Consider the following 56,843-nt stretch of genomic DNA (forward strand, 5'->3'; position numbering starts at 1 on the left):
CGGCTCCACCGGCGACGTCATCACCGACGGCACCGACAGCCTGCTCGGCGGCAACCAGGCGATCATCCCGATCGAGGCACCCCTCACCATCGGCGGAAACGCCGTCTCCGTGATCGGCGACAGCCACAGCGAGAACGCCACCACCACCGGCGGCACCACCGGCAACGGCTCCACCGGCGACGTCATCACCGACGGCACCGACAGCCTGCTCGGCGGCAACCAGGCGATCATCCCGATCGAGGCACCCCTCACCATCGGCGGCAACGCCGTCTCCGTGATCGGCGACAGCCACACCGAAGACGCCACCACCACCGGCGGCACCACCGGCGGCTCGGTCGGCGACGTCGAAACCGACGGCACCGACAGCGTCCTCGGCGGCAATCAGGCGATCATCCCGATCGCCCTGCCCGTCACGATCGGCGGAAACGCCGTCTCGGTCATCGGTGACAGCACCTCGACGGGTGCGACGACCACCGGCGGTGCGAACGGTGGGGGTGTCGTTGGGGGCATCATCACCGACGGCACCGACAGCCTCGGCGGTGGTAACCAGCTGATCATCCCGATCCAGCTGCCCGTCACGATCGGCGGAAACGCCGTCTCGGTCATCGGTGACAGCACCACCGAGGGCTCGCACACCGGTGGCACCCCCGGAAACCCGGGGACCCCTGGTACTCCGGGCACCCCCGGAACCCCCGGAACGCCCGGCACCCCCGGAACCCCCGGCACCCCGGGAACGCCGGGAACGCCCGGCACCCCCGGAACGCCCGGTACCCCCGGCGGTCACGCGAGCACCGGCGGAACCCCCGTCGTCGGCTCGGCCGCCTCGGCGAGCGCGGTGACGCCGCTGTCGACGAGCGCCGCGAAGACGCTCGCCATCACCGGAACCGATGGCCCCGCGGCCCTCGGCCTCGGCCTCGCCGGTCTGCTCGCGCTGCTGATGGGAGGGGTGCTGCTGCGCCGCCGCTCCCGCGCATGACCCGCGGAGGGCTCTGACCCTCGGCGGAACGACACCGGATGCCGACGTGCTGTCGTGGCATCCGGTGTCGTCGCGCGCTCGGAACGGGGCTCGACCGGGCCCGGACCCTGAGACAGCCTGAGGGCCCTCCGCCGCAGCGACGCCACGCTAGCGGGTCCGGACCCTTCGACATGCTCAGGGACCTCCACCGCAGGGTGCCGCGCTACAGGGCGCCGCCGCGGCGCTCGCGCTCGAGGAACGCGATCGTCTCGGGGCGCTGCGGGGCGTCGAAGATCTGCGCGGGCGTGCCCTGCTCGACGATGCGGCCGCCCTTCATGAACACGATGCGGTCGGCCACCTCGCGCGCGAACGACATCTCGTGCGTCGCCATGAGCATCGTCGAGCCGCGGTCGCGCAGCACACGCACGAGGTCGAGCACCTCGCCGACGAGCTGCGGGTCGAGCGCGGAGGTGATCTCATCCAGCAGCAGCAGCTCGGGGTTCGTCATGACGGCGCGCACGATCGCGACGCGCTGCTGCTGACCGCCCGAGAGGCGGTCGGGGAACTCCCGCGCCTTCGCCCCGAGCCCCAGCTGCTCCAGCAGCTCGGTGCCGCGGGCGTAGGCCTCGGCCTTCGGCATCCCGTGCACTTTGCGCGCGGCGAGCGTGACGTTGTCGATCACGCGGAGGTGAGGGAAGAGGTTGAAGTGCTGGAAGACGACGCCGATACGGGCGCGCGCGGCGTCGGGGTCGATCGTCGGATCGGTGAGGTCGTCGCCGTTGAGCAGGATCTGCCCGTCGTCGACGCGCTCGATCAGGTTGATCGTGCGCAGCAGCGTCGACTTGCCCGACCCGGAGGCGCCGATGAGCACGACCACCTCGTGCTGGTCGATCGAGAGGTCGATGCCGTCGAGCACCACGTGGTCGCCGAAGGCCTTGCGGACGCTGCGGACGTCGAGCACGGTCATACGGTCCCGCCCATCTGCTCGCGCTTCGCCAACCGCGCCGAGACGTAATCGGTGAGGCGGATCATCGGCAGCGCCATCGCCACGAAGAGCAGCGCCGCCACGATGTACGGCGTGAAGTTGTAGGCCTGAGCCGAGGCGATCTGGGCCGCACGGACGGCATCCACCGCTCCGAGGACGGAGATGAGCCCGACGTCCTTCTGGAGCGACACGAAGTCGTTCATGAGCGCCGGCACGACCTTGCGCACACCCTGGGGGATCACGACGATCCGCAGCGTCTGCGCGTGGCTGAGGCCCAGCGAGCGGGCGGCGACGCGCTGAGAGGGGTGCACGGCCTCCATCCCCGCGCGCAGCACCTCGGCGATGTAGGCCGAGTAGGTCAGCACGATCGCGATCGTGCCCCACAGCACCACGGGCACGCGGCCGAAGACGCCGAGCGCGGGAAGGCCGAAGCCCACCAGGTACAGCACGATCAGCAGCGGGACGCCGCGGAACAGGTCGGTGTAGATCGTCGCGAGGGCGCGCAGGGGGAAGAACACCGGCCCGCGCAGCGAGCGCAGCACGGCGAGCGTCGTGCCGAGGATCGCGACGGCGATCGCCGCGACGAACAGCACCTGGATGTTGACCCACAGCCCCGCGAGGATCGACGGGAAGCTCGCCAGCGCGATCTCGGGGTCGAAGAACGCGCGCCGCACGTCTTCCCACCCGGGGCTCGACAGGATCGCCCAGCCGACCACGACGACGAACACGACCGAGCTGACAAGCGCGATCAGCACCGACTTCGTCGATTGCCGACGCCGTGTGGCGCGCCGACCGAGCTCGAGCTCGCTCGGCCGCCACGCGGCGTCGGACGGGGTGGATGCCACGGGGTGTTACTTCAGGACGGGAGCGGCGTCGGTGCCCCCGAGCCAGGTCTGCTGCAACTCGTCGAGCGTGCCGTCGGCGCGCAGGGCGTCGACCGCGTCGGTGACGGGCGCCGTCAGAGGCGAGCCCTTGGGCAGCACGAACGCGAGCTCGTCGCCACCGGCCGAGGAGTCGGGCAGCTGACCGACGACCTTGCCGTCGTCGAGCACGGCCCCGGCGAGGTAGAACGCGGTGGGCAGGTCGACCACGATCGCATCGACCTGGCCGGACTGCAGGGCGGCGACGGCGTCGTCGTTGGAGTTGTAGACGCTGAGGTTGGCGGTGCCGAGCTGGTCGGCGGCGACCTGGTAGCTCGTGGTCGCACTCATGACGCCCACGGGCAGGTTCTTCAGCTCGGCCACGGTGGTGGCGGACGCGGCGGGCGAGGTGCCGGTCGTGACGACGGCCTGGGTGGTCGTGTAGTACGGCGACGAGAAGTCGACGGCCTGCTTGCGCTCTTCGGTGATCGAGAACTGCTGCAGGTTGAGGTCCCAGTCCTTGGCGCCGGGGGCGATCGCGCTGTCGAAGGTGCTGCGCACCCACACGACGTCGTCCTTCGAGAAGCCGAGCTGCGTCGCGACGGCGTCGGCGACCGCGGCCTCGAAGCCCTCGCCCGAGGCGGGGTCGTCGTTCTCGACCCACGGCGAGAACGCGGGCTCGCCCGTGGCGATCGTGAGCTTGCCGGCCGTGACGGTCTGCAGCGCTCCCTCGGTGGCGGGTGCGGCGCCGGCGTCGGAGCCGGTGGGGGCGAAGGCGCAGGCGGTCAGCGACACGACGGTGGCCGCGGCCACGGCGGTCAGGGCGGCGGCGCGGCGCAGGCGTGCGAGAGCGGTCACGATGTCTCCTCGTGGACGTATCGGGGTCATCCCCGGAGTGCTGTGATGGTCACAGCGTATCCGGGGCATGTTTCGGGGACGGTCACCCGTGAAATCTGGCGACACGGGGCGTCGCGGGGCCGGCAGGGCTGTTGCGGGTCGAGTGCGGGCTGCCGTGCAGGGCGACGGGGGTGCGGCGGGTCCGGACCCGGCCCCGGGTCACGGCATCCTGCCGACGCGCCCCTTACTCCGCCAGACGCCAATCCTCGAAGCTGAACCCCGGCGACACGAGGCAGCTCACGACGACCTCGGCGTCGCCGGCGGGCCGGGCCGCCTGCCACACGCCCGCGGGCACGGTGTGCTGCAGCACGTGTCCCGCAGCGAGGTCGGGGCCGAGGGTGACCGTCTCCGCCGCGCCCGGCTCGACCCCCGCTCCACCCAGCGAGAGCTCGAGCGCCCCGGGACCGTGCCACAGCCAGACCTCGTCGCTCGTTACGACGTGCCAGGCGCTGCGCTCGTCGGGCCGGAGCAGGTAGTGGATGCAGGTCGCCGCGGGCCGCGGGCCCGCGGGCGTGTCGACGGCGTACGACCCCGTCCACATGCGGCGGAACCACCCGCCCTCGGGGTGCGGCTCGAGGTCGAGCAGCCGGGCGGTCTGCGGACGGTCGTCCTCAGCCCGAGTGGTGTCGGCTCCATCGGTCATGCGCGCACTCCTGTCTCGCGGGTGAAGGTGTCGGTGACGAAGCGCGCCTCGCCGTCGATGAACGTCGCCGCCGCCGTTCCCGCCCCGGCCACCGCGAGGTGTTCGATCGTTGCATCCACCTCCGACACCGGGACGTCGAAGAACGCCAGATCCGCCACGGCGCCGACCGCGAGGTACCCCGTGCGGGCGGGGCCGGTGTCGAGGCCCATCGCGTGCGCGCCGCCGAGGGTCGCCGCGCGCAGCAGCAGCTCGGGCAGGTCGCGGTTGACGTACCCCTGCGTTCGCGCGAGCCGGTGCAGTTCGGCGACGTCGGCGAGCAGATCGAGCGAGGGACTGGATGCCAGCGAGTCGGTGCCCACGGCCAGCGCGTTGCCCTCGGTGAGGTAGGCCGCGACCGGCGGCTCGTCGAGGCCGATGACCGCGTTCGAGCGCGGACACAGGGCGACGGTCGTCCCCCGGGCGCGCAGGATTGCCCGGTCGCGCGCCGTCATGTACACCCCGTGCGCGATGTGGCAGTCGGGTCCCAAGACGCCGAGCTCGTCGACGAACTCCGTCGCCCCGGTGCCGAACCCCTCGTCGCGCAGGGCACGGAAGCTCGCGGGACGCTGCTTCTGCCACGGCACCGCCTCGCCGTGCTCGCGCTCGAACGCGGCCTCGCCCAGGTGCAGGTGCAGGCGGCTGCCCCGCTCGCGCACGATGTCGGGGATCTCGAGCAGCGGCTCGACGTCGAGCGAGTACGGCGCGTGCGGAGACAGTCCGGTGCCGGGCGGGGAGGGCAGCGCGTCGAGCCGGGCCTCCACCTCGGCGCGGCCGCGCTCGGCCCAGGCGGCGTTGGTCCAGCTCATCACCTCCCAGTACGTGATGCCGTGCAGCCGCGCGTCGTGCAGCGCCGAGGCGGCCTCGACGTCGGTGACGATGTCGGCGACGGCGGTCGTGCCGGCGGCGATCATCTGGAGCGCGCCGGACGCGGCATCCCGAGCCCAGTCGTGACCCGCGCGATACACCGGCGTGAACGCGTCGTCCCAGTCGTCGAAGCCCGCGTACGACCCCCGGCCCACCGCGGCCATGCCGGTGTACTGCAGGTGGGAGTGGGCGTTGACCAGGCCAGGGGTGAGGACCCCCGGCCAGTGCACCTCGTCGAACGAGACGCCGCGCATGCGCAGTTCGTGGACCACCCACTCGCGGTCGCCCACGTGCCGGATGCGCCCACCCGCCACCGCGATAGCCCCGCCCGGGATCGGCGGTGCGGTGATCGGCAGGACGAGGGATGCCGAATACACCCTCATCGCCCACCCCCGGCGTAGCGCGGCGACCGCCACTCGTCGAGGCCCTCGGGGTCGAGGGGCCGTGGCACGTCGATCTGCGCGCCGCGCACGCGGAGCGCCTCGCGCGCGACGAGGTCGTCGACGTCGGGCCCGAGGGCGTGCACCCCCGACGACGGACGGCGCCGCAGCAGCTCGCCGAGGGCCGCGAGCTGCACGGCGAACGAGAGGTCCATGATCTCGATGGGGTTGCCCTCGGCGGCGGTGATGTTGACGGCTCCTCCCCCGCCGAGCACGAGCGCATCGTTCTCGGCCCCCGGCGCGATCTCGCCCGGCACTCCCCCGGCCACGGCCATCACCCGCGCTTTCGCGGCGAGGTCCGCGGTCACCGTGCCGGGCACCCCGGTCGCCGAGACGACCAGTGCGCCGGCCGCCGATTCGCGCGCCGGGCCGATGGAGAACCCATCGTGCCGCGCCTCGAGCGCCCTCACCGGGTCGGTCTCGGCCACGCGCACCTCGGCGCCCAACGCGCGCAGGTGCGCGGCGACGCCCCGGCCGACGGGGCCGTACCCCAGCACGAGCGCCGATTGGTCGGCGAGGCCGATCCCGCGCTCCTCGAGCAGATCGGCGATGGCGAACACGCACGACTGCCCGGTGCCGTAGCGGTTGTCGAACATCGTCTTCGTGCGGGCGTCGTTCACCGCCATGACCGCGGTGCGCAGGATTCCGGCATCCTGCATCCGCCGCAGGGGTGTGAGCCCGCTCGTCGTCTCTTCGCACGCGCCGATCCACCCCGCGACGAGCGCGGGATCATCCTCGTGAGCGAGGCGGATGAGGTGCGCGCCGTCGTCGAGCAGCACGTCGAGTCCCGCGCGGAGGAAGGTGCGGGCGGCGGCCAGCTCGGCGGGTCCGCTCAGCGTCGGGTCGGCCGTGACCGCGAGCCCCTCGGTGCGCAGCGCGTCGGCGACCGCGGGGTCGGTCTCGTCGGGATGCGCGTACACCGACACCTCGGCTCCGCGCTCGCGGAGCAGCAGCGACAGCACGGCGGTCTTCGGCTCGAGCACCATCGCCACCCCCACGCGCAGGCCGGTCAGGTCGAGGCGCTCCGCCATCGCGGCCGACACCGGCATGTGCGCCCGCGCGAAAGAGATCCGGCCGGCGGCATCTCCCCGCTCGGGCAGCGGCGCCCCGTCGAGGCTCACCGTGTCGGCATCCAGGTCGAACTCGACCCGCCCGGGGGCGGGATGCAGACTCGGGATGCCACCGAGCCGCACGAGCAGATCGTGCAGGTCCGCGGAACCGGCGCCCTGCACCACGAACGGGCGCCCTGCGAGCATGAGGTTGGACGCACGCGCGAAGCGCCGGACGATGCGCTCGGGTGCGCGAGGGTCGGTCACGGGGTTCAGCCTAGGGTCACGGGTGCAGGCGTCCGCGCGACGGGGAAGCGACCTCAGCTGCTCGGATAACACCCGGCGCTTCATCACCCGCCGCCGCGAGCGCTGCCTGGAGCGGTTCGGGGCGCATTCTTGCGGTTGGGGCGTGAAATTTCGCGCCCCAACCGGAAGATCGTGCCCCAAAACCCCGTCCCCCACAGCCCCACACCCCGCCCCCGGACAACGCGGAACGGCCCCGCCCTGCCGAAGCAGGAGCGGGGCCGTTCTCGAGAGTGCAGCGAATTACTTCGCGGCGACCACCTGGAGGGTGATCACGGCGGTGACGTCGTCACGCAGGCGAACGGTCGCCTCGTGCTCGCCGACCGACTTGATCGAGGAGGTGATCTGGATCTTGCGCTTGTCGAGCTCACCGAGACCGGCAGCCTTGACGGCGTCGGCGACGTCGGCGGGCTTGACCGAACCGAACAGGCGTCCCTCGTTGCCGGCCTTGACCGACAGCTTGACGGTGTTCGACTCGAGCGAGTTCTTCAGGGCCACGGCGTCTTCGTGCGCGTGGATCGCGCGGGACTCGCGAGCGGCGCGGATCGACGCGACCTGCTTCTCGCCACCGCGGCTCCAGGCCACGGCGAAGCCCTGCGGGATGAGGTAGTTGCGGGCGTACCCGTTCTTGACCTCGACAACATCACCGGCGCTACCGAGCCCGGTGACCTCATTCGTGAGAATCAGCTTTGCCATCGGGTGCTCCTTAGCGGCCGGCGCCGGCGTAGGGCAGGAGAGCCATCTCGCGCGCGTTCTTGATGGCGCGGGCGATCAGGCGCTGCTCCTGCACGGAGACACCGGTGATACGACGGGCGCGGATCTTGCCGCGCTCCGAGATGAACTTGCGGAGGGTTGCGACGTCCTTGTAATCGATGACGCCGACGCGGATCGCCTTCGCGGGGGCTGCGTTCTTCGCACCCTTCCGCGGCTTGCGGCGGTCGCCAGTGGCCTTGCCAGCCATGCTTCCTTCTTTCGTGTGGTTCGGATGCCGAGGCGGTCACGCGGACCGGGATGCGGCATCCGGAATTTCAGGGGGTCGTCGTGCTCGAGAGAGCGCGGCGAAGATCAGAACGGGGTGTCGTCGCCGTAGGAACCGGGAGTGCTCCACGCGTCAGCGCCGCTGTTGCCGCCGCCGTTGTTCGAACCGGGGGTCGACCACGGCTCGTCGTTCGACTGCTGCACCTGCGCGCGCTGGCCGCCTCCGCCACCCCCGCCGCCACCGGCGGCACGGGTGACCTGGGCGGTCGCGTAGCGGAGCGAGGGGCCGATCTCATCGACTTCGAGTTCGATGGAGGTGCGGTTGTTGCCCTCGCGGTCCTGGTAGGAACGCTGCTTCAGACGACCGGTCGCGATGACACGGCTGCCCTTCGTCAGCGACCCGGCGACGTGCTCGGCGAATTCGCGCCACACCGAGGCGCGCAGGAAGAGCGCCTCGCCGTCCTTCCACTCGTTCGCCTGACGGTCGAACGTGCGGGGGGTCGACGCGATGGTGAAGTTCGCGACCGGGAGCCCGTTCTGCGTGTAGCGCAGCTCGGGGTCGGCCGTGAGGTTACCCACGACGGTGATGACGGTTTCGCCGGCCATCGTCGTTACTTCGCAGCCTTCTCGGCGGACTCGACCTTGCGGGGAGCGGCGGCCTTGCGGGCGGCCTTCTCCTCGGAGCGCTTGGCCTCGGCGGCGACCTGGGCGATCGCTTCTTCGGCGCGCAGGACCTTGGTGCGCATGATCTGCTCGTTCAGCTTCAGCTGACGGTCGAGCTCGTTCGTGGCCTCGCTGGTCGCGACGAAGTTGACGACGGCGTAGATGCCCTCGTTCTTCTTGCGGATCTCGTAGGCGAGACGACGGCGGCCCCAGATGTCGATCTTGTCGATGGTTCCCCCATCGGCCGTGATGACCTTGAGGAATCCGTCGAGCTTCGGAGCGACCTGGCGCTCGTCGACCTCGGGATCGAAGATGACCATGAGTTCGTACTGGTGCGTCACTAACCCACCTCCTTCGGACTAGAACGGCTGACGGGCATTTCCCGGCAGCAGGAGGGTGTGTTGCACGTCACCGCGGGCTCACACGCGCATGGGCGTCGCCGGGCAACCTTCGTAGTCTAACGGATGCCGACTCACCCGGGGAATCGGAGACGGATAGCCTGGACCATCCGACGAGGGCAGGGGGCCGCATGACCGGAATCCGACCGTTCGACGCCCGCGCGCTGACGATGCCGGGCGACACGGCTGCGGCACGCGCCTTCACGGCCCGGCTGCGCGCGGAAGGGCGTCTGCCCGCGGCCAACACCGCCGTGGCGATCGTCGCGTACGTGTTCGCGTTCGCCCTCGTCGGTGGCGCCGGCCTCTTCCTCGTCGTCCTGCTGGCGATCTTCCGCGCCGCGATCGGCGACGGTGTCGTCGTCCTCGGCCTGGTCTTCGCCATCCCCCTCCTCCTCGGCCTGGGGGCGCTCGTGGCCGCACTGTTCGCCGTCCGCCATGGTCGACGCGCGCAAGAAGATCGACGGTGGCGCATCGCCGGCTTCGCACGCGACGTCGGTATGGAGTACGTGGCGGCGCTCCCCGAGCCCGCCCTCCCGGGCGCGATCTTCCAGATCGGCGGCGACCGCACCGCGTCCGACCTGGTCCGTTCGTCTCACCCGCGCTTCGTCGAGGTGGGCAATCACTCGTACACCGTGAGCAACGGCAAGAACACCACGACCTCGCGGTGGGGATACATCGCGATCCGTCTCGACGTCCCCCTGCCGCACATCGTCCTCGACGCGATGGGCAACGGCGTCCGGCTCGGGCTGTGGGAGCGCGGCCAGCACCTCAGCCTCGAGGGAGATTTCGACCGGTACTTCCGCTTGTACTGCCCGACCGGCTACGAGCGCGACGCGCTCTATCTCTTCACTCCCGACGTCATGGCGCGCTTCATCGACAACGCCGCCGTGCTCGAGGTCGAGATCGTGGACGACTGGCTGTTCCTGTACTCCCCCACCGAGCTCTCCACGCTCGATCCGGCGCGATGGGCGTGGGTGTTCTCGGTGGTGGCGGCCCTGCTCGACAAGTTGGAGCAGTGGGGCCGGTGGCGCGACGACCGCATGGCGGCCGGGGCCGCGGGCCCACCGCTCACCGCGCGGACGCCTCCCGCATCCACGGTGTGGGGTGCTCCCGACCCCGCCCCCGCGCCACCGGCCCTCCCCGCCCCGCCCGTCGGGGTCGCACCCGTGGGCCGCCGGCTACGGCGACGCAGCCCCTGGGTCATCGTGCTGTCGATCGTCGGCGGAACCTTCGCGCTGGGACTGCTCCTCCTGCTCATCCCGTTGGTGTTCTTCCTCGCTCGCTGACCGTGCGGCCGACCACCGCCTCAGATGAGACGGCGATGAGAAAAACGCAAACCCCTTCCTTCCGCCCGACGGCGCTGGGTAGCGTCGGCGGAATGAGTCCACGAATGTCGTTCGATCCGGCGCTCATCTCCGAGACCGCCTCGAACCTCCGCTCCGCCGCGGATGGCATCCAGGCCCACCTCGCGCAGCTCGAGAGTGAGGCGTCACGTCTGCAGTCCGCGTGGAGCGGTGAGGCCATGGAGGCCTACCGCACGGCGCAGCAGAAGTGGACGGCAGGCTTGCGAGCCCTGAACGGGATCGTCGCCGACGCCTCCCGCGCGGGTCAGGCGTCGTCCGACCGGTACGCCGCTGCGCAGTCGACGGTCGAAGGGATCTGGTCGTGAGCACCGACGCCGCGGCATCCCCGGACGCCCTCTCGCTCTTCCGGGCCCAGCAGGAGCGCATCGCGGAGCTGACGCCGAAGTTCGAAGCCGCCGAAGAACGCGTGCGCGAGCTTCTCAGCCCTCTCGCCCCGCCCGCAGACGCACACGCGACGATCCGGATCGATGAGCGTGGTCTCGTCACGGCCGTCACCCTCGAGCGCGCCGAGGGGGCCACACCCGAGTCCGTGACGGCGGCCTTCTCCGATGCCGCCGTCGCTGCTCGACTGAGCGGCCCCCCTCTCCCCCTCGAGGCCGCCGACGCTCTGCTCACCCTGGCCGCCCGCGGCGAGACCGGACCGGTCGTCACGGTCGCCGACGACCTGCACCAGTTCCGCGTCATGGCCCAGTACGGCGCGATCCTCGGCGTCGACGGAACGCCGGCCTGGCTCACGCAGACCCCTGTCGATGTGATCGCCGACGAGGTCCTGCGGATCGGCCGTAAGGCCGCTCTCGCCTCGGACTCGTTCGACCGCTTCTCGGAAAGCGAAGGAGAATCCCGTGGTTGATGTCGATCCCGATGCCCTGCAGTCCGACGCCAATGACCACTGGCAGAAGTGGAGCCTCGAGCTGGCCGCGTGGCGGACCGACCTCGACGGTATGACGTACTCCCCCAGCGACTTCTCGCTGGCCCCGGGCTCGACCGAAGTGCTGTCGAAGTTCCGCACCTCGGTGCAGCTGCTCTCGGACTATCTGCACACCGGGGAGGAGATCTTCGAGGGCTTCGCCCGCGCGCTGCTCACCACCTCGATCGAGTACATGAAGGCCGAGGGCGACGCGCAGTCGGAGATCGACGCCGTCCAGAAGGAATTGGAGGGGCTGTGAGCTACGTCGACCTCACCCGTCAGGTCATCGCCGGACAACTCGACGATGCCGAGGCGAAAGTCCGCGGCGCCATCAGCTCCGCCCCGGCGAGCATCCGTCGTGCGGTGCAGAAATGGGTGGACGAGCAGGCGCACGGCCTCGGCGTCCTCGTTCCCGACGGCCTCGTCGACCAGGTCGCGGACATCATCATCTCCGTCGCCCTCGACGCCCTCGAGCAGTGCCTCGACACGATCGCCGTGCTCCGCGTGTGCAACGCGTACCTCGGCAGCCCCGACCGGCTGCGCAATATGGCGTCGACGATCGGCGACATCTCGGGCTCCGCCGAGAACCTGCAGATCAAGAAGGACCAGCTCGACGGCCTCATGAGCTGGGACGACGGCAAGGCCAGCAAGGTCTACGAGTACGGCATCGACGACCAGGTACGGGCGCTGGGGGTGCTCCCGGGCAAGCTCGGCGGTGTCGCCGGCGTGCTGCGCACCCAGGCCGACGACATCGAGAGCTTCTACCTCAACCTCGCCGGGCTCGTCGGGGGCACCGTCCTGGCCATCGGCGGTGTGGTCACCGCGATCCTGTCGCTGATCGGCGGGGCGCTCTCCTCCCCCACCGGAGTCGGCGCCGTCGTCGGGCTCATCGGCGCCGCGCTGTCCGCGGTCCTGGCGCTGGCCGGTGTCGGCATGGCCGGCATCTCGGCTCTTCAGCTCTTCCTGTCGGCGATGCAGGGGACGTCGAACAAGCTCGACGACCTCCTCTCGTCGATGCCCGCGTGGGACCCGCCCCGCTTCGCCATCGTCCAGTAGCCGCCCCGAGCCCGCGCGGGGGTCGGATGCCGCCCGTTAGGGTCTGACACGGGGGTGCGACATGACAGACGCCACGACGTTCGATCCGACGCCGCTGACCGCGCCGGTCGATCGCAAGGCAGCGCAGGCCTTCACGGCGCAGCTGCGTCGCGAGGGCCGGCTGAGTGGCACCGTGGTGCCGATCATCGTGTTCGCGATCGTCGGTGCGGCATTCCTCTTCATCGCCATCCCGGTCTTCGCCGCCGTCGCATCATCCCTCTTCGACCGGGGCAGCTCCGGGCCGCTGCCGCTGCTGGTCGTCGTCTTCATCCTCATCGCTGCCTCGTTCATCGTCGGCGCGATCGTGCGCGGTTTCGGGGGTGCTGCCGAACGGCGCTACCGACTCGATCGCTTCGCCCGCGCGAACGGGATGACGTGGCATCCGGGATTCGACGATCCCGAGCTGCCGGGCATGATCTTCGCCCTCGGTCACGACCGCGAATCCCGGGATCTGCTCCGATCCGGCGACCCTCGGTTCGTCGAGGTGGGCAACTACCGGTACGAGACGGGGTCGGGCAAGAGCAGGCAGACGCACCGGTGGGGTTACGTCGCGATACGCCTCGACACCCCGCTTCCCCACATCGTCCTGGATGCCGTGGGCAACAACGGGCTGTTCGGCGCGTCGAACCTGCCAGTCACCTTCGGCCGCGGCCAGAGGTTGAGCCTCGAGGGCGACTTCGACCGGCATTTCGCCCTCTACTGCCCCGAGGGGTACGAGCGCGACGCCCTGTATCTGTTCACGCCCGACGTCATGGCGCGGTTCATCGACAGCGCTGCCGCCCTCGACGTCGAGATCGTCGACGACTGGCTGTTCCTCTACTCCCGCCGCGACCTGTCGACCCTCGACCCCGCGACCTGGCGATGGCTGCTGACCACGGTCGCGGCGATAGACGAGAAGTTCGCGCAGTGGGCGCGCTGGCGCGACGAACGCCTGGTCGCCGAAAAGCCGTCCACGTCGCACGCGGTCGGCGCCGCGGCATCCGGGGCCCCGGCGCAGGCGCTGCCCCTTCTCACGCCGCCCCCCACCGGGGTCGCGCGGCAGGGCCGACGCCTGCGCCGCGGGTTCTCGTGGATCACCGGGGTGTTCGTCGTGATCGGCGTCGGCTGGTGGTTGCTGACGGTGTTCGCCGACGTGTTCATCCGGTGAGACGGGCGGCTGCGCGCCCCATCAGGCGCCGGTGAGGCTCGCTTCGTCGCGCCTCCGCACGGGTGTTCGGCGCCGGTGAGGCCCGCTTCGTCGCGCCTTCGCACGGGTGTACGGCGCCGCTGAGGCGCGCGGCGGAGCTCCCGGTCCCGCCGGAGCCCGCGCCCGACGCGCGGACGCGGAAGGACGCGCCTCAGGCCCCCCGCGTGGTGCGCCAGAGCTCGCGGCGCGCCTCCTGCTCGACCGGGTCGGGCACGGGCAGCGACGCCAACAGCCGCTTCGTGTAGTCGTCGCGCGGCCGGGTGAGCACCTGCACCGTCGTGCCCTGCTCGCGGATGACGCCCTGGCGCAGCACGATCACGCGATCGGCCACCTCGTCGACGACGGCGAGGTCGTGACTGATGAACAGGCACGCGAAGCCGAACTCGGCCTGCAGCTGCGCGAACAGCTCCAGCACGCGCGCCTGCACCGACACGTCGAGCGCGGAGGTCGGCTCGTCGGCGATGAGCAGCTTCGGATCCAGCGCGAGGGCGCGAGCCAGCGACGCGCGCTGACGCTGACCGCCCGACAGCTCGTGCGGGTAGCGGTCGCCGAACGCCCGTGGCAGCTGCACCGCGTCGAGCAACTCGTCCACGCGCTGTCGCGCGGCCCGGGCGCCGCCGGCGCGCTTGTGCACGACGAGCGGTTCGGCGATGCACTCCGCGATCGTGAGCAGCGGGTTGAAGCTCGTCGCCGGGTCCTGGAAGACGAACCCGATGTCGGGGCGCGTCTTGGCCAGGTGCCGGGGTTTGGCCCCTCGCATCTCGGTGCCGAGCACCTTGAGCGACCCGCCGACCACCGACGTCAGCCCCACCATCGCGCGACCGATCGTGGTCTTGCCCGAACCGGACTCCCCCACGAGGCCCAGCACTTCGCCGGGGCCGATCCAGAAGTCCACGCCCTTCACGGCGACCACACCGGCGGAACCGAAGCGTCCGGGGTAACCGATCTCGACCTTCTCGGCCACGACGAGGCTGCCCTCCGGCGGCGCGGTGGGGGCGGGCGTCTCCAGCGACTGCCGGGAGCTCTTCCCCCGGCCCACGTGCGGCACCGCGGCGAGCAGATCGCGGGTGTATTCCTGCTGCGGGGCGGCGAACAGGTCGCGGACCGGAGCCTGCTCGACGATGTCGCCGCGGTACATCACGATCACGCGGTCCGCGAGGTCGGCGACCACGCCCATGTTGTGCGTGATGAGCACGATCGTCGCCCCGAACTCGTCGCGGCACGTGCGCAGCAGGTCGAGGATCTCGGCCTGAACGGTGACGTCGAGTGCGGTGGTGGGCTCGTCGGCGATGATCAGCCCGGCATCCAGGACCAGGGCCATCGCGATCACGACGCGCTGCTTCTGGCCGCCCGAGAACTGGTGCGGATAGTCGTCGACGCGCTTCTCGGGATCGGGGATGCCGACACGGCGGAGGATGTCGACCGCCTTGGCCTTCGCCTCGGCGTTCGACAGCTTCTCGTGCGCCCGCAGTCCCTCGGCGATCTGCCATCCGACGGTGTACACCGGGTTCAACGCGGTGGAGGGCTCCTGGAACACCATCGCCGCGTCGCGTCCGCGCATCTCGCGCAGCTGCGCCCCGGTGGCGTGGACGATGTCGGTCTCTCCGCCGTCGCGACCGCGCACGATCACGGCGCCCGACAGCGTCGCGGTCTCGGGAAGCAGACCGAGCAGCGTGTTCGCAGTCACGGTCTTGCCTGAGCCCGATTCGCCGACGATCGCGAGCACCTCGCCGGCGCGCGCCTCGAGCGAGATGCCGTTGATGGCGGCGACGGGGGCGCCGTCGGTGGCGAAGGTGACGCGCAGGTCGTCGATGCGGGCGATGGATGCCGCGGTGCCGGTCATGAGGGGCTCCCGTCGGTGGTCGAGGCCGGGGTTCCGGCGGGGGCGGTGGTCGACGCGTCGGCCGGAGCCGCGGACGGGTCGAGGGCCGTGACCGGTGCGGGTGCCCGCCCCGCGCGGCGACGCGTACGCAGGCGCGGGTCGCTGAGGTCGTTCAGGCTCTCGCCGACGAGGGTGATGCCGAGCACGGCGAGCACGATCGCGATGCCCGGCGGAATGGCCGTCCACCAGATGCCGCTCGTGACGTCGCTGACCGAGCGGTTGAGGTCGTAGCCCCACTCGGCGGCGGCGGTGGCCTCGATGCCGAAGCCGAGGAAGCCCAGTCCCGCGAGCGTCAGCAGGGCCTCCGAGGCGTTGAGTGTGACGACGACCGGCAGCGAGCGCGTCGAGTTGCGGAGCACGTGGCGCAGGAGGATGCGCGCGGTCGGCACCCCGATGACGCGGGCCGACTCGACGAACGGCTCCGCCTTGACCCGCACCACCTCGGCACGGATGACGCGGAAGTACTGCGGCACGAACACCACGGTGATCGAGATGGCGGTGGCGAGGATGCCACCCCACAGCGTCGACTGGCCCTTCGTGATCGCGATCGACATCACGATGGCGAGCAGCAGCGACGGGAAGGCGTAGATCGCGTCGCACAGCACCACGAGGATGCGGTCGAGCCAGCCACCGAAGTAGCCGCCGACCAGGCCGAGGAAGATGCCGAGGAAGATCGAGAACGCGATCGCGCACACGATCACCAGCAGCGCCGTCTGCGCGCCCCAGATCACGCGCGAGAGCACGTCGTAGCCGCCGACGGTCGTGCCGAGGAGGTTCATGGCATCCGGCGCCTGCTGCGTGCCGAACTTGACCCCGTCCGCCTCCTGCTGCGCGAAACCGTAGGGGGCGAGGAGGGGGGCGAGGACCGCGATGATCACGAACACCGTCGTGATGACCAAGCCCAGCACGAGCATCGTGCGCTGGAGCCCGACGCTGCGACGCAGATGCGAGATGACGGGCAGGCGGTCGCGCAGCGGGACCTTCCGCTCCGACAGGGCCGTGGAGGTCGTGGCATCCGTCATGTCAGTACCTCACTCGCGGGTCGATGATCGCCGCGATGACGTCGACGAGGAAGTTCGTGAAGGCCACCAGCACGGCGATCATGACGACGATGCCCTGCGCGGCCACGAAGTCGCGGGCCTTCAGGTACTCGCTCAGCATGAAGCCCAGGCCCTTCCACTCGAAGGTCGTCTCGGTCAGCACGGCGCCCGAGAGCAGCAGGGCGATCTGCAGACCGATGACCGTGATGATCGGGATGAGCGCCGGACGGTACGCGTGCTTGGTGACGAGGCGGTACTCCCCCACGCCGCGGGAACGCGCCGACGTGACGTACTGCGATCCCAACGTGCCGATCACGTTGGTGCGCACCAGCCGCAGGAAGATGCCCGCGGTCAGGATGCCGAGGGCCACACCGGGAAGGATCGCGTGGGTCAGGACGTCGCCCACCGCCGCACCGTCGCCGAGACGGATCGCGTCCAGCAGATAGATGCCGCTCGGGGCATCCAGAGTCGACAGCTTCAATTCGGTGCGGGTGCTGGCACGGCCGGCGACCGGCAGCACGCTCAGCCACACCGCGAAGACGAGCTTGAGCAGAAGACCGACGAAGAAGATGGGGGTCGCGTAGCCGAGGATCGCGCCGATGCGCAGCGTGGCATCCTGCCAGCGGTCGCGGCGGTACGCGGCGATGAGCCCGAACGGGATGCCGATCAGCAGCGCCACGACGAGCGCGTAGATGGCCAGCTCGAGGGTGGCCGAGCCGTACTGCAGCAGGATGCCGATGGCCGGACGGTTGTCGGTGATCGTGGTGCCGAAATCGCCCCGCAGCACGCCCCAGATGTACTCGAAGTACTGCTGGTAGAGGGGGCGGTCGTAGCCGGCGGCGGCAATGCGTTCCGCGAGCTGCTCGGGAGGGAGGCGCCCGCCGAGAGCGGCCGTGATCGGGTCGCCGGTGACCCGCATGAGCAGGAACACGACGGTCACGAGGATGAAGACCGTGGGGATGATCAGGACGAGTCGGACGAGGATGTAGCGCCAGAGTCCGCCGCCTTTGGGGGCGGCGGGCGCGGCGATGACGGGGGCGTCGACGGCGGTGGCCATGAGGACCTAACTGGGGGACGGAAAGCGGCGGGCACCCGGTCCGCCGAGGGACCGGGCACCCGCCGATCGATTACTTGTGCAGCGGGGCGTAGCGGAACTTGAAGGAACCGTCGAGGACGGCGCCCTCCACGCTGGAGCCCACGACCGCGACCTGCTTGCCCTGGAGCAGCGGCAGCGTCGAGAGGTCGGCGGCCACCTTGTCCTGGATCTCGCCGAGCTGCTGCTCGCGCGTGGTCTTGTCGGTCTGCGTCGCCTCCTCGACGAGGAGCTTCTGGACCTCGGCGTTGTCGTAGTGGTTGCCGAGGAAGTTGTCCGCCGAGAAGAACGGGGTCAGGTAGTTGTCGGCATCCGAGTAGTCCGGGAACCAGCCGAGCTGGTACGCGGGGTACACGTCGGCCGTGCGGTCCTTGGAGTACTGCACCCACTCGGTCTGCGCGAGGTTGACGGTGAACAGACCGTCCTCCTCGAGCTGCGCCTTCACCGCGGCGTACTCGTCGCCCGACGAGGGGCCGTAGTGGTCGCCGTTGTACTGCAGGTTCAGCGTGACGGGCGTCGAGACCCCGGCGGCCTCGAGCGTGGCCTTCGCCTTCGCCGCGTCGGGCATGCCGCTGCCGTCGCCGTACAGACCCTTCAGGGCCTCGTTGGCGCCCGCGACACCCTGCGGCACGTACGAGTACAGCGGCGAGTAGGTGTCCTTGTAGACGTCGGTCGCGATGGCCTGACGGTCGATGAGGTCGGCCGCCGCCTGACGCACGGCGAGGGACTTGGCCGCATCGGCCTCGGGCGTGGTGGCACCGAAGGGCATCGTGTCGAAGTTGAAGACGATGTAGCGGATCTCTCCACCGGGGCCGTCGACGATCTTGACCGCGTCGTTCGACGACAGGTCGGCGATGTCCGTCGCGCTCAGGCTGCGGAACGCGACGTCGATCGCTCCGGACTGCACGTCGAGCTTGAGGTTGGAGGCGTCGGCGTAGTACTTCGCCGAGATGCCGCCGTTCTCGGGCTTCGGCAGCGAGCCCTGGTAGTCGGCGTACGGCGCGTACGAGATGAGCTCGTTCTGCTTGTACGACTCGATCGTGTACTGCCCCGCGAAGGGCTTGGCCTCGACGATGGTGTCGTCGGGGGTGACCGCATCGGCCGAGAAGACCTCTTCGTCGACGATGGGCGCTGCCGGGCTCGACAGGATCTGCGGCCAGATCTGGTCGTTGCCGTTCTTCAGGGTGAAGACGACGGTGGTGTCGTCGGGCGTCTCGACGCTGTCGAGGTTGCCGAGCAACGAGGACGGGCCGTTGGGGTCGGCGATCGTCACCTGACGGTCGAACGAGAACTTCACGTCCGACGAGGTGAGGTCGTGGCCGTTCGCGAACTTCAGGCCCGACTTCAGCTTCACGGTGTACTCGGTCGGCGAGGTGAACTCCGCCGACTCGGCGATGTCGGGCGTGACGTCCGAGGTGCCGTACTGGCTGTTGAGCAGGAAGGGGTAGACCTGGTTCATCACGGCGAACGAGCCGTTGTCGTACGAGCCGGCCGGGTCGATCGAGCTGATCTTGTCGGTCGTGCCGACCACGAGCGGGTCGCCCGAGCCGCTGTCGGAGCCGTTGTCTCCCCCGCCGGCGGAGCAGCCGGCCAGGACGATTGCCGAGGCGCCGAGAGCGCCGAGGGCGAGACCGAGACGGCCTCGACCGCTGGTGTGCAGTGTCATTGCGTTACCTCTGCTGTGAAGTGTCGATCGCGACAAATGCCGCCATCCTTCGGACATCTTTGTCCTCGGCGGGCTGGTCACCAATTGCTCCGAGGTTTTTTTACATTACCGAAACCCACGGAAGAATTCGGATTTCTTCTTGCGCGATCTCCCGGACCCCCGAATATCTCCGCGCGGGAGCGCTCCCGACACGGCCGCCGCCGCTCAGTGCGCCGACCAGCCCCCATCCATCACGTAACTCGTTCCGGTGACCATCGCGGCGTCCGGTCCCGCGAGCCAGAGGGCGAGGGAGGCGACCTCGGCCGGCTCGACGAGCCGTTTGACCGCGGCGTCCTTCAGCAGCACCGTCTCGAGCACCTCGGACTCCGGGATGCCGTGCGACCGGGCCTGGTCTGCCAACTGCTTCTCTACGAGCGGCGAACGCACGTATCCGGGGTCGATGCACACGCTCGTCACGCCGTGGGCACCGCCCTCCAGTGCGGTCGTCTTGGACAGCCCCTCGAGGCCGTGCTTGGCGGCCACGTACGCCGACTTATATGCCGAAGCGCGTATACCGTGGACGCTCGATACGTTGAGCACTCGTCCGTGTCCGCGCTCGTACATGGCGGGGAGCGCCGCGCGGATGAGAAGGAACGGCGCCTCCAGCATCAGTCGCAGCATGAAGGAGAACTTCTCCGGAGCGAAGTCCTGGATGGGACTGACGTGCTGGATGCCGGCATTGTTCACGAGGATGTCGACGTCGAGCTTCAGATCGGCCAACGCCGCGGTGTCCGACAGGTCGACCCCCCAGGCACGGCCGCCGATCTCGTCAGCGAGGGCCTTCGCCCCCTCGACGTGGAGATCGGCGACCATCACCTCGGCGCCTGCTCCGGCGAACGCCCGCGCGATCGCCGCCCCGATGCCGCCGGCACCACCGGTGACGAGGGCGCGACGTCCGCTGAGGTCGATGGTCATGGTGCTCACTTCCCCCGCGCGGCGTCGGCGGCGTCGATGTCGCGCAGCGAGATGCCGCGCGTCTCCTTCAGCGACAGTACGGCGATCGAGGTCAGCACGCAGGCCGCGACGATGTACAGCGCGATGGGCAGCCACGAACCGAAGTCGCGCAGCCACTGCGTCGCGAGGATCGGCGCGAGCGAACCGGCCAGGATGGCCGTCACCTGGGCCCCGAGCGAGACACCCGAGTAGCGCATGCGCGTCGGGAACAGCTCGGCCATGACCGCCGGCTGCGGCGCGTACATGCCGGCGTGGAAGACCAGGCCCAGCGCCACCGCGGCGACGATGACGACGGGGTTCAGCGTGTCGAACATCGGGAAGGCGAAGAACGCCCAGGTCGCGCTGAGGATCGCGCCGGTGAGGTACACGGGCTTGCGCCCGATGCGGTCGGCGAGACGTCCGATCGGGGGGATCACGGCGAAATGGATGACGTGCGCGATCAGGAGCGCGAGCAACAGCTGGCTCGTGTCGTAGGAGTGCACGACCTTCAGATACACGATCGAGAAGCTGACGACGATGTAGTAGACGATGTTTTCCGCGAAACGCACGCCCATGGCCTGGACGACGCCTTTCGGGTAGCGGCGCAGCACCTCGACGACGCCGAACGAGGCGGCCTTCTCCTGCTGCACCTGCTTCTTGGCCTCGAGGAAGATCGGGGCCTCCTCGACGTGGGTGCGGATGTAGAAGCCGACCAGCACGATCACCGCCGACAGCCAGAACGCGACGCGCCAGCCCCAGTCGAGGAACGCGGCGGGGGAGAGGATGAACGACATCACCAGCAGCACGGTGGTCGCGAGGAGGTTTCCGACCGGGACGGCCGCCTGCGGCCAGCTCGCCCAGAACGCACGGGAGCGGTTCGGGCTCTGCTCCGCGACCAGCAGGACGGCACCGCCCCACTCGCCGCCGACCGCGAAGCCCTGGATGAACCGCAGGGCCACGAGCATGGCGGGCGCCCAGTAGCCCACTGAGGCGAAGCCGGGCAGGCAGCCCATCAGGAAGGTCGCCGCGCCGACGATGATGATCGTCGCCTGAAGGGTGGGCTTGCGTCCGAAGCGGTCACCGATCTGTCCGAAGACGATGCCCCCCAAGGGGCGGGCGACGAACCCGACGGCGTAGGTGACGAAGGCGGCGATGATCCCGTCGAGCGGGGAGCCCGACGACGGGAAAAAGAACGTGCCGAACACCAGGCTCGCAGCCGTGGCGTAGAGGAAGAACTCGTACCACTCGACGACCGTGCCGGCCATCGACGCGGCGACGACCCTCTTGATCTTTCCGGTGGAGGTTTCGGAGGAGGCGCTGCGCTGCGCCGTGGCGGGGGGTTCCATGCTGGCTCCTTCGGTGTCGACGGTGACATCCGTCGCCGAGTCTGCGGCGACCCGTGCGTTGCGGCAATGCCCAGTCCTGCGGAGTGTGTGTGCACAATTGCACACATGGATGCCACGACCGTCCGCGCCGACGACCTCCTTACGCTCCTCGCGGTCGCGCGAACCGGGCGCTACACGGCCGCGGCACAGCTTCGCGGCGTCGACCACACGACCGTCGCGCGGCGGATCTCGGCGCTCGAAGACGCCCTCGGCGGCCGGGTCGTCTCGGCATCCGGCCGCGGGTGGGCGCTGACGCCCCTCGGTCATCACGCGGTCGAGACGGCGGGCCGCATCGAGGCGGCGATGTCGCACCTCGCCGGCGGGGGAGTCGAACCCGACGCCGTGTCCGGCGTCGTGAGGATGTCGGCCACCGACGGCTTCAGCGCCTACATCGCGGCTCCCGCGGTCGCGGCTCTGCGGGAACGGCATCCCGAGCTCTCGGTCGAGATCGTCACGGCGCAGCGGCGGGCAGCCCTGCACCCCGGGCTCGACGTCGAAGTGGTGGTGGGGGAGCCGCAGTCGTCGCGGGGGCACGCCGTCGAGCTCGGGCGCTACACGCTCGGTCTGTACGCGTCCTCTGCTTACCTCGCCCGGGCCGGTCGACCCGCGCGCATGGAAGACCTCGAGCAGCATCGGCTCGTGTACTTCGTCGACGCGATGCTGCAGGTCGAAGCCCTCGATCTGCCGCGCCGCGTCGTGCCGCACATGCGCGACGGCCTGAGCTCGACCAACGTGCTCGTGCAGGTCGAGGCGACGCGCGCGGGCGCCGGGATCGGGCTGCTGCCGTGCTTCACGGCCGACCGGCACGACGATCTCGAGCGGTTGCTCCCCGAGGAGGTGAGCGAGAGCCTGCCGTACTGGATGATCGTGCGCGCCGACTCCCTGCGGATCCCCGCCGTCGTGGCCCTGGCCGACGCGCTGCGCGAGCAGACGGCGCGGGCGGCGGCGATGCTCGCCGGCCGAGGGTGACGCCCGGTCAGGACGAGATGGACGGCGTTCCCACCTCGCGGAGCTCCGCAGCGGCCTCCGCTCCCGTCCGCAGTCCCAGCCGCGGCGCGACCTCCGTCGCGAGCAACTCGATCGAGCGGAGGGTGATCGCGGGCGCCGGGTCGACGGAGTGCACTTGGAACGCCACATCGGTCGCGAACGCGAGGGTCCGGTCCGCGGAGAGAGAGGTCACGACCTGATCGACCGTCCCCAGGTGCGTATCGGTCAGGCGTGCGAGGTCACGGAGGTCTCCCTTCGCATTCCTCTTGAGGAATGTACGCGTCAAGCGCCGAACACCGTGCTCGGCCGCGCTCCACGCCTCATCGAGGTGGTCCGCATCCACCACCACCGCTGTTCGCGAGGCGAGGATGCGCGGCGGCACACCGCCGGGCAGAGCGGCGAGATACGCCTCGACGATCGGGACCTGCACCTCGTGGAGCGTCTGCCGGTCGTCACGCGGTTGCGTGCGGGACAGCAGCAGACCGTCGCCCGCGAGTCCCGCACGGCGGCCTCCCTCGACGGAGAACGTCGCCTGCCAGAGCCGCGCGCCGAGATGCGGTGCGGCGGGGTTCAGGAGCAGCTCCGTCCCGCGGATGCCGCGCCCGGCGAACGCATCCCGCAGCACCGCCACGTGAGCGGCCTGGATTTCGCGTCGGTCGTCGGAGGAACGCTCGAACGCGGCGAATGATGACGGGGTTCCGCCCGTACCGATGCCGAGCTGGACGCGACCCCCGCTCAGGGCATCGACGACGGCGGCGTCCTCCGCCACCCGCACCGGATCGTCGAGGGGCAGGGTGACGATACCGGTGCCGAGGGCGATGCGCTCGGTCTGCACCGCAGCCGCCGCGAGGAAGGGGAACGGGGACGGCAGCCCGCCCTCATCCCGGTCGAAGTGGTGCTGCGCGACCCACGCGGAGGCGAACCCGTGCTCTTCGGCGGCGCGCACCTGCGCGAGCCCGGTGCGATACCGCTCGCCGTCGGTACCGGCATCCAGCAGCCGCGTGAAGAAACCGAGCCGTGCACCCGTCATTCCGTCGTCCTCTCCCACGCATTCCCGGTGCGGAATGTCGTCGACGTCCAGGCTAGGACGAGTGCCGGGGGAGCAGGCGGGTGGGCGACGACTCCCACGCCCTTCTCAGCGCGCGGCGACCTCGATCGGGTCGCCGGTGCGGGCGAGGTCTGCCTCGAGCTCCCGCACGATCGGGATGACCGTCTCACCGAAGCGCTCGAGCTCTTCCTGGACGTGCAAGAAGCCGAGGAGGAACAGGTCGACTCCGCGCTTCTTGTAGGCGATGATGCGCTCCGCGATCTGTTCGGCGTCGCCGAAGAGCTGCGTACGGAAGCCGTCGTTGTACTGCACCAGATCTTCGAACGACGAGTCCGCCCACATGCCCTTCTTGTCCGTCGTCGCGTTCCCCGCCTCCTGGACGCTGCGGCGGAAGCCCTCGACGGCCCCTCCATCGGCGTGCGCGATGATCTCGCGCAGCTGCGCCTCGGCCTCGGCCCGGCTGTCGCGCTGGATGACGAAGCCGTTCAGCCCGAACCGCGTGCGACGACCGTGCTCCGCGGCGATACGGGTGACGTCGTCGTACTGCTCGGTGAAGCCGTCGAAGTCCTTGCCGTTCGAGAAGTACCAGTCCGAGAACGCCCCGCCGTTGAAGCGGGCGGCTGTCGAGTTGCCGCCCTGGAAGATCTCGGGATGCGGACGCCCCGGCACCTCGTACGGGAACGGACGCAGCGTGAAGTCGGTGATGTCGTAGTACTTCCCGTGGAACGAGAAGGTCTCCTGCGTCCACAGCCCCCGCAGCACCTGGATGAACTCGGCCGCGCGCTCGTACCGCTCGTCGTGCTCGAGCCACTCGAGCCCCAGATCGGTGTATTCGTCTTTGAACCAGCCGCTGACGACGTTGACCGCCGCGCGTCCGTGCGAGAACTGATCGGCCGTGTTGATGAACTTCGCCAACACCGCCGGATGCCAGATCCCGGGGTGTATCGCCGAGATCACCTTCAGCTTCTCGGTGGCCAGCAGCAGGGCGAGGCTGATCGAGGTGGACTCGTGCTGCTGTGCCGCCCCGTAGCTCGAGGCGTAGCGCACCTGGCTCAGGGCGTACTCGAAGCCGACGCGCTCCGCCGTCTGCGCCAGTTCGACGTTGTAGTCGTAGCCCCAGTCGGTGCGCTGCTCGACCGAGCTGATGACCAGCCCGCCGCTGACGTTGGGCACCCAGTAGGCGAACTTCAGCGGCTCGTGGGTGGGAGTGGGATCGGTCACGGGGTCCTCCTCGCGGATCGGAACCCGGCTACCGTCGCACCGCCGTCGACATCGGGCAACGGTGTGTGACGGACCGTTTCCTCGCGTGACGACACACGACGTCGACCGGGTCAGGATGGATGCCATGACCTCCCCCCAGCGCGTGCGTTTCGGCTACTGGACCCCGATCTTCGGCGGGTGGTTGCGCAACGTCGACGACGAACAGACGCCCGTCTCCTTCGCTCACATCGCCGACATCGCCCGCGCCGCCGAGGAGGGCGGTTTCGATCTGACCCTCATCCCCGAGCTCAACCTGAACGACATCAAGGGCGTCGAGGCGCCGTCGCTCGATGCGTGGGCGGTGACGGCGGGACTCGCCGCGGTGACGTCGACCCTCGAGCTGATGACCGCCGTGCGCCCCGGTTTCCACAACCCGTTTCACACCGCGAAGCAGGCTGCGACGATCGACGAGATCAGCGGCGGCCGATTCACGTTGAACGTCGTCTCGGCGTGGTGGGCCGAGGAGGCCAAGCAGTACGACGGTCTGTTCAGCGCGCACGACGATCGCTACGCGCGGACCATCGAGTGGGTCGAAGTGCTGCGCGGCCTGTGGTCGCAGACGCCGTTCGCGTACGAGGGCGAGTATTACCGCACCGAGGGCACGTACACCGAGCCGAAGCCGCGGGTCGTGCCGCGGTTGTACGCGGGCGGCGAGAGCGAGGCGGGCCGTACGGCGATCACGCGCTACGCCGACGCGTATTTGACGCACGGCGGCACGCTCGACGAGCTCGAGGTCAAGGTCGCCGACATGCGCCGCCGCCGCGCGGAGGCGGGGGCCACGCCGTTCGAGGCGTTCGGGATGGCCGCCTATGCGGTCGTGCGCGCCACGGACGACGAGGCGCAGGCCGAGATCGACCGCATCACCGACGTGCGCGGGGGAGCGGCATACGGGTCGTACCAGGACTTCGTGAGCAAGTCGAAGCTCGACACCCAGGTCGACCTCAAGGAGTACTCGGTGTCGAACCGTGGCCTCCGCCCCAACCTCGTCGGAACGCCCGACCAGGTCGCCGAGCGCATCGTGCAGTTCGCGAACGTGGGTGTCTCGACGCTGCTGCTGCAGTTCTCGCCGCACCTGCCCGAGTTGCAGCGCTTCGCGGAAGAGGTCATCCCGCGCGTGCGGCGCTTGGAGGCGCAGCGCGACGCGTGACCTCAGTGCGCTGCGCGCAGCGCGTGCTCGAGATCGGCGATGAGATCGTCGGCGTCCTCGAGGCCGATCGACAGGCGGATGAGGCCGTCACCGATGCCGAGGCGGTCGCGCGTCTCCTGCGTGAAGCCGAGGTGCGTGGTGGTCGCGGGATGCAGCGCCATGGAACGCGTGTCGCCGATGTTCGTCATGCGGCTGAACAGGCGGAGAGCGTCGAAGAAGCGCTCCGCGGCGGCGCGGCCGCCTGCCACGGTGAAGGAGAAGACCGAGCCCGACAGGCCGTCGTAGTCCCGCTGTGCGAGCGCGTGCTGCGGATGCGAGGGGAGACCGGCGTAGTCGACGCTCTCCACCGCTTCGTGCTGATCGAGCCATTCGGCGATGGTGCGGGCGCTCGCGAGGTGCTGACGCATGCGAACCGACAGGGTCTCCATGCCCTGTTGCAGGAGGAAGCCGTTCAGCGGCGACAGCGCCGGTCCGGTGTCGTTGGCTATTCCGAAACGCAGCGACAGTTCGAAGGCGCGCGCACCGAAGGCCTCGACGAACGACGGATGCGTGGCCACGGGCGTCTCGGTGAGCGCCGGGTAGGAGCGATCGGATGCCGCCCAGTCGAACGTTCCGCCATCGACGACAGCGCCGGCGAGATTGGCACCGTGCCCCGAGAGGAACTTCGTCGCGGAGTGCACGACGACGTCGGCGCCGTGCTCGATCGGCCGGATGAGGAACGGCGTCGCGATGGTGTTGTCGACCACGAGAGGGATGCCGTGGCGGCGCGCCACCCGCGCGACGGCGTCGATATCGACCACGTCGTTCTTCGGGTTCGGGAGGGTCTCGGTGAAGATCGCCTTCGTCTCGGGTCGGATGAGGGCGTCCCACTCCGCGTCGTCACCGGGGTTCCAGACGTACTCGACAGTGACGCCGAGACGCGCGAACGTGCGGTCGAAGAGCACGCGCGTGCCGCTGTAGATGCTCGCCGTGGACACGATGTGCTCGCCGCTGCCCGCGAGACCGAGGAGCGCCATCGAGATGGCCGCCTGTCCGGATCCCACGACGAGCGCCCCGGACCCGCCCTCGAGCGAGGCGAGACGCCGTTCGGCCACCTGGTTGGTGGGGTTGGCGTTGCGGGAGTACAGGTGGCCGAGGTCGACCGCTCCGAACCGGTCGGTGGCCTCCTGGAACGACCGGAACCGGTATGCCGCCGATAGGTGCACGGGGGTGATCCGCGATCCGTGCGTCAGGTCTTCTTCTTCGCCGGCGTGGACTTGGCGGGTCGCGAACCCGAATCCCGTCCAGTCGGTGTGAGGAGCAGCCGGTTCAGCCACGCAGACCGACCGCTTCCTTCGGGAGCAGAGAGCTGAGCCAACGGGCGATCTCACGAGGGCCCGAGCGGGGAGCGGTGGCCTCGACGTCGGGGTTGTAGTTCGTGTTGGTGTTGACGTCGTAGGTCACGGTGCGACCATCGCGGGTCTCGATGAACTCGATGCCGGCGATACCCACTCCCTCGGCTGCGAGGAAGGCGAGGTAGCGGTCGATGAGCACAGGGTCGACATCATCGCGACGGCGGAAAAGGGGTTCCGGTTCCGCTCCGTCTGCGCCGGGGACGGCGCACGCCTCGGCGGGGCACAGCTCGAAGCTGCCGGCGCTGGTGTCGACGCGAACGGCGTAGACGAACTCACCCGCCACGAACTCCGCCCGGGTGATGAATGGCGACGCGGCGACCAGGAGCTCCTGCAGGAGCGTGATCCCGTCGGGGGAGGGCTCGAAGTCGGGGCTGCCGACCCACTCCGCGAACTCGTCGACCGTCTCCCACCGCCGCACGCCGAGACCCTTGCCGCCCTGGTTGTGCTTGCTGATGAACGGGGCGCCGAACTGCTCGGCCTGGCTGACGAGGTCGTCGATGCCGAACACCGCCACCGTACGCGGGACATCGATGCCCGCGTGTCTCAGCGCCGCGTGCTGCGCGACCTTGCTGACCTCGAGTTCGAGCACATCTGCGCCGTTGATCACCGTTCGTCCCCACGACGAGAGCCACCGCAGGACGGCGCGCCCGAACTCCTTGCTGTGGGCGTGGTCGCGCGTGTGCGCGGAGGCGCTCAGGCGCGACCAGAAAATGCCCTCTGGCGGCTCGACGGCCAGGTCGATCGACCCGTCGGTGAGCATCCACTCCTCGAACGGCACGCCCTCGGCTTCGAACGCCGCAGCGAACGGCGGGATCCACTGAGTGTTTTCGTGGATGACATAGACCTTGCCCGACATGCGGCCAGGCTAACGCGAGGCTCCGACATCGCGCTCTCCCGCCGTCACGAGGCGACACCGTCGGCGCTTGTCCCTAGGCTCGAATTCCGCCGAAGGGATGCCATGACTTCTGACTTCATCGACGCCAACCGCGCCAACTGGGATGAGCGCGCCACTCTGCATGCCGCCCGAGACGGTTCGGGCTACGGCGTCCAGCGATACGTGGACGATGCCGAGGCCCTGTCCGACGTCGTCCGCTTCGACGCACCCCTACTGGGAGACATCGCCGGCAAGCGCACGGTGCACCTGCAGTGCCACATCGGCACCGACACCCTGTCCCTCGCCAGGCTGGGCGCCCGGGTGACCGGTCTCGATTTCTCCGAGAACGCGGTGACCGAGGCCCGCAGGCTGGCCGATGAAGCCGGCGCCGACGTCGAGTTCGTCCAGTCGGATGTGCGGAAGGCGGCCGAGGTGCTCCCGCACGGCGCGTTCGATCTCGTCTACACCGGGATCGGAGCACTGTGCTGGCTACCGTCCATCGATGAGTGGGCGGGCGTCGTGGCGGATCTTCTGACGCCGGGCGGAACCCTGCACATCCGCGAGGGGCACCCCGTGCTGTGGTCGATGAACGAGACCCTGCCGGGCCTGACCCTGGCGTTCCCGTACTTCGAGCAACCCGTTCCGCTCGAGTGGGACGACGACAGCACCTACGTCGAGGTCTCGGCGCCGCTCACGTCGACGCGCACGTACGAGTGGAATCGCGGGCTCGGTGAGATCGTCACCGCCCTGCTCTCCCACGGCCTGCGCATCGACGCCCTGATCGAGCACGACAGTGTGCCCTGGGAAGCGCTGCCCGGTCGGATGACCCTGCGCGCCGACGGCGAATACGCGTTGTCGGAACAGCCTTCCGTGATGCCGCTGAGCTACACGATCAGGGCGACGAAGGTGAGGTGACTCGCGACGACCTTGACCACCGGAACAGTCGCCTCGTGAGTGGTCTCGATCTCGGATTCACCCGTTATCCCTGAGGGGCTTCAAGATCAGCCAGTCGACCGGGCACACACCTGGACTGAGCTCGAAAGAAGACGACGTTTGGACTGATGGATATCTGCGTCAGCCCTCCATCGGCGCGGACGCCGGTCATCTTCGGGGGGTCTGAAACGAGGTAGCTGGACTCGGAAGGTGTCGCATCGGGGCCTGCCTCCGGATCCAGCCCTAGGTCCGACCACCGCTCCGAAATCTCTTGGCCGTAGACGTGCGGCTCCTCTGGCAAATCGACGAAGACCTGCGCTGCCAGGGACCACTGCACAAGGCCGTCTCCACCATTCAATGCACACGGCCCCCAGAACGTCCGCGGCTTCCAGTCTCCCGTCGCGATCACGGCCTTCGCGCTCGAATAGAGCGCGACGACCTCCGTCTTCGCTTCCTCTGTTGTCATCCCATCTCCTCTCTCCGCATCTGAAGACACGCACGCGGTCAGTGCGATGCTGATAACCGCCATAAGCGCCAGCCACGCGCCTTTCCTCATCCGTAACGCTCCCTGTCTGCCTGATCGAGTGTGTATGCGTCGCGCTGGCCGGGGTTGCCCCATTCCGGAATCTCGTCGCCCCGCCCCATGGCGATCATGGCCACGTACTGTTGCGCCGCGCTGTTGGGGTCAAGGTAGCTCGGAGCAGAAGGCCCCTCACCGAAAGGGCCATGGCTCGCGACGGCTGCGTAGTCTTCACCGCCGATATCCGCTCGCTCCGAGCTGAAAACATGGGCTCCGAAGCCCTCTGACGTTGGATCGGTCCTACCGGAGAAGAATTGCCCGATCGGAGCCCATCCGTCATGAGTCGACTGCGTGGCGAATACCTGCGCCCGCGGCACGAGCAGCTGGCTCGCCTCAGAAACGTCGTTCGCAATGCCCGCGGAACCAAGAAATGCGACGTGGTCTACGAGGGCTGATGTCAACGCAAGCGATACGACGTCCGTGCCATACGAATGACCGATTGCGGTCACGTCGACACCGAATTGATCGGCGGCATGGCTTGTCCTCAACGCGACCAGATCACTCGACAAGGCTTTCGCCCCTACCCGCGCCCTGTCGTCATTGAATACCTCAAGGGGCGAGTCATTCATCGGCGGATGGTAGCCGAGCCATGCGAGGACCGCGATGGTGTCCGTTGATTTCCCGCTGACGGAGGCTTGACTGAGTCGGATGTTCTCGGCAGCCGCCACATACGCCTGAATGTCACTCTCGACCGACGTATTCATCCCCGGAACCACCACACTCACATAAGACGCTCGATCAAGGCTCCCCACAGCCACCTGCGCCAGAGGGGGTCGATCCAAGACGAGCGAGGCAAGTGTGCGCCCTCGACTCGCTACCTCCAGCGCCTCCAAAGCGCGCACCTGATCCGACCCATCCGGCGCGATGTGTCGCGCCACCTCCAGCGCCTGCGCGAGCACGATGCGGTTCGCGCGGTCACGCGCGGCGTATGCCACACCTCCGAGGTTTCCGATGACACCGGACGCCTCGGCGATCAGCACGTTCTGTTGCTCGGCGGTCAACCGCCGCCACCACGGCGCGATCTCTTCCGGCGGCGTCTGCTTCAAGCGGGCGATCAGGTCGGGGCGCACTCGCAGCAATGCCGTCAACGCCCGCGCATCGAGGGACTGGAGCACGTCGAGAACGCGTTCCGTCGTGACGGTCGCGACCCCCAGGCCGACCCCCACGAAGGCCCAGACATCACCTCGTGCCCGCACCCTCTCGATCGCCGCGCGAACAGCCTGAGCGGCGACCTCGCCGGCGGCCGCCACGTCGGCGCGTGCGTCGGCGAGCATCGCCTCGGCTCGCCGACGCCCCTCCGTCCGCGTCACCGGTGCCGGACCCTGATGCCGCGAGTCGATGATCAGCACCGGCCACCCGCGTGCGAGCGAGGTGAACGCCTGCGCCGCCGGTGCGGCATCCTCCGGCAAGGTCGATGCGAAGCTCCACGCTTCGATCGCGGCTGCGGCCAGCCCCTGCGCCCGTCGGAGCGCGAGAGCGTACGTCCGCATCGGTTCGACGATCGTCGCCACACCCTGACCGATCTCGACCCACCGCTGCGCGACGGCGCTCATGCGCGCCGCGTAGGAGTCGGCTCCTTCGCCCGTCCAGCCGTCGATCGAGATGTGCCGACGGAGGTCGGTTCCCGCCTCATCGGCGACCTTCTCACGTCGCTGGGCGACGTGGGAGACCTCATAGGCGGCCTCCACGGACCCCGGGACGAGCTGTTCGGGGAAGGACGCCGAACCGAGCCCGCTCACGACGGCCGTCCCAACGCTCTGATGCTCGCTTGGGCGCCTTCTTCCGACCGCTCGTAGAGACCGGCGGATTCGCGCAGCCCGTCTGCGACATCGTCGGTCTGCGCGACGGCCTCCGTCCACCCACCCGTCATCGCCTCCATGAGATCGGCCACCGCGGTGCCGAGCGCCCCGTGACCGAGGTCACGCGCATCGGCGACGGCCGTCTCGGCCTCGGCGCGGTGGACCGTCGCGTCGACGCCTGCTGCCGCGCGACGGAGGTTGTCGGGGGTGACCGTGAAGCTCCGCACCCCCGCAAGGTACTCAGAACGCCGCGACGAGCGCGGCGGTTGTCCACAGCCTCACCCGGACCGTGGCCCACCTTCGCCCGAGACGACGACGATGCGCGATCCGCGGCCGACCCCACCCATGACGAACGTCACCCCTGAGACGTGACCGGCGCCCCAGGTGCGCGGACCGGGTCGGCGACAGCATGAACACATGACCTCCTCCACCACCGGCCCCGCCGCGATCGACGCGCGGGGCGTCGTCAAGAGTTTCGGCTCCGTCCACGCCGTGCGCGGCGTGGATCTGCGCGTCCAGCCCGGCGAGATCGTGGCATTCCTCGGCCCGAACGGCGCCGGCAAGACCACCACGATCGACATGATCCTCGGCCTCACGAACCCCGACTCGGGCTCGATCGAGGTGTTCGGCCACAACCCGCGCGGCGCTGTCGCCCGTGGTCTCGTCTCCGCTGTCCTCCAGACGGGAGGGCTTCTGAAAGACCTCACCGTCCGCGAGACGGTCGAGCTCACGGCGAGCCTGTTCGCCGAGAAGCGTCCCGTCGACGAGGCGCTCGAGCGGGCCGGCATCCGGAATCTGGCGAGCCGACGCGTCGGCCTCTGCTCGGGCGGTGAGCAGCAGCGACTGCGCTTCGCGATGGCGCTCGTGAGCGACCCCGCCCTCTTGATCCTCGACGAGCCGACCACCGGCATGGACGTCGAAGCGCGCCGCTCGTTCTGGAGCGCGATTCGCGCGGATGCCGCCCGCGGCCGCACCGTGATGTTCGCGACGCACTACCTCGAGGAGGCCGACGAGTACGCCGACCGGATCGTGCTGATGAGCCGCGGACGGATCGTCGCGGACGGGACGACCGCGGAGATCAAGAACCTCGTGTCGGGACGCGTCGTGCAGGTGTCACTTCCGGATGCCGACCTCGCGGCGCTGTCGGCATTGCCCGGCGTCGATTCCGTCGAGACGTTCGGCGAGCGCCTGACGATCCGCACGCGCGACTCCCACGTGGTCGCGCGCCACCTGCTCACCGCCACCGCCGCGCGCGATCTGGAGATCAGCGCCCAGAACCTCGAGAGCGTCTTCGTCGCTCTGACCATCGACTCACCGGCATCCGTCGATGCCCCCGCGAACGGAGCACTCCGATGACCACCGCGATCAGCCTCGACCGCTCCGCGCCCGTCCTGGGCGGCTTCACGCTCACCTACCTGCGCATCGAACTCGTGCGCAAGCTCCGCAACCCGCGTGCACTGTTCTTCACCGTCGCATTCCCCGTGCTGATGTTCTACATCATCGGCTACCAGATGCTCGACGAGCCCCTTCGGGGGACGCCGGTCGCAGACGGAGGAGTGTCGGTGGCCGCCTACATCATGGTGTCGATGGCCATGTATGGAGCGATGATGTCGGCGACCCAGACGGGCGCCGCGGTCGCTGTGGAGCGCGCTCAGGGGTGGACCCGGCAGTTGCGCCTCACGCCCTTGAACCCCCTGATCAACGTGATCGTCAAACTGCTGGCGGGCATGGTGTTCGGACTCCTCGCCGTCGTCGCGACGTACGTGGTGGCATCCTTCGCCGGGGTGGAACTGTCGTCGGTGCAGTGGGTCGTCACGGGTGTGGCGGGCTGGCTTCTGGCCGGCGCGGTGTTCACCACGCTCGGACTCATGGTGGGGTACATGGTGCCGGGCGAGAACGTGGCGCAGATCACGAGCCTGGCGGTGGTGCTGCTGTCGTTCCTCGGCGGGTTGTTCTATCCGCTGTCGACGATGCCCGACTTCCTGCAGACCATCGGCAAGCTCACGCCGGTGTACGGCATCGGCGTGCTGGCTCGCGCACCACTGACGGGCGACGCCTTCGACCTGGGTGCCCTCATCAACGCCGTCGTGTGGCTCGCGGTGTTCGTCGCGGGCACGGTGTACTTCTTCCGCCGCGACACGCGGCGGTCGTGAGTCGCTCTATCGTGAACGACATGAGCTCGACGACCGGCCCGGGGCGCCTGCGCGCTCCGGGCTTCGGTCCGAGCGATCGCGGGTGGTTCATCGGCGCAGGACTCTCGCTGATCTGGACGTTCCCGACCCTGCTCTCGCTGTGGGAGCTGCCCGATACGCTCGCGCATGTCGTCGGTACGGTCATCATCGCGATCTTCGCCGGCGTCTTCCTGGTGTCCGTGCCGGTGATCCGGCGCACCCCGCGACGCCTGACCCGACTGGCGCCCGCCGCGGTCCTGTTCGCGCTGAGCCTGTCGCTCCTTCCCTGGCTCGGAGGCGACATCCGCTGGATGTGGACGTTCGTCGGCGTCGCCGTCGCCGTCTCGCGGGCGGGCCGGCCGATCGTCTTCCCCGTCGTCGCAGCGCTGGCCGCGGGCGCGTTCTTCTTCGGCGCCGACGACGGGACCTTCCTCAGCGGGCTCAATGCAGCCGTGATCGTCTCGGTGTCGTTCATGATGTTCTCGTTCGTTGAGAACATCGTCACGCTCGAGAAGCTGCGCACGGCGCAGGAGCAGATCGCCGAACTCGCCGCCGAGCGCGAGCGCGGCCGCGTCGCGCGCGACGTGCACGACATCCTCGGCCACTCGCTCACCGTGATCACCGTCAAGGCGGAGCTGGCCGGAAGACTGCTGGATGCCGGCTCCCTGGCCGCCCGCGACGAGGTCGCCCAGATCGAGCAGTTGGCGCGCGGTGCGCTCTCCGACGTCCGCACGACGGTCCACGGATATCGCGGGGTGAGCATCAGCGGAGAGCTCGCGGCCGCCCGTGCCGTTCTGGAGAGCGCCGGGGTCTCCGCCGACCTCCCCGGGACCACCGAGCAGGTGCCCGCCGACCGCCGTGAACTCGCCGGTTGGGTCGTGCGCGAAGCCGTGACCAACGTCATCCGCCATTCCGGAGCCACCGCCTGCCGCGTGCGGCTCGACGGCCGGTCGATCGAGGTCGCCGATGACGGCTGCGGCCCCTCGCCCGCGGCATCCACGGGCTCGGGGCTGACGGGCCTCCGCGAGCGCGTGGAGACCTCCGGCGCCCGTCTGACCGTCGGTCGCGGCGACCTCGGCGGATTCACACTGAAGGTGGCGTGGTGATCCGACTCCTCATCGCCGACGACCAGGCTCTGGTCCGCGGCGCCTTGGCCGCCCTGCTCGGGCTCGAGCACGACATCGAGGTCGTGGCCCAGGTCGGCCGCGGCGACGACGTGGTCGAGGCCGCGCGCGCCTCTCAGGCCGACGTGGCCCTGCTCGACATCGAGATGCCCGGCATCGACGGCATCGCCGCGGCATCCCTCCTGCGTTCAGAGGTCCCCGGATGCCGCGCCCTCATCGTCACGACCTTCGGACGCCCGGGCTACCTGGCGCGTGCCATGCAGGCCGGCGCGTCCGGATTCGTGGTCAAGGACACCCCCGCGGCGGAGCTGGCCGACGCGGTACGACGCGTCTCTCTCGGCCTGCGGGTGGTCGATCCGGCACTGGCGGCCGAGTCGCTCGCGCAGGGCGACTCCCCGCTCACCGAGCGCGAGACCGACGTGCTCGCCGCGGCGCGCGACGGCGGCTCGATCGCCGACATCGCGCGGACGGTGCACCTGTCCGAGGGGACGGTGAAGAACCACCTCTCCAGCGCGATCGGCAAGACCGGTGGGCGGAATCGGGCGGATGCGGTGCGGGTGGCGGTGGAGCGGGGGTGGCTGTAGCGAGCCGTCAGCGTCCGCCGATGATCAACGCGGCGACGGCTCCGCCCACCATGGCGACCGCCAGCAGGCTGAGCTGCCAGGCGACGCGGCGCCCGTTCACCCGCGCGTCGCGTGCCTCCCGGGCGTGCGTCCTGTTCGAGGTGCCGAATGGTGAGTGCGCACCCGCCGGGTGCCACTCACGCATCCGGCGCACGACGAGATCGACCGTGTGGAGGACGTGTCTCCACGACTCGGCATCGTCGGTGGAGAGCGACCGCGGCGCGTACAGGAACAGCCAGCGGCCCGCGAGCTCGAGATTCAGAGGGTAGGTCTGATCACCGAGAGCGGCGACGATCTCGGTGGTCAGGAGGGAGTGGGCATCCTGTTCCGACCCGGGGGCCGCCTCGACGAGCACCCCGGGATGACGCTCGTCCTGCACGGCGCCGGCGGGAGTCGCGGGGAGGGGCGAGAGGAGACGGTTACTCCGCGCCTCGACGGTGAGCGACGGCGCGTCGACGCCCAGGTCGACGGCGGCATACCCCCACGTCCGGGTGTAGTGATTCCCCTGGGCGATCTCGGCGTAGAAGCTGTCGCCGATCTCGATGGATGGGCTTCCGGGAATGCGCACGATGTTGACGGAGCGTTGCGAGGAGCGGGGCCGCCCGTCCGGTTCGCGGAAGACGACGCCCGGGAGGGGCTGCGCGACGGCGTGGGTGCAGTACTCCCACCCGTTCACCTCGGCGAGACGACCGACCGCGTAGGCGGTGGTGTTCGTCCGCGTCGGAGCGGGCACGGGGTGCGTCAGCGGGGAGTAATCGATCGCGGCGGGCACCCGCCCAGTCTGGTCGCCTCGAGCCCTCACTCGGCGCGCGAAATGAGTCCGAATGACATTCAGTCGGGCAGGAACAACGCCAGCGCGATGAGGGGGGAGGCAACGATGCCGGCCAACGCGATCGCGGCCGCCCACGATCCATCGACGACGAGAGTCCGCCCGCCCCCGGTCGGGTCCTTCGTCCCCGTGTACGTGACGAGATGGGGGATGTCGATGGTGGTCGCCATTTCGGTGGCGACAACCGCGAGCAGCATCAGCAGGATCGCGACGAAACCGGCCGCGATGACGGGGGAGAGCACGGCGAGAGTGAGACGCCGGACGCTGAACCTCATCTGGCGCCTTTCACACGGTGAACCCGCTCCGCTCGATGGCGGGCCGGGGACCGGGCGCCGGGCCCGGGGCACCACACGCTAGCGAGAGCCACACGAACGAGGATGCGTCAGGGGTCTGTCTTCACCCGGTTACCGGTGACGTTCGCCCACTCGCGTCCGCCCACGACGCGGCGATATCGGCCCTGTCGGCGACATCGCCCGGGCGGTGCACCTCCCCGGCACCATCGATGAGACTGGCGGGCCGAATCGCGAGAACGACGCGCGATCAGATGTGTCCGCAGCAGGCCATAGCGCATCGCGAAGTCACCCTCCGGGCCAACTTTTGTCGTCGGCCATGTGGGCGACAACGCGTCCCGGTGATGAAGTTCGTTGCCGATCACTATGCGCACATGCGAATCTTCACGTGATCCTGTCTGCGACCTTCCATGAGCGGCGAGGTCACGTCGGTGACCCCCGAACGAGAGACGTCCTGCTGAGCCGTGCACGAAATCCTCGAGTTCCTCCGAGTCCCCGCGGTCGTGACCGTGCTTTCGGTCTTCGTCGGTGTGGGTTCGGGTGCGGCGCTCGAGCTGAGGAGTGCCCGCGCCCTGTGGGGCAGCGCGAGTGCTGTGTGCCTCACGGGTTTCAGCATCGCGGCCCTCGCGCCCAAAGCCGTCCTCGCACCGTCAGGCATCTGTCTGGGCTACGCCGTGACCGCCATGCTGAGAAACCGCAATCGACGAGAACGCACAACGCCCGGTGGCACAGAGGGCTAAGACGGGGCACCGGGAAGACACCCGGGTGCCCCGTCCCGTGCTCGATAAGGCGTCCGCAGCCGCTCGCCTTGTCCGCTGCAACATCATTCGGCAGCAGCACGAACCCCGAACGCCACCGCCTCCTCCTCCGTCAGCATCCGCGACCGGATGAGGAACCGCATCCCCGTCGGACCCTCGACCGAGAACCCTGCGCCACGCCCCGGCACGACGTCGATGGTCAGGTGCGTGAATTTCCAGTACTCGAACTGCGACTCCGACATGTAGACCTCGATCGGATCGTCCACGCCGATATCGACCGTGCCCAGCAACACATCGCTCGGCCCGGTGAGGAACATGCCGACCGGGTAGCACATCGGCGAGCTTCCATCGCAGCACCCCCCGGACTGATGGAACATCAGCGGGCCGTGCTTCGCCGTCAAGTCGCGCAGCAGCGCGGCCGCGGCATCCGTCACATCCACGCGGGAAAGGTCTGGCATCCGTTCTTCTCCTTCGAATCCGGGAATGGGTGTGACCCCCGGGACGAACCCGGGGGTCACGCGGGTCGGGATCGCCGCCACGACCCCGGCTCGGCCGATCAGAAGAAGCCCATCGCGCCTTCGGCGTACGACACGAGCAGGTTCTTCGTCTGCTGGTAGTGGTCGAGCATCTTGAGGTGGTTCTCGCGGCCGATGCCCGACTGCTTGTACCCGCCGAACGCGGCGTGCGCGGGGTACTGGTGGTAGGTGTTCGTCCAGACGCGTCCGGCCTCGATCGCGCGGCCCGCGCGGTAGGCGGTGTCGCCGCTGCGGCTCCACACGCCGGCGCCAAGGCCGTAGAGGGTGTCGTTCGCGATCGAGATGGCGTCGTCGAAGTCGTCGAACGAGGTCACCGACAGCACTGGTCCGAAGATCTCCTCCTGGAAGATGCGCATGTCGTTCGTGCCCTCGAACACCGTCGGCGCGACGTAGTAGCCGCCCGACAGGTCGCCGCCGAGGTCGACGCGCTCACCGCCCGTGAGCAGCTTCGCGCCGCCCTGCTTGCCGATGTCGATGTACGACAGGATCTTCTCGAGCTGGTCGTTCGAGGCCTGCGCGCCGATCATCGTCTCGGGGTCGAGCGGGTTGCCCTGGCGCACCTTCTTCACGCGCTCGAGGCCGTCGCCGAGGAACTGGTCGTAGATCGACCGCTGGATGAGCGACCGCGACGGGCACGTGCAGACCTCGCCCTGGTTGAGCGCGAACATCGTGAAGCCCTCGAGAGCCTTGTCGTAATAGGCGTCGTCGCTGCGCAGCGCCACGTCCTCGAAGAAGACGTTCGGGCTCTTGCCGCCGAGCTCGAGCGTCACCGGAATGAGGTTCTGCGACGCGTACTGCATGATCAGACGCCCGGTCGTGGTCTCACCCGTGAACGCGATCTTGCGGATCCGCTTGTGCTGCGCGAGCGGTGCCCCCGCCTCGATGCCGAACCCGTTGACGATGTTGACGACGCCCGCCGGGAGCAGGTCGCCGATGATGTCGAACAGGAACAGGAGGGATGCCGGGGTCTGCTCCGCGGGCTTGATCACGACGCAGTTGCCCGCGGCGAGGGCCGGAGCGAGCTTCCACGCCGCCATGAGAATGGGGAAGTTCCATGGGATGATCTGCCCGACCACGCCGAGCGGCTCGTTGAAGTGATACGCCACGGTGTTCTCGTCGAGCTGGCTCAGCGAGCCCTCCTGCGCCCGCAGCACTCCGGCGAAGTAGCGGAAGTGGTCGACGGTCAGCGGAATGTCGGCAGCGAGGGTCTCGCGCACCGGCTTGCCGTTCTCCCACGTCTCAGCGACGGCGATCTTCTCGAGGTTCTCCTCGATCCGGTCGGCGATCTTGTTCAGGATGACGCTGCGCTCGGCCGGCGTGGTCTTCTTCCACGATGCGAACGCCTTCCACGCGGCATCCACTGCTCTGTCGATGTCGTGCGCGTCGCCGCGGCCGACCTCGCAGAACGGCTTGCCGGTGACGGGGGTGATGTTCTCGAAGTACTCGCCGCTGTGCGGTTCGACCCATTCGCCGCCGATGTAGTGCCCGTACCGCGAGCGGTACTCGGCGACGGCCCCGCGGGTCCCGGGTGCGGCGTAGACGCTCGAGACGCCTTCTTCGACGATGGTCATGCGTGTCTCCTTCGACGGTCATGAGTCGCCGCAACGGCTTCGGGCGGCGATGCGCCGACGGTACGCCGGGGGAGGTTGCATCGGGTTGCACCTGTCGCGGGGCGCGGGCGGGGCGCGCCGAGATCACATGATCCGCGCGAGATCACGAGCTATTCGCGCGAACGGCGTGTGATCTCGAAGAGAACGTGTGATCTCGCCGCTCCGGCGCTGCGGCGACACGGCAGGGCCGGGCGACGGGGCACCGCACCGGCGTGGCGATGCCTCAGCTGACGTCTCACCGAGACCGGCGCAGGCGCGCGCCGTACCCGCCCGTCGAGGAGCGGGGCCCACCCGAGACGCCGCCCAGGCCCCCGGACGCGACCAGCCTCACCTCGCACCCGAGAACGACGATGCCGCGACCCTCGGGCGACGGCATCCGTTCGCGCGAGCGCGGTTTACGCGTCGGCGTCGGCCAGCACCGAGCGCAGCGGCGGCACGTTGACCTCGTGCAGGTCGACGTCGTCGAGGCGCTCGATGCTCTGAACGCGCGGAGCGATCGTGCGGTCGTCGGCGACGATCCAGCTGCCGACCAGCAGGAAGCGGTCGTTGCCCGCGGTGATCGGCCCGGTGAGGGCGAACGTCTGGTGGGTGGGCGTGAGGAAGGTGACGCGCACGGGTGTGCCGTGGGGGAGCGTGGACGGGTCGACGACGTCGGCCTCGAGGGCCGGCTGCGGCGCCTCGAGGCCCAGGTCGATGCGCTGGATCTCGGAGCTCGTCGCGAGGATCACGTCGCCCACGAGCGGCTGACCTCCGACCCCGATGCGCACCGTGCCCTCGAGGGCGTAGAGCCCGTATCGCGGCGATCGGACGATGACCCGGGCGACATCGCCGGCCTTGACCTCGGCGAGCGCCTCGCGGATGCGCGCCACGTCGCGACGGGCACGGGCTGCCGAGAAGATGTCGAGCGCTTTTTCGTCCATATGTTCACTGTAACCACGGGGTCCGACATCGGACCCGCGCACGGCGCGTCGCCTGTGGAAAGCCGGCGCACCCGCCTCAGGCGCGTTCGAGCCGCTCGATCCGCGCGACCAGACCGGCTCGCTTCGGCGACCGCGGTGGCAGCATCGACAGGCACAACCGGAGCACCCCGTCGTCGTCGCGGCCCTCCAGGGTCTCGGCGTAGGCCAGCAGCACGTCGACGCCCGCCTCGGCCATCAGCGCTTCGCGCAGAGCCGACCGCACCGACTCGCGCACCTCGACGACTCCCGGCGCCTCCGAGTCCGGCAGCACCGGACCGGCATAAGCGGCGAGCGCGACGCGATGCGCCCCCCGGTCGAGCAGCGACAGCATGTGCTGCGCGTCCGTCTCGAGACCATCGGGGAGGCGGTAGGGCCGGGATGCCGGCACCAGACGCGGCGCGACCGGGACCAGCGCGCGGCGCAGGCGCACCATCTCGGGGCGGAGCGTCTCGACGGCCGCGTGGCCGTAGACGGCCTCACTCAGCGCCTCAGCCGACAGTCCCTCCCGGTGCACCGCGAGCAGCAGCAGGATCTCGGCGTGGCGCGCGCTGAGCTCCAGTGTCGACCCGCCGGCCTCGAGCAGCGCACGGTCGCGGCCGAGGATGCGCAGCAGCGCCCGCGACGGCGTCGAGCGCTTGGGGGGAGGAGCCTGCTGCGCGCGCAATCGGGCGACGAGCAGTTCGCTCTCGATGGCCCGGGCCGTGGCATCCACGAGCAACTGCGCCTGCGGGGTGACGGCCTCGGGTCCTCCCGTGACGTCGATGACGCCGAGGAGCCGCCGCGTCTCCGGATCGTGGACGGGCGCCGCGGTGCACGACCACGGCTGGACGAGACGGTTGAAGTGCTCGGCTCCGCGGATCTGCACCGACCTGTCGAGGGTCAACGCGGTTCCCGGGGCCGAGGTGCCCACGGCATCCTCCGCCCAGTTCGCTCCCGCGACGAAGCCCATGTCACCCGTGAGCGATCGGATGTGACGGTCGCCCTCCACCCACAGCAGGCGACCCGCCGCATCGCCGACGGCCACGACGACTCCGGACTCCTCAGCCGTTCCGGGCAGGAGCAGGGCGCGGACCATGTCCATGACCCCGGCGAGAGGGTGGGCCCGTCGGTAGGTGTCGAGTTCTTCGCTGGCGAGGTCGAGCGAGGGGAGTCCCTCCGGACCGACGAGGGATGCCAGCGACCGCCGCCACGATTCCTGCACGAGCGGACGCACGTCGGCGAGACGACGGTCCTCATTGCCGGCGAGGAGCTCATCGTGGGCGCGCGCGATCAGCAGCCCCGACGTCTCGGGGGAGATCGCGGGACGCGACCACGGTGAAGGCACGGAACTCCCATCGACGGTGACGGCAAGTGCGACAAGTGTAGGTCGGGCGGCAGCCCGTGAGGGAGGGTTCGCTGCGGTCTCGCAGGTGGGCGGTCACGGTGCATCGCGCCACCGCGGCGCGATGGGCCTCGGCATCCACCACCGCCAGATCGCTTGCGGGCAGCAGGGACGAGGTGCCGGGAGCCAGGCGGACACGGGCGTGTAAAACGGCATCCATCGCCCCACTCTGCCGGTGAGAACGGTTCCCGATCAGCGGAAAACGCCGTCAACCCCGCCGTCGACGCGGGAGGGTCGAGGCAGCGTGAATGGACCGAGAGAAAGGGATGCCATGAAGGCAGTGCAGTATCGCGAGATCGGCAAGGGCCCCGAGGTGGTCGACATCGAGGAGCCCCACGCGGGTCCGGGCCAGGTGCGACTGAAGGTCACGGCCGCGGGGCTGTGCCACTCGGACTGGTTCGTGATGGACCTTCCGGAGGACCAGTACACCTACGGCCTGCCGCTCACGCTCGGCCACGAGGGGGCCGGCATCGTCGACGAGCTCGGCGAGGGCGTCGACGGCGTGAACATCGGCGAGGCCTACGCCATCTACGGGCCGTGGGGGTGCGGTCGCTGTCACGCGTGCGCCCAGGGCGCCGAGAACTACTGCCCGTACGCGGCCGAGATGGGGATCACCCCTCCGGGACTCGGCAGCCCGGGTGCCATGGCCGAGTACGTCATCGTCGACGACCCGCGACACCTCGCGCCGCTCGGCGACCTCGACCCCGTCGAGACCGTCTCACTGACCGACGCGGGGCTGACGCCGTATCACGCGATCGTCGCGGCCAAGGAGAAGCTGTATCCCGGGGCGACCGCCGTCGTGATCGGCGTCGGTGGCCTCGGTCACGTGGGGGTGCAGATCCTTCGCGCCATCACGCAGGCGACGGTGATCGCGGTCGACCTCGGCGACGACAAGCTCGCCCTCGCGCGCGAGGTGGGCGCGCACCACGCGGTCACCTCCGACGAGCACGCCGCCGACCGTATCCGCGAGCTGACGAACGGCCTCGGCGCCACCGCGGTCTTCGACTTCGTGGGCGTGCAGCCGACCGTCGATCTCGCCCGTGCCGTCGCCGGTCTCGACAGCTTCATCCACATCGTCGGCATCGGAGGCGGCATCCTCCCCGCCGGCTTCTTCTCCACGCCGATGGGCGCGGCCGTGCGTGCGCCGTACTGGGGCACCCGCAGCGAGCTCATCGAGGTGCTCGATCTCGCGCGCAGCGGCGCGGTGGGTGTGCACGTGGAGCGCTACGGCTTCGACAGCGCCGTCGAGGCGTACGCGAAGCTGCACAAGGGACAGGTGCGCGGCCGGGCGGTCGTGGTTCCCTGACAGAAACGTCGAGGGGGTGGCATCCGGTCCAGGGATGCCACCCCCTCGACGTTCGCGGGTCTCAGCCCCGCGCCGCCCACCACTCCCGCAGGCGCTTCTCGGCCTCGTCCTCGCCGAGCACTCCCTCGTCGAGACGCAGGTCGAGCAGGAAGCGGTACGCCTCACCCACCTCGCGACCGGGCCCGAGCCCGAGAATCTGCTGGATCTGGTTGCCGTCGAGCTCGGGGCGGATCGCATCGATCTGCTCCTGCTCGCGCAGCGCGGCGATGCGAGCCTCGATGTCGTCGTAGGCGGATGCCAGGCGCTGGGCCTTGCGCTTGTTGCGCGTGGTCACGTCGGCCCGCGTGAGGATGTGCAGACGTTCCAGCTCGTCGCCGGCGTCGCGCACGTACCGCCGGACCGCGGCATCCGTCCACGCGCCTTCGGCGTAGCCGAAGAACCGCAGGTGCAGCTCGACCAGACGCGATACGACCGTCGTGGTCGCGGCGTCGAAACGCAGCGCCTGGAGGCGTTTGCGGGCCATGCGCGCGCCCTTGAGGTCGTGGTGGTGGAAGGTGACACCACCTCCGGCCTCGAGACGCCGGGTGGCGGGCTTGCCGATGTCGTGCAGCAGGGCCGCCAGGCGCAGCGGCACGTCGGGAGCGGCATCCGGGTGACGCTTCTTCTCGAGCGCGATGGCTTGGCGCAGCACCGTGAGGGAGTGCTCGTAGACGTCTTTGTGGTGGTGGTGCTCGTCGACCTCGAGGCGGAGGGCCGGGACCTCGGGCAGGAACTCCTCGATGAGCCCGGTCTCGACGAGCACGCGGATCCCCCGCACGGGATCGTCGGTCTGCAGCAGCCGCACGAGCTCGGCCTGCACCCGTTCCGGGCTGACGATCGACAGAGACGCGCGCAGCTCATGGACGGCGTCGAGCGTCGCGGGATCGACCGCGAACTCGAGCTGAGACGAGAAGCGGGCCGCGCGCAGCATGCGCAGCGGGTCGTCGCCGAAGCTCACGGCCGGATCGATCGGCGTGCGGAGGCGGCCGGCGAGCAGGTCTTCGACCCCGCCCGTCGGGTCGACGAGGGTGCGGGCGGGTACGCGCAGCGCCATGGCGTTGACCGTGAAGTCGCGGCGGCTGAGGTCGGCCTCGAGGGTGTCGCCGAACTCCACCGTGGGCTTGCGGGTGACGCCGTCGTAGCTGTCGGCGCGGAACGTCGTGATCTCGACCTGCTCGCCCTTGACGCGTGCGCCGATCGTTCCGAAGGCACGACCGACGTCCCATTGCACCGAGGAGATGGGCTTGATCAGCGCGAGGATCTCGTCGGGGCGAGCGTCGGTCGTGAAGTCGAAGTCATGGGTGAGGCGCCCCAGGAGGGCGTCGCGGACCGGGCCGCCCACGATCGCCAGGTCACGGCCCGCGCCGGCGAAAGCGTCGGCGACCGCGGAGACGACGGGATGCGCGGCGAGCTCCTCGAGGCGCGCGAGACCCTCGGCCATGTTCAGCATGCCTTCGAGCCTAACCGGGGGCGCCGACGGCTCTCAGCGGGCTGAGCATGACGACGACATCCGTGCGCCCGCGGCGGGGACGGCGCTCGGAGAACCGCCGCGGATCAGTCCTCGAACGACAGGAAGCCGGTCACCAGCAGCTCGCGCACGCGGGGGAGGAGATCCGCGCGGAGGTGCGCGGCATCCACCTCCATCAGCTGGGCGATCGCGTCGACGAGGGTCCCCACGGGCAGGTCGCCGTCGCACGCGCCGACGAGCGCGGCCAGAGCCGGATCGACCTCGATCGTCCGAGCGAAGCCGCCGCCCTGCCGCAGCTCGATGACCGAGGGATCGCCCTCACCGGGCCGATGGTGGCGGGCCTCGGTGACGTCGGGCGCGACGCGCAGCAGGCTGTCGGCGAGGTCGTCGTCGTCGAGCAGCGCGGCACGATCGTGCGCGGCGAGGCAGTCCGCGAGATGCGGTCCGAATCCCGCCTCGCCGCCGCCCGCCACGCGTTCGTAGCGCGCGAGCGTCGGGCCACCGGCGAGCGGCCGGCGCACCAGCACGTACCCGAACCCGACCCCGGTCACTCCACGTCGCGCGAAGTCGTCGAGCCAGGCCTCGATGAGGCGGGCGTAGGCGGGGGTTCCGGGCACGGTCCCCCCGTCGCGAACCCACAGCTCCGCATACGCCAGCGGATCCAACACCTCGCGCTCGATCACCCAGGCGTCGAGCCCGTCGCCGACCCATCCGCGCACGCGGTCGAGCCCCGACTCGCCCTCGTGGTACTCCCAGTTGCCGAGCGACTGCGCCACACCGCCCGGCGACAGATGCGCCCCGACCTCGCGGACCACGGTGGCCACGAGAGCGTCGCCCTCCATGCCTCCGTCGCGGTACTCGTACGCGGGAACCCCCTCGACGCGCGGGGTGATGACGAAGGGAGGATTGGATGCCACCCGGTCGAACGTCTCGTCAGCCACCGGCTCGAAGAGCGAGCCGAGCCGCGTCTCGATGCCGTCCACGCCGTTCAGCAGGGCGTTGAGTCGGGTGAAACGCAGCGCGCGCACGGAGATGTCGGTCGCGACGACGCGGTCCACCAGCCGCCGCAGACGCAGGGCCTGGATGCCGCAGCCCGTGCCCAGGTCGAGCGCGGTGCCGCCGCGGCGCGTGATCTGCAGCCGGGCGAGGGTCTGCGACGCCCCGCCGACCCCCAGCACATGGTCCTCGGGGAGGGGACCGCCGAGGGCCGCCTCGTCGAGATCGCTCGCGATCCACCACTCCACCTCGCCCGCGTCGTCGGCGAAAGCCTGCGGTCGCACGAGCACCGCGGGTCGCGCGTCATCGCCGGTCAGGGTCAGCAGGCCCAACGCCTCGGCTCCCTCGACACCGAGTGCGGGCAGCGCTGCGGCGACCTTCCTCCGCGCAACCGCGAGGCCCAGACCCCACAGGCGCCCCAGAACTGCGAGAGCGTCGTCGCGAGCGCCGAGTGCGCGCTCCGCCGGCCCGCGCAGCCCCCGGGCCACGGCGTCATCCGCCTGCTCGCCCCATGCTTCCCGCAGGGCGGCGCTGGAGTAACCCGCCGCGCGAAGGTCGGAGGCGAGCGCGTCGCAGAGCTGGGAATCGGGTTCAGGGAGCACCGGTCCATTCAACCGTCTGCGCGAGGCTATCGGCGGGCGTGAAGGGACGCGTCCTAGACTCGACGCGGTAGGAGGCCCCCTCCTGCACCGACGCTCGTATGACCGTGACTTCCCCGCCTTCGGGCTCACCCGTGCCACGGCGCCCTCGCACGCGCCGGCTGCTGGCGACCCTCGCGGCGTTCGCCGTGGTCCTGGGCGTCGCGCTCCCGGCCTCGACCGCCGTCGCCGACACCACCCCGTCTCCCTCCTCATCGGCCACCCCGGCGACCCTGTCCGCAGCGCCCGCCGCGAACGGCATCCTCCGATCCGGCGACGCTCTGTCGGTCGTCACGACCCTCACCGCGGGTTCCTCGAGCGCCGTCTCCACGCCTGTCGCCCTGGGGATCGGTCGCGACCCGCTCGCCGACGACGCGGCCCTCGAGCGCTGGCTCAGCGGCGATGCGACCGGAGTGAGCGTCCAGCAGGTCGCGACCGGGTCGGTGGATGCCGCTCCCGCCGGCGCGCAGAGCACCACCACCCTCGCGGTGGCGGCGACCGATGCGGCTCTGGCCGGTCGTGCCGCGGGCGTCTACCCCGTGCAGGTGACCGCCGCGAGCATCGGCCTCTCGGCCGCGAGCGTGATCGTCGTCCCCGCCGACACCGGCGCCCAGACGCCCATCGCCCTCGTCGTCCCCATCACCGCCGCCCCCCTCACCCGGGGCCTGCTGACGGCGAATGAGCTCGCCGAGCTCACCGCCGTCGACGGCGCACTCTCGGCGCAGCTCGACGCGGTCGACGGCACGGGGGCGACCCTGGCGATCGACCCCGCGATCCCGGCCGCGATCCGCGTGCTGGGCTCGTCAGCCCCACCCACCGCGGTGGCCTGGCTGCAGCGGCTGCTCGGCCTGCCGAACGACCGCTTCGCCCTGCAGTTCGGCGACTCCGACGTCGCCGCGCAGCTGCGCGCCGGCCTGTCCGCTCCGCTCAGTCCGACATCGCTGCAGACGTACATGGCCGCCGCCGACTTCACCCAGCCGGCCCCGGCCGTCTCGGCCGTCTCCACCCCCGACCCCTCACCGGCGTCGACGCCGGGGCAGCCGACGTACCCCTCGATCGCGACACTGCTCGACATCGGCACCGCGACGGCGAACGTGTACTGGCCGTCCACCGGTTCCGCCGGCTCGGACACCGTCGCGGCGCTCGGAGCCCTCGGCACCGCCGACGACCCCGCTCACGTGCTCGTGCCGTCGACGAGCGTGGCCGGGGGCGCGCGTCAGGCCGCCGCATCCGTCGGGGGAGTATCGACGCCCGTGTACGACGCCGAGGTGTCGCGCGCCCTCGCCGACGCCGCGGGACAGAATGACGCCACGCTGCGCGGCTCCTCGCTCGCAGCCGCCCAGGGATACCTGGCCATGGCCCGCGCCGCGACCGGCGAACAGCCCGTCCTCGCCGTCCTGGACCGCGGGACGGATCGCTCGCGCGTGAGTCTGCGCGCCACCCTCGGGCTCATCGCCACCGCGCCGGGGTTCGCCGGCTCGCGCCTGGCGACCCTCGCGGAGCTGCCGGCATCCGAGATCGCCCTCACCGAGCCCGCGGTCGATGACGCGCGGGTGAGCGAGGTGAGCGCCCTGCTCGACGACGAGCAGGTCGTCGACCGCTTCGCCACGATCCTCGATCAGCCCGAACTGCTCACCGGCCGCGAGCGCGCCGAGGTCCTGCAGGTCACGAACATCTCCTGGACGGGGGATGCCGCCCGCAAGGCCGTCTCCGACCATCGCGCCGCGACGTCCACGACGCTCGACTCGGTCGGCATCCTGTCCTCCGACTTCCGCCTCGTCAGCTCGAGTGCGCCGCTGCGCCCCTGGGTCCGCAACGACCTCCCCTGGCCGGTCACGGTGGTCCTGTCGGTACGCCCCGACGACGCGCGCCTGCGCGTGCAGGACCACACCACCGTCGACGCACAGGCCTCGGCGAACACCCGCGTCGAGGTACCGGTCGAGGCCCGCATCGCCAACGGCGAGGTCGGCGTCGACCTGCAGCTGTTCAGCCCCACCGGCGAGCCGATCGGACAGCCGCAGGCCGTCGACGTCGAGGTGCGCGCCGAGTGGGAGAGCATCGGCCTCATCGCCATCATCGTGCTGGTGGTGGCGTTCTTGAGTCTCGGCGTGGTCCGCACCGTCGCGCGCCGTCGTCGCGCCGCAGCTGCGCCACCCGAAGAAGACCACGACGCCGTCGACGGGGTGGGGAACAAGGATCCGGATGCCGACGGGCGCGGCGACGCCGATCCCGACGACGCGGATCCCTCCGACATCGACCCCCACGACGGCGACCCCGAGGGCGCCGATCCGGACGCCCCCGCCGGTGACACCGACGACACCGACATCGAGCAGGAGACACGCCCGTGAGCAGTATCGGACGGGCGAGCGTGCTCATCGGGGCGGGCACCATCGTGTCCCGGCTGAGTGGTCTGTTGCGCCAGGTCGTGCTCGTCGCGATCGTCGGTTCGGTCCAGAGCTATGCCGGCGACGCGTTCGGTCTGGCCAACTCCCTGCCGAACGCGATCTACGCGATCATCTCGACGGGCGTCTTGACCGCGGTCATCGTGCCGCAGATCGTCAAAGCCGCGTCCCACTCCGACGGCGGACGCGCGTTCATCTCGAAGCTGTTCACCCTTGGCACCGTCATCCTCCTGATCGCCACGGCCCTGGCGATGATCGCCGCTCCGTGGATCGTCGCGCTGTACACGCCCGCGAGCGCGGCTCCCGATCAGATCGCCCTCGCCACGGCCTTCGCGTACTGGTGCCTTCCGCAGATCTTCTTCTACGGTCTGTATTCGCTGCTCGGTGAGGTTCTCAACGCGCGCAAGGTCTTCGGGCCGTACACGTGGGCGCCCATCGTCAACAACGTCGTCTCGCTCGTCGGTTTCGGCGTCTTCCTGCTGATCTTCGGGGGACCGAACACGGCCGTCGATCAGTGGACGCCCGCCATGATCGCGCTCCTCGGCGGGGTCGCGACCGGCGGCATCGTGCTGCAGACGATCGTCCTACTCGTGTTCTGGAGACGCGCGGGTCTGCAGTTGCGGCCCGACTTCCAGTGGCGCGGTGTGGGCCTGCGACACATCGGCCGGCTGGCCGGGTGGACGTTCCTCATGGTCATCATCGGCCAGCTCGCGGGGATCGTGCAGAGCCGCGTCCTCTTCGAGGCATCCGGGAACGGTCCCGCCGTCCTCGCCTCGCAGAACGCGTGGCTGGTGTTCATGCTCCCGTACTCGCTCATCGTGCTGTCGATCGGTACCCCCTACTTCACGCAGCTGAGCGAGCACGCCGCGGCCGGTCGTGACGACCGCGTGCGCGACGACATCATCCGCAGCATCCGGGTGCTCGGGCTCTTCATCGTCGCCGCCACGGCGGCACTGGTCGCGGCATCCGTTCCCGCCTCGCGCATCTTCACCAACGACTCGCGCGAGGCCGTCGCCGCGGCTCCGGTCCTCCTGTGCTTCCTGGTGTGTCTTCTGCCCCTCGCCGTGCTGTTCGTGATCCAGCGCACCTTCTACGCCTACAACGACACGCGGACGCCGTTCTTCTTCACGCTCGTGCAGGGCGTCCTGGTCGCGGTGACCGCCCTCGGCGCGGGCTGGGCTCTGGATGCCGGGCTCCTCCCGGTCGCCGAACTCGCGGCCGCGGTCGCTCTCGGCCAGTCGCTTTCGAGCCTCGTCCAGGTGGTCATCGCGACCGCGATCCTCAACCGCCGGCTCGGGGGCATCGGCATCCGTGAATGGCTTCTGCCCCTCTTCCGCTTCATCCTGGTCGGCATCCCGGCCGGTGCGGCGGGGTGGGGAGTCGTCCTGCTCTGCGGCGGTCCCGAGGGCTGGCTCTCCGCGGATCGCCTGACGGGTGCCCTCGGCTCGGCGCTCGTCGGGGGAGTCGTCCTCGTCGTGTACCTCGGCATCCTGGCCCTCTTCCGCACTCCCGAACTCGCCCCGGCGCTCGCGCTCGGTCGGCGGTTCCTCCCCAAGCGCTAGCCCCCCGCCCCCGGAATACCCCAGGGCTAGCATGGGTTTCATCCGGCGGAATCAACGAAGGGAACGCGCTACCGTGCGTCACGTCATCATCATCGGATCCGGCCCGGCCGGCTACACGGCTGCGATCTACGCGGCCCGCGCCAACCTCGAGCCCCTCGTCGTCGCAAGCTCGGTCGAAGCCGGCGGCGACCTCATGAACACCACCGAGGTCGAGAACTTCCCCGGCTTCCCCGACGGCATCCAGGGTCCTGACCTCATGGCCAATATGCAGGCGCAGGCAGAGCGCTTCGGTGCGCAGGTGCTCTACGACGACGTCGTCTCGCTCGAGCTCGACGGACCGGTCAAGAAGGTCACGCTCGGCAGCGGGAAGGTGGAGGAGGCCGTCTCGGTCATCTACGCCACGGGGTCGGCCTACCGCAAGCTCGGCCTCGAGGGCGAAGACCGCCTGTCCGGCCGTGGCGTGTCCTGGTGCGCCACCTGCGACGGGTTCTTCTTCCGCGACCGCACGATCGCCGTGGTCGGCGGTGGCGACTCCGCGATGGAGGAGGCGAACTTCCTCACGAAGTTCGCGTCGAAGGTCTACGTCATCCACCGCAAGGACTCGCTGCGGGCGTCGAAGATCATGCAGGAGCGCGCCTTCGCGAACCCCAAGATCGAGTTCATCTGGAACAGCGCGGTCGACGAGATCCTCGGCGACGAAGCTGTGAACGGCGTTCGCCTGCGCTCCACCATCGACGACACCACGCGCGAGTTGCCCCTCGACGGACTGTTCGTCGCGATCGGCAACGACCCGCGTACTCACCTCGTCCACGACAAGCTGCAGCTCACCGACCAGGGCACCATCTGGGTCGACGGTCGCTCGTCGCGCACGTCGGTCGAGGGCGTTTTCGCCGCCGGTGACGTCATCGACCCGACGTACCGCCAGGCCATCACGGCTGCCGGAAGCGGCACGGTGGCTGCTCTCGACGTGGAGCACTTCCTCGCCGCTCGCGGGGAGGCCGGCGAGCCCGCCGTCGCCGAGAGCCCGATCGAGGGCCTCCCCGACGCCGCCGTGGTCTGAGGAACAAAAACGCACTCACCTGCGTTTTCACACACTGACGATCTCATCTAAGGAGAAATCACATGACCGCCAAGGCGACGACCTCCGCGACCTTCGAGCAGGACGTCCTGCAGGCCGACGGACCCGTTCTCGTGGACTTCTGGGCTGAGTGGTGCGGACCGTGTCGCATGGTCGCGCCCGTGCTCGACGAAATCCAGAGCGAGAACGCTGACAAGATCACCGTCCTCAAGCTCAACGTCGACGAGAACCCCGACCTCGCGATGAAGTACCAGATCACCTCGATCCCCGCGATGAAGGTCTTCCACGGCGGTGAGGTCAAGACGACCATCATCGGCGCGAAGCCGAAGTACGCGCTCGAGCAGGACCTGGCCCCGTTCATCGGCTGAGTCCCTCTTCGCGCGACGAGAGCCCCGGCACTTGGGTGTCGGGGCTCTCGTCGTCTCCGCACTCCTGTGGTGCTTTTCGTGAGGCCCGGATGCCGCTCGTCGGCATGGACCGTCCGGAACGCGGCCGGCGGAATCAGGACGTGCGGGGAGGCCGTTGTCGGCGCCGGGACCGTAGCTCCCTCGGCGCGGTCGCAGGCGATGCGCCCGACCACGAAGTTTGAGGATCCGGGGGGCTCGTCGGAGTCATCACAGGCGTGTCGAGCCCGGCGTCGTCTCCGCGGCCTCGGCCCCACCCATCAGACGACGGACGTGCCGAGGGCGTCCCGTCCGTCGCCGTTCGCAACGGCGTGTGCGGCGTTCAGAACGCGTCGAGACGCACCGACGCGTCCCAGCGTCGATGTGGCTCTTCGTCGCCCAGAATGCGCCACACAGCGCGCGTGAGGGCGGGGTAGTCGAGAGCGATCTGGCGCAGGACACGGTAGTTGCGCGCCTTGTTCGGGCGGACACCCCCGTTCTCGGCGATGTTCTCGGCTCGCAGAGTCAAGACGACGAGTTCATCGACGCTGGGCAGGTCTTCCATGAAGTCCCACGGGTCTTCGCCACCGCGCAGGCGCTCGTGAATCAGCACCGCCAGTTCGTCGGACGCCTCGGCGCGCAGAAGCTCGAGGCTGGCGCGACGGCGCAGGTTCTCATCGTTCGCGGTCACCATTCCAGCGTACGTTGCACCGCCGACATCAGGGCCCGGGGCCGTTCGCTCCCCGCGGATGCACGGCGAGGATCAGCCGGTGTAGCTTTCCTCGCCGAGTGCCGCAAGAATTCGGTTGAGGTCTTGAATGCTCGCGAAATCAATGCTGATCTGGCCTTTTTTAGCGCTCAGCGAGACACGCACCTTCGTGTCGAGTCGGTCACCGAGACGATCGGCGACGTCGTCGAGTCCTGAACGGCGCGATCCGGCGGTCGGCTTCTGGCGGACCGGGGCGACACCGGGCATCTTGGCGGCCGCCTCGGCGGCACGCACCGACAGATCCTCGTTCACGATCTTGTCGGCGAGCTTCTGCATCTCTTTGGCGTCGTCGAGGGAGAGGATCGCGCGAGCATGGCCCGCGCTCAGAACTCCCGCCGCAACTCGCTGCTGCACCGGGACCGGCAGCTTCAGAAGTCGGATGGTGTTGCTGATCTGTGGGCGGGAGCGCCCGATACGCGTCGCGAGCTCCTCCTGAGTGATCCCGAAGTCCTCGAGGAGCTGCTGATACGCGGAGGCTTCCTCGAGGGGATTGAGCTGCGAACGGTGCAGGTTCTCGAGAAGCGCGTCGCGCAACAGGTATTCGTCGTCCGTCTCACGCACGACAGCGGGGATCGTCTCCAAGCCGGCTTCGCGCGAGGCTCGCGTGCGTCGCTCGCCCATGATGAGTTCGTAGGTACCGTCACCCTTGTCACGGACCACGACGGGCTGGAGAACCCCGAACTCGCGAACGGAGTGGATGAGCTCGGCGAGATCATCGGGATCGAAGTGCGTTCGTGGCTGACGAGGATTCGGGACGATCGACTTCGGATCGATGTGCACGAGCCGCGCGCCGGGGACGGAGACGAGGGTGTCCTCAGCAGCACCATTGTTCGCGGAGGAGTCGTTCTGCGTGGTCGCGTTCCCCTCGGGGAAGAACACATCGACAGGGCGCGCCTCCGAGGGTTCCGCCGTGGGGATGAGGGCGCCGATGCCGCGACCCAGTCCGGTCCTCTTCGCCATCAGGAACCCTTCTTCGTGGTGTCTCGTGCGACGATCTCCACCGCTGCTTCGCGGTAGGCGATGGCGCCCGCTGACTGGCCATCGTACGCGATGACCGTCTGCCCGAAGCTCGGTGCCTCAGAGACCCGGACAGAACGTGGGATGACCGTGTCGAGCACCTCGCTGGTGAAGTGCGAGCGGACTTCCTCGGCCACCTGCTGGGCCAGGCGAGTGCGCCCGTCGTACATGGTCAACAGGATCGTCGAAACGTGGAGCGTCGGATTCAGGTGTTTCTGAATCATCTGCACACTACCCAGAAGCTGGCTCAGACCCTCCAGCGCGTAGTACTCGCATTGAATGGGGATCATCACCTCGTCCGCTGCAGTGAAGGCGTTGATCGTCAGCAGGCCGAGGGAGGGCGGGCAGTCGATGATGACGAAGTCGAGATGGTTGTCCTCGATCGCCAAGTAGTCCCGCAGGGCGCCGCGCAACCTGTGCTCGCGCGCCACCTGAGAAACGAGCTCGATCTCCGCTCCGGCAAGATGAATGGTGCTCGGAGCACAAAGCAGGTTCGGCGACTCCGGACTCGTCTGAATGATGTCAGCCAGGGGGAACTCGTCGATCAGGACGTCGTAGATGCTGGGGGTGTCGGCGGTGTGTGCGACACCCAGCGCTGTCGACGCATTCCCTTGGGGATCTAGGTCGATGACGAGAACGCGGGCTCCTACGGATGCCAAAGCCGCGGCGACATTGACGGCGGTGGTCGTCTTACCGACGCCGCCCTTCTGATTCGACACGGTGAACACGCGCGTGCGGCCCGAGAGCTCCACCTTCGCGGCCTCTAGCGCGCGACGACGAGCAGACAGATCGGCGATCTCGCGAGCGATGGGGGAGTCGTCGAGTGAGAAGGACGACGCGGGCGCCTCATCGGACTGTTTCACGTGAAACACACCTCTCCGTCACGAACTTGCCCAGTCTACCCGCGCGATATGCGCTGCACGATGACTTATGGACGTGGTGAGGCTCGGCGGTTCGGGAGTTGAGGTGGCGGCGAGAACGTCCGCTCAGCCCCACGGTGCATGAGCGGCGCCGACTGCTCGTCTCCGTGTGGACGCCAGGCGCGACGTGCCTACTGGGTGCGTCGTTCAGCCTCCCGACACCGCCGCGTCCACGTACCTGACAAGGACCACACAGACGATGGACCGACACGGTAAGGCGCGATGACTCCGGCGCGCCCCGTCGTCAATCGACGCCCGTCGTCAATCGACGCCCGTCGTCATTCGACGAGCATCGACTCCAGTACCGATAAGCACCCCACGGCGCGATGATCGCGATGAGCCGTTGTCGGGCTCAGCGGAAACGGACGGTCTGGTGGCGTCTCGTGAGACCGACGCGCGTTTGCTTGCCGGACGACTTCGACCGCACCTCTCTCACCGGTTGCCGGAAGGGATGTTGCCCACTGCGCTGAAACGCGTGGCGTGAACGGTCGGCACGAGACTCAGGCGCTACACGCTGGAGGGGCCGCACACGGGGCGCTCCGCCTCAGTCGGCGACACTGCAAGACCACTCCTGCACGTCGACGATCAATCCGGCTCGTGCCACTATTGCGGGCGTGGGCTCGAGTACCTCCCCTTCAGAACGGCGGTTTGTTGGTACAGCCTGCACGCCTAACTGCGCCACAGACAGAAAGTCGGTGGGTGGAGCACCAATTCACCGGAGGTTTACGCCGTGATCGATGCACCCACCCACGCTCCGAGCATGTCTTTCCGCGGAGCTAAAGTTTTCGCCGAGAGGCGACGGTTCACGGTAGGGGAGTCTGGATGCGATCACTCGCCGAACCCGGACGGATCATCACTACGCCTAAATGACTCGGCATACCTGTGATCGCGTCTGGTCCGCCACGGCGCCCGAGCACCTGGAAGATCTGTGTGATCATCTCTGGGGATACGACGCGCCCTCTACGTAGCCGACGACGAGGTTGAGAAGGCGGCGCGAGCTCCCTTGATCGGAGACGGTGTGATGCAGAGATGTTTCACGTGAAACGTTGGCACGAGCGACGAAGTCGCCGCTAACCGCGCGGCTTGGCTTGTCGACATCTCACCTCGCCACTCCCACTTCAGGATCGACGAGCAGGTCACGAACCGAGCTGGATTTGTGCGTCACCACCCAGTGCTTTCCGGTGCGATGTTTCACGTGAAACGCGCTGGGGTAGCGGGCGCCCGCGCGTCTGGTCGTCTTCTGGAGAGAGTCATCGGCTGGCGCACGTGGTAGGCCTCTCAAGGGTCTTGGTCGACGCGATCCGCCGCCACTACGTTTTCGGCCGTCCGTGCACGTCAGGTGTATTGGTGTGCTATCGACCGATCGAGGATTCTTGTCTCACACCACTGCACTGACTGAGCGCAGCACGCCGGTGTGAAGCATGCCGATGAAATTGTCCGGGTCCTTACCCTGGTGGGGTCTCTTCGCCCTCATCCTGTTCCGCGAGCTGCGACTGTCGCAGCGGCTAACCATTGCCCAATGCCACCAAGCCGCAAAGCTGGTGGAGTCCATAGGAAGGGGGGTTCCCCCCATCGGTGGACGGTGAGCAAGGCAGCCGACGCCACATGAGTGACACCCCGCGCGCGTAACCCGCCCACATGAAGCTGGCGGCCCAGCGCGCGCCGCCCGCCCCCCGGGTCCAGAGATGCAGGATTCAGCCAACACCTAAGGGGAGCGAACGAATTGCTCACCCGGCTCGACGGCGGCACTCCAGCAGCCGCCGGACATGGCCCCACCTACCGTCACAGCGCGGAACATGACCGTTGACGCGCTGGCCTCGCGGTTCCGACATTCCGTCAGCCAAGCTCGCGCGTCGACACAGAGATGACGATGAGACATCTGCGCCAACGGCGTCCACTGTGTCCGTGGCCTCTCATTCATCCGTCATCCCTGACCTCTCACCGCGGCAGAAACGCCACACCGGCCGCCATCGTGGCGAACCCGCGGCCACGACTTCGCCTTGTGCCTCGAAACGCCGCCCTGAGGGAGACCACGCAGGTCACCGACGCACCTCCAAACCGCTCGTGTCCGGGTTCCGTCCTCCCGCGCGCGCCACGGTCGCGCGTCTCACCTCGACGAAGCGGCGAGACGGGAGACTACCCGGGTGGGGCCTACTGACGTCCCACTCCGACCCATATCGGGTCTGTCGTGTGATGCGGGTCTCACCCCTCCGAGACTCTCGACGATCCCGTGAGGGCGGCTTTCAGGCTCGTCCTATCTCGTCGATGCTGCCGCAGCCTGAGCGCCGCCGTACCGCG

At 69.4% G+C, this 56,843-nt stretch carries 53 protein-coding genes; 19 read left to right on the top strand and 34 right to left on the bottom strand.

What is annotated here, in order from left to right; translation table 11 throughout:
* Nucleotides 1-976, top strand: a 976-nt coding sequence (locus tag AB0230_RS15485) for a hypothetical protein (protein WP_366376713.1), incomplete at its 5' end; no start/stop codon positions are given.
* 202 nt (nucleotides 977-1,178) lie between these two features.
* On the opposite strand, the gene AB0230_RS15490 is transcribed toward AB0230_RS15485, so the two are convergent.
* From AB0230_RS15490 to rpsF, 10 genes are all read right to left on the bottom strand, one after another.
* Nucleotides 1,179-1,922 carry an amino acid ABC transporter ATP-binding protein gene (locus tag AB0230_RS15490; protein ID WP_315994173.1) on the bottom strand — a complete coding sequence of 248 codons (744 nt, stop codon included), beginning with the start codon at nucleotides 1,920-1,922 and terminating at the stop codon, nucleotides 1,179-1,181.
* Nucleotides 1,919-2,785 (bottom strand): amino acid ABC transporter permease, encoded by an 867-nt coding sequence (locus AB0230_RS15495; protein ID WP_315994172.1) that lies wholly within the window; start codon nucleotides 2,783-2,785, stop codon nucleotides 1,919-1,921. Before AB0230_RS15495 ends, AB0230_RS15490 begins: the two co-directional genes overlap by 4 nt.
* Nucleotides 2,786-2,791: 6 nt before the next feature.
* Entirely contained in the window at nucleotides 2,792-3,658 is an 867-nt protein-coding gene (locus AB0230_RS15500; RefSeq protein WP_363577300.1) for an ABC transporter substrate-binding protein, read from the bottom strand.
* Nucleotides 3,659-3,881: 223 nt separating this feature from the next.
* Entirely contained in the window at nucleotides 3,882-4,340 is a 459-nt protein-coding gene (locus AB0230_RS15505) for a cupin domain-containing protein (RefSeq protein WP_315994170.1), read from the bottom strand.
* Nucleotides 4,337-5,626 carry an amidohydrolase family protein gene (locus tag AB0230_RS15510; RefSeq protein ID WP_366376717.1) on the bottom strand — a complete coding sequence of 430 codons (1,290 nt, stop codon included), beginning with the start codon at nucleotides 5,624-5,626 and terminating at the stop codon, nucleotides 4,337-4,339. Before AB0230_RS15510 ends, AB0230_RS15505 begins: the two co-directional genes overlap by 4 nt.
* Nucleotides 5,623-6,999 (bottom strand): adenosylhomocysteinase, encoded by a 1,377-nt coding sequence (locus tag AB0230_RS15515; protein WP_366376719.1) that lies wholly within the window; start codon nucleotides 6,997-6,999, stop codon nucleotides 5,623-5,625. The genes AB0230_RS15510 and AB0230_RS15515 overlap by 4 nt, the downstream gene beginning before the upstream one ends.
* Before the next feature lie 279 nt (nucleotides 7,000-7,278).
* Nucleotides 7,279-7,731 (bottom strand): 50S ribosomal protein L9, encoded by a 453-nt coding sequence (gene rplI, locus AB0230_RS15520; protein WP_295839745.1) that lies wholly within the window; start codon nucleotides 7,729-7,731, stop codon nucleotides 7,279-7,281.
* A gap of 10 nt (nucleotides 7,732-7,741) precedes the next feature.
* The gene (rpsR, locus tag AB0230_RS15525; RefSeq protein WP_013584646.1) at nucleotides 7,742-7,996 is read right to left on the bottom strand and encodes a 30S ribosomal protein S18; all 255 of its coding nucleotides are present in this window, start codon (nucleotides 7,994-7,996) and stop codon (nucleotides 7,742-7,744) included.
* Between the two features lie 104 nt (nucleotides 7,997-8,100).
* Nucleotides 8,101-8,619, bottom strand: coding sequence for a single-stranded DNA-binding protein (locus AB0230_RS15530; protein WP_076673071.1), 519 nt, complete (start codon nucleotides 8,617-8,619; stop codon nucleotides 8,101-8,103).
* A gap of 5 nt (nucleotides 8,620-8,624) precedes the next feature.
* Nucleotides 8,625-9,017, bottom strand: a complete 393-nt coding sequence (gene rpsF / locus AB0230_RS15535) for a 30S ribosomal protein S6 (protein ID WP_058622540.1) — start codon at nucleotides 9,015-9,017, stop codon at nucleotides 8,625-8,627.
* 188 nt (nucleotides 9,018-9,205) lie between these two features.
* On the opposite strand from rpsF, the gene AB0230_RS15540 reads away from it, so the two are divergent.
* The 6 genes from AB0230_RS15540 (at nucleotide 9,206) to AB0230_RS15565 (ending at nucleotide 13,587) form a co-directional block, all read left to right on the top strand.
* Nucleotides 9,206-10,360, top strand: a complete 1,155-nt coding sequence (locus AB0230_RS15540; RefSeq protein ID WP_366376722.1) for a hypothetical protein — start codon at nucleotides 9,206-9,208, stop codon at nucleotides 10,358-10,360.
* A gap of 92 nt (nucleotides 10,361-10,452) precedes the next feature.
* Nucleotides 10,453-10,743: a WXG100 family type VII secretion target gene (locus AB0230_RS15545; RefSeq protein WP_315994166.1), complete on the top strand. Its 291-nt coding sequence runs from the start codon at nucleotides 10,453-10,455 to the stop codon at nucleotides 10,741-10,743.
* Nucleotides 10,740-11,288, top strand: a complete 549-nt coding sequence (locus tag AB0230_RS15550) for a hypothetical protein (RefSeq protein WP_315994165.1) — start codon at nucleotides 10,740-10,742, stop codon at nucleotides 11,286-11,288. The genes AB0230_RS15545 and AB0230_RS15550 overlap by 4 nt, the downstream gene beginning before the upstream one ends.
* On the top strand, nucleotides 11,281-11,604 hold the full coding sequence (locus AB0230_RS15555; protein WP_315994164.1) for a hypothetical protein: 324 nt from the start codon (nucleotides 11,281-11,283) through the stop codon (nucleotides 11,602-11,604). Before AB0230_RS15550 ends, AB0230_RS15555 begins: the two co-directional genes overlap by 8 nt.
* A complete protein-coding gene (locus AB0230_RS15560) occupies nucleotides 11,601-12,401 on the top strand; it encodes a hypothetical protein (protein WP_315994163.1) in 801 nt (266 codons plus the stop codon). The genes AB0230_RS15555 and AB0230_RS15560 overlap by 4 nt, the downstream gene beginning before the upstream one ends.
* Before the next feature lie 61 nt (nucleotides 12,402-12,462).
* Nucleotides 12,463-13,587: a hypothetical protein gene (locus AB0230_RS15565; protein WP_366376725.1), complete on the top strand. Its 1,125-nt coding sequence runs from the start codon at nucleotides 12,463-12,465 to the stop codon at nucleotides 13,585-13,587.
* Between the two features lie 190 nt (nucleotides 13,588-13,777).
* On the opposite strand, the gene AB0230_RS15570 is transcribed toward AB0230_RS15565, so the two are convergent.
* From AB0230_RS15570 to AB0230_RS15595, 6 genes are all read right to left on the bottom strand, one after another.
* The gene (locus AB0230_RS15570; protein WP_366376727.1) at nucleotides 13,778-15,469 is read right to left on the bottom strand and encodes an ABC transporter ATP-binding protein; all 1,692 of its coding nucleotides are present in this window, start codon (nucleotides 15,467-15,469) and stop codon (nucleotides 13,778-13,780) included.
* The gene (locus AB0230_RS15575; RefSeq protein ID WP_363577314.1) at nucleotides 15,466-16,530 is read right to left on the bottom strand and encodes an ABC transporter permease; all 1,065 of its coding nucleotides are present in this window, start codon (nucleotides 16,528-16,530) and stop codon (nucleotides 15,466-15,468) included. The genes AB0230_RS15570 and AB0230_RS15575 overlap by 4 nt, the downstream gene beginning before the upstream one ends.
* Nucleotide 16,531: 1 nt before the next feature.
* Complete coding sequence (locus AB0230_RS15580; RefSeq protein WP_366376729.1) at nucleotides 16,532-17,605, bottom strand: ABC transporter permease; 1,074 nt, start codon at nucleotides 17,603-17,605, stop codon at nucleotides 16,532-16,534.
* 70 nt (nucleotides 17,606-17,675) lie between these two features.
* Nucleotides 17,676-19,307, bottom strand: a complete 1,632-nt coding sequence (locus AB0230_RS15585) for an ABC transporter substrate-binding protein (RefSeq protein WP_315994158.1) — start codon at nucleotides 19,305-19,307, stop codon at nucleotides 17,676-17,678.
* A 204-nt stretch (nucleotides 19,308-19,511) separates the two neighbouring features.
* Nucleotides 19,512-20,261: a 3-hydroxybutyrate dehydrogenase gene (locus tag AB0230_RS15590; protein ID WP_366376731.1), complete on the bottom strand. Its 750-nt coding sequence runs from the start codon at nucleotides 20,259-20,261 to the stop codon at nucleotides 19,512-19,514.
* A gap of 5 nt (nucleotides 20,262-20,266) precedes the next feature.
* Nucleotides 20,267-21,625, bottom strand: coding sequence for an MFS transporter (locus AB0230_RS15595; protein ID WP_366376733.1), 1,359 nt, complete (start codon nucleotides 21,623-21,625; stop codon nucleotides 20,267-20,269).
* Nucleotides 21,626-21,730: 105 nt separating this feature from the next.
* On the opposite strand from AB0230_RS15595, the gene AB0230_RS15600 reads away from it, so the two are divergent.
* Nucleotides 21,731-22,633: a LysR family transcriptional regulator gene (locus AB0230_RS15600; protein ID WP_366376735.1), complete on the top strand. Its 903-nt coding sequence runs from the start codon at nucleotides 21,731-21,733 to the stop codon at nucleotides 22,631-22,633.
* 7 nt (nucleotides 22,634-22,640) lie between these two features.
* Here AB0230_RS15600 and AB0230_RS15605 read toward each other — a convergent pair whose 3' ends face one another.
* Nucleotides 22,641-23,681: a putative FMN-dependent luciferase-like monooxygenase gene (locus AB0230_RS15605; protein WP_366376737.1), complete on the bottom strand. Its 1,041-nt coding sequence runs from the start codon at nucleotides 23,679-23,681 to the stop codon at nucleotides 22,641-22,643.
* A gap of 105 nt (nucleotides 23,682-23,786) precedes the next feature.
* Nucleotides 23,787-24,920: a dimethylsulfone monooxygenase SfnG gene (gene sfnG, locus AB0230_RS15610; RefSeq protein WP_366376739.1), complete on the bottom strand. Its 1,134-nt coding sequence runs from the start codon at nucleotides 24,918-24,920 to the stop codon at nucleotides 23,787-23,789.
* Nucleotides 24,921-25,044: 124 nt separating this feature from the next.
* On the opposite strand from sfnG, the gene AB0230_RS15615 reads away from it, so the two are divergent.
* Nucleotides 25,045-26,106 (top strand): LLM class flavin-dependent oxidoreductase, encoded by a 1,062-nt coding sequence (locus AB0230_RS15615; protein ID WP_366376741.1) that lies wholly within the window; start codon nucleotides 25,045-25,047, stop codon nucleotides 26,104-26,106.
* A 2-nt stretch (nucleotides 26,107-26,108) separates the two neighbouring features.
* Here the strand turns inward: AB0230_RS15615 and AB0230_RS15620 are convergent, their stop codons facing one another.
* The gene (locus tag AB0230_RS15620) at nucleotides 26,109-27,422 is read right to left on the bottom strand and encodes a PLP-dependent transferase (RefSeq protein ID WP_363388407.1); all 1,314 of its coding nucleotides are present in this window, start codon (nucleotides 27,420-27,422) and stop codon (nucleotides 26,109-26,111) included.
* Nucleotides 27,415-28,356, bottom strand: a complete 942-nt coding sequence (locus AB0230_RS15625) for an alpha-L-glutamate ligase (protein ID WP_366376743.1) — start codon at nucleotides 28,354-28,356, stop codon at nucleotides 27,415-27,417. Before AB0230_RS15625 ends, AB0230_RS15620 begins: the two co-directional genes overlap by 8 nt.
* A gap of 102 nt (nucleotides 28,357-28,458) precedes the next feature.
* On the opposite strand from AB0230_RS15625, the gene AB0230_RS15630 reads away from it, so the two are divergent.
* Nucleotides 28,459-29,289, top strand: a complete 831-nt coding sequence (locus AB0230_RS15630) for a class I SAM-dependent methyltransferase (RefSeq protein ID WP_315994149.1) — start codon at nucleotides 28,459-28,461, stop codon at nucleotides 29,287-29,289.
* Nucleotides 29,290-29,353: 64 nt separating this feature from the next.
* Here AB0230_RS15630 and AB0230_RS15635 read toward each other — a convergent pair whose 3' ends face one another.
* The 3 genes from AB0230_RS15635 to AB0230_RS15645 are packed head-to-tail and all read right to left on the bottom strand — an operon-like array spanning nucleotide 29,354 to nucleotide 31,913.
* Nucleotides 29,354-29,863, bottom strand: coding sequence for a hypothetical protein (locus tag AB0230_RS15635; RefSeq protein WP_366376745.1), 510 nt, complete (start codon nucleotides 29,861-29,863; stop codon nucleotides 29,354-29,356).
* A complete protein-coding gene (locus AB0230_RS15640) occupies nucleotides 29,860-31,626 on the bottom strand; it encodes an alpha/beta hydrolase (RefSeq protein WP_366376747.1) in 1,767 nt (588 codons plus the stop codon). The genes AB0230_RS15635 and AB0230_RS15640 overlap by 4 nt, the downstream gene beginning before the upstream one ends.
* Nucleotides 31,623-31,913, bottom strand: coding sequence for a type VII secretion target (locus tag AB0230_RS15645; RefSeq protein ID WP_363577338.1), 291 nt, complete (start codon nucleotides 31,911-31,913; stop codon nucleotides 31,623-31,625). The genes AB0230_RS15640 and AB0230_RS15645 overlap by 4 nt, the downstream gene beginning before the upstream one ends.
* A gap of 190 nt (nucleotides 31,914-32,103) precedes the next feature.
* Between AB0230_RS15645 and AB0230_RS15650 the strand changes: the two genes are divergently transcribed.
* Genes AB0230_RS15650 through AB0230_RS15665 form a run of 4 tightly spaced genes read left to right on the top strand, consistent with a single transcriptional unit; the run spans nucleotide 32,104 to nucleotide 35,565 of the window.
* A complete protein-coding gene (locus AB0230_RS15650) occupies nucleotides 32,104-33,042 on the top strand; it encodes an ABC transporter ATP-binding protein (RefSeq protein ID WP_366376750.1) in 939 nt (312 codons plus the stop codon).
* On the top strand, nucleotides 33,039-33,839 hold the full coding sequence (locus tag AB0230_RS15655) for an ABC transporter permease (RefSeq protein ID WP_363388387.1): 801 nt from the start codon (nucleotides 33,039-33,041) through the stop codon (nucleotides 33,837-33,839). The genes AB0230_RS15650 and AB0230_RS15655 overlap by 4 nt, the downstream gene beginning before the upstream one ends.
* Nucleotides 33,840-33,859: 20 nt before the next feature.
* Nucleotides 33,860-34,963, top strand: a complete 1,104-nt coding sequence (locus AB0230_RS15660; RefSeq protein ID WP_366376752.1) for a sensor histidine kinase — start codon at nucleotides 33,860-33,862, stop codon at nucleotides 34,961-34,963.
* On the top strand, nucleotides 34,960-35,565 hold the full coding sequence (locus AB0230_RS15665) for a response regulator transcription factor (RefSeq protein ID WP_315994143.1): 606 nt from the start codon (nucleotides 34,960-34,962) through the stop codon (nucleotides 35,563-35,565). The genes AB0230_RS15660 and AB0230_RS15665 overlap by 4 nt, the downstream gene beginning before the upstream one ends.
* A 7-nt stretch (nucleotides 35,566-35,572) precedes the next feature.
* Here the strand turns inward: AB0230_RS15665 and AB0230_RS15670 are convergent, their stop codons facing one another.
* The 6 genes from AB0230_RS15670 to AB0230_RS15695 form a co-directional block, all read right to left on the bottom strand.
* Complete coding sequence (locus AB0230_RS15670; protein WP_366376754.1) at nucleotides 35,573-36,376, bottom strand: hypothetical protein; 804 nt, start codon at nucleotides 36,374-36,376, stop codon at nucleotides 35,573-35,575.
* A 59-nt stretch (nucleotides 36,377-36,435) separates the two neighbouring features.
* Nucleotides 36,436-36,708: a hypothetical protein gene (locus AB0230_RS15675; protein ID WP_363388375.1), complete on the bottom strand. Its 273-nt coding sequence runs from the start codon at nucleotides 36,706-36,708 to the stop codon at nucleotides 36,436-36,438.
* Between the two features lie 838 nt (nucleotides 36,709-37,546).
* Complete coding sequence (locus AB0230_RS15680; protein WP_315994598.1) at nucleotides 37,547-37,939, bottom strand: DUF779 domain-containing protein; 393 nt, start codon at nucleotides 37,937-37,939, stop codon at nucleotides 37,547-37,549.
* Nucleotides 37,940-38,037: 98 nt separating this feature from the next.
* Nucleotides 38,038-39,588, bottom strand: a complete 1,551-nt coding sequence (locus AB0230_RS15685) for an aldehyde dehydrogenase family protein (RefSeq protein WP_366376756.1) — start codon at nucleotides 39,586-39,588, stop codon at nucleotides 38,038-38,040.
* A gap of 434 nt (nucleotides 39,589-40,022) precedes the next feature.
* Entirely contained in the window at nucleotides 40,023-40,547 is a 525-nt protein-coding gene (locus AB0230_RS15690; protein ID WP_315994140.1) for a hypothetical protein, read from the bottom strand.
* A gap of 76 nt (nucleotides 40,548-40,623) precedes the next feature.
* Nucleotides 40,624-41,910 (bottom strand): GAF domain-containing protein, encoded by a 1,287-nt coding sequence (locus tag AB0230_RS15695; RefSeq protein ID WP_363388364.1) that lies wholly within the window; start codon nucleotides 41,908-41,910, stop codon nucleotides 40,624-40,626.
* A gap of 328 nt (nucleotides 41,911-42,238) precedes the next feature.
* Between AB0230_RS15695 and AB0230_RS15700 the strand changes: the two genes are divergently transcribed.
* Entirely contained in the window at nucleotides 42,239-43,273 is a 1,035-nt protein-coding gene (locus tag AB0230_RS15700; RefSeq protein ID WP_366376758.1) for an NAD(P)-dependent alcohol dehydrogenase, read from the top strand.
* Between the two features lie 61 nt (nucleotides 43,274-43,334).
* Here AB0230_RS15700 and AB0230_RS15705 read toward each other — a convergent pair whose 3' ends face one another.
* Together AB0230_RS15705 and AB0230_RS15710 are read right to left on the bottom strand one after the other, a co-directional pair.
* Nucleotides 43,335-44,762: a CCA tRNA nucleotidyltransferase gene (locus tag AB0230_RS15705; protein WP_366376760.1), complete on the bottom strand. Its 1,428-nt coding sequence runs from the start codon at nucleotides 44,760-44,762 to the stop codon at nucleotides 43,335-43,337.
* A 104-nt stretch (nucleotides 44,763-44,866) separates the two neighbouring features.
* A complete protein-coding gene (locus AB0230_RS15710) occupies nucleotides 44,867-46,378 on the bottom strand; it encodes a methyltransferase (protein WP_363577355.1) in 1,512 nt (503 codons plus the stop codon).
* 131 nt (nucleotides 46,379-46,509) lie between these two features.
* Here AB0230_RS15710 and AB0230_RS15715 point away from each other — a divergent pair, with 131 nt between their 5' ends.
* The 4 genes from AB0230_RS15715 (at nucleotide 46,510) to trxA (ending at nucleotide 51,824) form a co-directional block, all read left to right on the top strand.
* Nucleotides 46,510-48,762, top strand: a complete 2,253-nt coding sequence (locus AB0230_RS15715) for a DUF6049 family protein (protein WP_366376762.1) — start codon at nucleotides 46,510-46,512, stop codon at nucleotides 48,760-48,762.
* Complete coding sequence (gene murJ, locus AB0230_RS15720; protein WP_366376764.1) at nucleotides 48,759-50,378, top strand: murein biosynthesis integral membrane protein MurJ; 1,620 nt, start codon at nucleotides 48,759-48,761, stop codon at nucleotides 50,376-50,378. The genes AB0230_RS15715 and murJ overlap by 4 nt, the downstream gene beginning before the upstream one ends.
* Nucleotides 50,379-50,451: 73 nt before the next feature.
* A complete protein-coding gene (trxB, locus tag AB0230_RS15725; RefSeq protein ID WP_366376766.1) occupies nucleotides 50,452-51,438 on the top strand; it encodes a thioredoxin-disulfide reductase in 987 nt (328 codons plus the stop codon).
* A gap of 62 nt (nucleotides 51,439-51,500) precedes the next feature.
* Nucleotides 51,501-51,824 (top strand): thioredoxin, encoded by a 324-nt coding sequence (trxA, locus tag AB0230_RS15730; RefSeq protein ID WP_315994132.1) that lies wholly within the window; start codon nucleotides 51,501-51,503, stop codon nucleotides 51,822-51,824.
* Nucleotides 51,825-52,182: 358 nt separating this feature from the next.
* Here trxA and AB0230_RS15735 read toward each other — a convergent pair whose 3' ends face one another.
* The 3 genes from AB0230_RS15735 to AB0230_RS15745 form a co-directional block, all read right to left on the bottom strand.
* Nucleotides 52,183-52,533, bottom strand: a complete 351-nt coding sequence (locus AB0230_RS15735; protein WP_366376768.1) for a tryptophan synthase subunit alpha — start codon at nucleotides 52,531-52,533, stop codon at nucleotides 52,183-52,185.
* A gap of 69 nt (nucleotides 52,534-52,602) precedes the next feature.
* Nucleotides 52,603-53,568 carry a ParB/RepB/Spo0J family partition protein gene (locus tag AB0230_RS15740; protein ID WP_315994130.1) on the bottom strand — a complete coding sequence of 322 codons (966 nt, stop codon included), beginning with the start codon at nucleotides 53,566-53,568 and terminating at the stop codon, nucleotides 52,603-52,605.
* Nucleotides 53,568-54,488 (bottom strand): AAA family ATPase, encoded by a 921-nt coding sequence (locus AB0230_RS15745; RefSeq protein ID WP_315994129.1) that lies wholly within the window; start codon nucleotides 54,486-54,488, stop codon nucleotides 53,568-53,570. Before AB0230_RS15745 ends, AB0230_RS15740 begins: the two co-directional genes overlap by 1 nt.
* Nucleotides 54,489-56,843 lie beyond the last annotated feature (2,355 nt).

It is taken from the genome of Microbacterium sp. NPDC089190 (assembly GCF_040701795.1).
GTDB lineage: Bacteria > Actinomycetota > Actinomycetes > Actinomycetales > Microbacteriaceae > Microbacterium > Microbacterium galbum.

Coding starts and splice junctions, on each gene's coding strand:
- AB0230_RS15625 (WP_366376743.1), bottom strand. CDS start 28,356: ATGTCGGGCAAGGTCTATGTCATCCACGAAAACACTCAGTGGATCCCG.
- rpsR (WP_013584646.1), bottom strand. CDS start 7,996: ATGGCTGGCAAGGCCACTGGCGACCGCCGCAAGCCGCGGAAGGGTGCG.
- AB0230_RS15705 (WP_366376760.1), bottom strand. CDS start 44,762: ATGCTGAACATGGCCGAGGGTCTCGCGCGCCTCGAGGAGCTCGCCGCG.
- AB0230_RS15655 (WP_363388387.1), top strand. CDS start 33,039: ATGACCACCGCGATCAGCCTCGACCGCTCCGCGCCCGTCCTGGGCGGC.
- AB0230_RS15605 (WP_366376737.1), bottom strand. CDS start 23,681: ATGACGGGTGCACGGCTCGGTTTCTTCACGCGGCTGCTGGATGCCGGT.
- AB0230_RS15505 (WP_315994170.1), bottom strand. CDS start 4,340: ATGACCGATGGAGCCGACACCACTCGGGCTGAGGACGACCGTCCGCAG.
- AB0230_RS15585 (WP_315994158.1), bottom strand. CDS start 19,307: ATGACACTGCACACCAGCGGTCGAGGCCGTCTCGGTCTCGCCCTCGGC.
- AB0230_RS15740 (WP_315994130.1), bottom strand. CDS start 53,568: ATGGCGAAGAGGACCGGACTGGGTCGCGGCATCGGCGCCCTCATCCCC.
- AB0230_RS15700 (WP_366376758.1), top strand. CDS start 42,239: ATGAAGGCAGTGCAGTATCGCGAGATCGGCAAGGGCCCCGAGGTGGTC.
- trxA (WP_315994132.1), top strand. CDS start 51,501: ATGACCGCCAAGGCGACGACCTCCGCGACCTTCGAGCAGGACGTCCTG.
- rplI (WP_295839745.1), bottom strand. CDS start 7,731: ATGGCAAAGCTGATTCTCACGAATGAGGTCACCGGGCTCGGTAGCGCC.
- AB0230_RS15595 (WP_366376733.1), bottom strand. CDS start 21,625: ATGGAACCCCCCGCCACGGCGCAGCGCAGCGCCTCCTCCGAAACCTCC.
- AB0230_RS15540 (WP_366376722.1), top strand. CDS start 9,206: ATGACCGGAATCCGACCGTTCGACGCCCGCGCGCTGACGATGCCGGGC.
- AB0230_RS15630 (WP_315994149.1), top strand. CDS start 28,459: ATGACTTCTGACTTCATCGACGCCAACCGCGCCAACTGGGATGAGCGC.
- AB0230_RS15680 (WP_315994598.1), bottom strand. CDS start 37,939: ATGCCAGACCTTTCCCGCGTGGATGTGACGGATGCCGCGGCCGCGCTG.
- AB0230_RS15570 (WP_366376727.1), bottom strand. CDS start 15,469: ATGACCGGCACCGCGGCATCCATCGCCCGCATCGACGACCTGCGCGTC.
- AB0230_RS15565 (WP_366376725.1), top strand. CDS start 12,463: ATGACAGACGCCACGACGTTCGATCCGACGCCGCTGACCGCGCCGGTC.
- AB0230_RS15490 (WP_315994173.1), bottom strand. CDS start 1,922: ATGACCGTGCTCGACGTCCGCAGCGTCCGCAAGGCCTTCGGCGACCAC.
- AB0230_RS15545 (WP_315994166.1), top strand. CDS start 10,453: ATGAGTCCACGAATGTCGTTCGATCCGGCGCTCATCTCCGAGACCGCC.
- AB0230_RS15590 (WP_366376731.1), bottom strand. CDS start 20,261: ATGACCATCGACCTCAGCGGACGTCGCGCCCTCGTCACCGGTGGTGCC.
- AB0230_RS15685 (WP_366376756.1), bottom strand. CDS start 39,588: ATGACCATCGTCGAAGAAGGCGTCTCGAGCGTCTACGCCGCACCCGGG.
- AB0230_RS15510 (WP_366376717.1), bottom strand. CDS start 5,626: ATGAGGGTGTATTCGGCATCCCTCGTCCTGCCGATCACCGCACCGCCG.
- AB0230_RS15675 (WP_363388375.1), bottom strand. CDS start 36,708: ATGAGGTTCAGCGTCCGGCGTCTCACTCTCGCCGTGCTCTCCCCCGTC.
- AB0230_RS15735 (WP_366376768.1), bottom strand. CDS start 52,533: ATGGTGACCGCGAACGATGAGAACCTGCGCCGTCGCGCCAGCCTCGAG.
- AB0230_RS15650 (WP_366376750.1), top strand. CDS start 32,104: ATGACCTCCTCCACCACCGGCCCCGCCGCGATCGACGCGCGGGGCGTC.
- AB0230_RS15690 (WP_315994140.1), bottom strand. CDS start 40,547: ATGGACGAAAAAGCGCTCGACATCTTCTCGGCAGCCCGTGCCCGTCGC.
- AB0230_RS15600 (WP_366376735.1), top strand. CDS start 21,731: ATGGATGCCACGACCGTCCGCGCCGACGACCTCCTTACGCTCCTCGCG.
- AB0230_RS15660 (WP_366376752.1), top strand. CDS start 33,860: ATGAGCTCGACGACCGGCCCGGGGCGCCTGCGCGCTCCGGGCTTCGGT.
- AB0230_RS15580 (WP_366376729.1), bottom strand. CDS start 17,605: ATGGCCACCGCCGTCGACGCCCCCGTCATCGCCGCGCCCGCCGCCCCC.
- AB0230_RS15530 (WP_076673071.1), bottom strand. CDS start 8,619: ATGGCCGGCGAAACCGTCATCACCGTCGTGGGTAACCTCACGGCCGAC.
- AB0230_RS15635 (WP_366376745.1), bottom strand. CDS start 29,863: ATGAGGAAAGGCGCGTGGCTGGCGCTTATGGCGGTTATCAGCATCGCA.
- AB0230_RS15615 (WP_366376741.1), top strand. CDS start 25,045: ATGACCTCCCCCCAGCGCGTGCGTTTCGGCTACTGGACCCCGATCTTC.
- AB0230_RS15575 (WP_363577314.1), bottom strand. CDS start 16,530: ATGACGGATGCCACGACCTCCACGGCCCTGTCGGAGCGGAAGGTCCCG.